At 72.9% G+C, this 57,671-nt stretch carries 43 protein-coding genes (1 of these 43 running past the window's edge); 26 read left to right on the plus strand and 17 right to left on the minus strand.

Annotated features, from left to right (window positions below; genetic code table 11):
* Entirely contained in the window at positions 1 to 2,100 is a 2,100-nt protein-coding gene (locus EAD96_RS07540) for a carbohydrate-binding module family 20 domain-containing protein (protein WP_121683720.1), read from the plus strand.
* A 48-nt stretch (positions 2,101 to 2,148) separates the two neighbouring features.
* Here EAD96_RS07540 and EAD96_RS07545 read toward each other — a convergent pair whose 3' ends face one another.
* The 4 genes from EAD96_RS07545 to EAD96_RS07560 form a co-directional block, all read right to left on the minus strand.
* Positions 2,149 to 3,345: an MFS transporter gene (locus EAD96_RS07545; RefSeq protein WP_121683721.1), complete on the minus strand. Its 1,197-nt coding sequence runs from the start codon at positions 3,343 to 3,345 to the stop codon at positions 2,149 to 2,151.
* A 76-nt stretch (positions 3,346 to 3,421) separates the two neighbouring features.
* Entirely contained in the window at positions 3,422 to 3,895 is a 474-nt protein-coding gene (locus EAD96_RS07550) for a hypothetical protein (RefSeq protein WP_121683722.1), read from the minus strand.
* A gap of 35 nt (positions 3,896 to 3,930) precedes the next feature.
* Positions 3,931 to 4,119 (minus strand): ribonuclease, encoded by a 189-nt coding sequence (locus EAD96_RS07555; RefSeq protein WP_120569477.1) that lies wholly within the window; start codon positions 4,117 to 4,119, stop codon positions 3,931 to 3,933.
* Between the two features lie 41 nt (positions 4,120 to 4,160).
* Entirely contained in the window at positions 4,161 to 4,973 is an 813-nt protein-coding gene (locus EAD96_RS07560; protein WP_233585515.1) for a hypothetical protein, read from the minus strand.
* Positions 4,974 to 5,082: 109 nt separating this feature from the next.
* On the opposite strand from EAD96_RS07560, the gene EAD96_RS07565 reads away from it, so the two are divergent.
* Both EAD96_RS07565 and EAD96_RS07570 read left to right on the plus strand, forming a co-directional pair.
* Positions 5,083 to 7,776: a cation-transporting P-type ATPase gene (locus EAD96_RS07565; RefSeq protein ID WP_121683755.1), complete on the plus strand. Its 2,694-nt coding sequence runs from the start codon at positions 5,083 to 5,085 to the stop codon at positions 7,774 to 7,776.
* A gap of 21 nt (positions 7,777 to 7,797) precedes the next feature.
* The gene (locus tag EAD96_RS07570; protein WP_120573739.1) at positions 7,798 to 8,679 is read left to right on the plus strand and encodes a universal stress protein; all 882 of its coding nucleotides are present in this window, start codon (positions 7,798 to 7,800) and stop codon (positions 8,677 to 8,679) included.
* A gap of 13 nt (positions 8,680 to 8,692) precedes the next feature.
* On the opposite strand, the gene EAD96_RS07575 is transcribed toward EAD96_RS07570, so the two are convergent.
* Together EAD96_RS07575 and EAD96_RS07580 are read right to left on the minus strand one after the other, a co-directional pair.
* On the minus strand, positions 8,693 to 8,992 hold the full coding sequence (locus tag EAD96_RS07575) for an STAS domain-containing protein (RefSeq protein WP_120569480.1): 300 nt from the start codon (positions 8,990 to 8,992) through the stop codon (positions 8,693 to 8,695).
* Positions 8,989 to 13,134, minus strand: coding sequence for a SpoIIE family protein phosphatase (locus tag EAD96_RS07580; protein WP_121683724.1), 4,146 nt, complete (start codon positions 13,132 to 13,134; stop codon positions 8,989 to 8,991). The genes EAD96_RS07575 and EAD96_RS07580 overlap by 4 nt, the downstream gene beginning before the upstream one ends.
* A 299-nt stretch (positions 13,135 to 13,433) precedes the next feature.
* Between EAD96_RS07580 and rph the strand changes: the two genes are divergently transcribed.
* The 7 genes from rph to mmsB all read left to right on the plus strand — a co-directional run bounded on the left by rph (position 13,434) and on the right by mmsB (position 23,328).
* Positions 13,434 to 16,028 (plus strand): rifamycin-inactivating phosphotransferase, encoded by a 2,595-nt coding sequence (gene rph / locus EAD96_RS07585; RefSeq protein WP_121683725.1) that lies wholly within the window; start codon positions 13,434 to 13,436, stop codon positions 16,026 to 16,028.
* A gap of 48 nt (positions 16,029 to 16,076) precedes the next feature.
* Entirely contained in the window at positions 16,077 to 16,445 is a 369-nt protein-coding gene (locus EAD96_RS07590; RefSeq protein WP_091417166.1) for a MerR family transcriptional regulator, read from the plus strand.
* Between the two features lie 42 nt (positions 16,446 to 16,487).
* Positions 16,488 to 17,582 (plus strand): 12-oxophytodienoate reductase, encoded by a 1,095-nt coding sequence (locus tag EAD96_RS07595; protein ID WP_121683726.1) that lies wholly within the window; start codon positions 16,488 to 16,490, stop codon positions 17,580 to 17,582.
* 183 nt (positions 17,583 to 17,765) lie between these two features.
* Complete coding sequence (locus EAD96_RS07600; RefSeq protein ID WP_121683727.1) at positions 17,766 to 19,118, plus strand: endo-1,4-beta-xylanase; 1,353 nt, start codon at positions 17,766 to 17,768, stop codon at positions 19,116 to 19,118.
* Positions 19,119 to 19,319: 201 nt separating this feature from the next.
* Positions 19,320 to 20,459 carry a multiple monosaccharide ABC transporter substrate-binding protein gene (gene chvE / locus EAD96_RS07605; RefSeq protein WP_071094585.1) on the plus strand — a complete coding sequence of 380 codons (1,140 nt, stop codon included), beginning with the start codon at positions 19,320 to 19,322 and terminating at the stop codon, positions 20,457 to 20,459.
* A gap of 83 nt (positions 20,460 to 20,542) precedes the next feature.
* On the plus strand, positions 20,543 to 22,081 hold the full coding sequence (gene mmsA / locus EAD96_RS07610) for a multiple monosaccharide ABC transporter ATP-binding protein (protein WP_120569486.1): 1,539 nt from the start codon (positions 20,543 to 20,545) through the stop codon (positions 22,079 to 22,081).
* On the plus strand, positions 22,078 to 23,328 hold the full coding sequence (gene mmsB / locus EAD96_RS07615; protein ID WP_121683728.1) for a multiple monosaccharide ABC transporter permease: 1,251 nt from the start codon (positions 22,078 to 22,080) through the stop codon (positions 23,326 to 23,328). The genes mmsA and mmsB overlap by 4 nt, the downstream gene beginning before the upstream one ends.
* A gap of 59 nt (positions 23,329 to 23,387) precedes the next feature.
* Here mmsB and EAD96_RS07620 read toward each other — a convergent pair whose 3' ends face one another.
* Positions 23,388 to 25,043 (minus strand): glycoside hydrolase family 27 protein, encoded by a 1,656-nt coding sequence (locus EAD96_RS07620; protein ID WP_121683729.1) that lies wholly within the window; start codon positions 25,041 to 25,043, stop codon positions 23,388 to 23,390.
* Between the two features lie 639 nt (positions 25,044 to 25,682).
* Between EAD96_RS07620 and araB the strand changes: the two genes are divergently transcribed.
* The 9 genes from araB (at position 25,683) to EAD96_RS07665 (ending at position 37,963) form a co-directional block, all read left to right on the plus strand.
* Positions 25,683 to 27,365 carry a ribulokinase gene (gene araB / locus EAD96_RS07625; RefSeq protein ID WP_121683730.1) on the plus strand — a complete coding sequence of 561 codons (1,683 nt, stop codon included), beginning with the start codon at positions 25,683 to 25,685 and terminating at the stop codon, positions 27,363 to 27,365.
* Positions 27,362 to 28,045: an L-ribulose-5-phosphate 4-epimerase gene (locus tag EAD96_RS07630; protein WP_199733093.1), complete on the plus strand. Its 684-nt coding sequence runs from the start codon at positions 27,362 to 27,364 to the stop codon at positions 28,043 to 28,045. The genes araB and EAD96_RS07630 overlap by 4 nt, the downstream gene beginning before the upstream one ends.
* A gap of 97 nt (positions 28,046 to 28,142) precedes the next feature.
* Complete coding sequence (locus tag EAD96_RS07635; RefSeq protein ID WP_120569490.1) at positions 28,143 to 29,138, plus strand: ABC transporter substrate-binding protein; 996 nt, start codon at positions 28,143 to 28,145, stop codon at positions 29,136 to 29,138.
* A gap of 73 nt (positions 29,139 to 29,211) precedes the next feature.
* Complete coding sequence (locus EAD96_RS07640) at positions 29,212 to 30,753, plus strand: sugar ABC transporter ATP-binding protein (protein ID WP_121683731.1); 1,542 nt, start codon at positions 29,212 to 29,214, stop codon at positions 30,751 to 30,753.
* Positions 30,750 to 31,820, plus strand: coding sequence for an ABC transporter permease (locus EAD96_RS07645; RefSeq protein ID WP_120569492.1), 1,071 nt, complete (start codon positions 30,750 to 30,752; stop codon positions 31,818 to 31,820). Before EAD96_RS07640 ends, EAD96_RS07645 begins: the two co-directional genes overlap by 4 nt.
* Positions 31,817 to 32,809: a galactofuranose ABC transporter, permease protein YjfF gene (gene yjfF / locus EAD96_RS07650; RefSeq protein WP_091417258.1), complete on the plus strand. Its 993-nt coding sequence runs from the start codon at positions 31,817 to 31,819 to the stop codon at positions 32,807 to 32,809. Before EAD96_RS07645 ends, yjfF begins: the two co-directional genes overlap by 4 nt.
* A 26-nt stretch (positions 32,810 to 32,835) precedes the next feature.
* Positions 32,836 to 34,338, plus strand: coding sequence for an L-arabinose isomerase (gene araA, locus EAD96_RS07655; RefSeq protein WP_120569493.1), 1,503 nt, complete (start codon positions 32,836 to 32,838; stop codon positions 34,336 to 34,338).
* A 248-nt stretch (positions 34,339 to 34,586) separates the two neighbouring features.
* Positions 34,587 to 36,656, plus strand: coding sequence for an RICIN domain-containing protein (locus tag EAD96_RS07660; RefSeq protein ID WP_120573741.1), 2,070 nt, complete (start codon positions 34,587 to 34,589; stop codon positions 36,654 to 36,656).
* Between the two features lie 317 nt (positions 36,657 to 36,973).
* Positions 36,974 to 37,963 carry a LacI family DNA-binding transcriptional regulator gene (locus EAD96_RS07665; protein WP_199733094.1) on the plus strand — a complete coding sequence of 330 codons (990 nt, stop codon included), beginning with the start codon at positions 36,974 to 36,976 and terminating at the stop codon, positions 37,961 to 37,963.
* A gap of 118 nt (positions 37,964 to 38,081) precedes the next feature.
* Here EAD96_RS07665 and EAD96_RS07670 read toward each other — a convergent pair whose 3' ends face one another.
* Genes EAD96_RS07670 through EAD96_RS07680 form a run of 3 tightly spaced genes read right to left on the minus strand, consistent with a single transcriptional unit; the run spans position 38,082 to position 40,503 of the window.
* Positions 38,082 to 38,702, minus strand: a complete 621-nt coding sequence (locus EAD96_RS07670) for a copper resistance protein CopC (RefSeq protein ID WP_121683732.1) — start codon at positions 38,700 to 38,702, stop codon at positions 38,082 to 38,084.
* 20 nt (positions 38,703 to 38,722) lie between these two features.
* The gene (locus EAD96_RS07675; protein ID WP_121683733.1) at positions 38,723 to 39,949 is read right to left on the minus strand and encodes a Dyp-type peroxidase; all 1,227 of its coding nucleotides are present in this window, start codon (positions 39,947 to 39,949) and stop codon (positions 38,723 to 38,725) included.
* A complete protein-coding gene (locus tag EAD96_RS07680; protein WP_121683734.1) occupies positions 39,946 to 40,503 on the minus strand; it encodes a copper chaperone PCu(A)C in 558 nt (185 codons plus the stop codon). Before EAD96_RS07680 ends, EAD96_RS07675 begins: the two co-directional genes overlap by 4 nt.
* Positions 40,504 to 40,732: 229 nt before the next feature.
* Between EAD96_RS07680 and EAD96_RS07685 the strand changes: the two genes are divergently transcribed.
* On the plus strand, positions 40,733 to 41,137 hold the full coding sequence (locus EAD96_RS07685) for a Fur family transcriptional regulator (RefSeq protein ID WP_013286817.1): 405 nt from the start codon (positions 40,733 to 40,735) through the stop codon (positions 41,135 to 41,137).
* Positions 41,138 to 41,177: 40 nt separating this feature from the next.
* Here EAD96_RS07685 and EAD96_RS07690 read toward each other — a convergent pair whose 3' ends face one another.
* The 3 genes from EAD96_RS07690 to EAD96_RS07700 all read right to left on the minus strand — a co-directional run bounded on the left by EAD96_RS07690 (position 41,178) and on the right by EAD96_RS07700 (position 47,640).
* Positions 41,178 to 41,570, minus strand: coding sequence for an SCO5389 family protein (locus EAD96_RS07690; RefSeq protein WP_121683735.1), 393 nt, complete (start codon positions 41,568 to 41,570; stop codon positions 41,178 to 41,180).
* A gap of 138 nt (positions 41,571 to 41,708) precedes the next feature.
* Positions 41,709 to 47,174 carry a carboxyl transferase domain-containing protein gene (locus EAD96_RS07695; RefSeq protein ID WP_121683736.1) on the minus strand — a complete coding sequence of 1,822 codons (5,466 nt, stop codon included), beginning with the start codon at positions 47,172 to 47,174 and terminating at the stop codon, positions 41,709 to 41,711.
* A 235-nt stretch (positions 47,175 to 47,409) separates the two neighbouring features.
* On the minus strand, positions 47,410 to 47,640 hold the full coding sequence (locus EAD96_RS07700; RefSeq protein WP_121683737.1) for a DUF2188 domain-containing protein: 231 nt from the start codon (positions 47,638 to 47,640) through the stop codon (positions 47,410 to 47,412).
* A 175-nt stretch (positions 47,641 to 47,815) separates the two neighbouring features.
* On the opposite strand from EAD96_RS07700, the gene EAD96_RS07705 reads away from it, so the two are divergent.
* A complete protein-coding gene (locus EAD96_RS07705; RefSeq protein WP_121683738.1) occupies positions 47,816 to 48,466 on the plus strand; it encodes a bifunctional 2-polyprenyl-6-hydroxyphenol methylase/3-demethylubiquinol 3-O-methyltransferase UbiG in 651 nt (216 codons plus the stop codon).
* A gap of 12 nt (positions 48,467 to 48,478) precedes the next feature.
* On the opposite strand, the gene EAD96_RS07710 is transcribed toward EAD96_RS07705, so the two are convergent.
* Entirely contained in the window at positions 48,479 to 49,681 is a 1,203-nt protein-coding gene (locus EAD96_RS07710) for a sugar efflux transporter (RefSeq protein ID WP_233585519.1), read from the minus strand.
* A 56-nt stretch (positions 49,682 to 49,737) separates the two neighbouring features.
* Positions 49,738 to 51,312: an FMN-binding glutamate synthase family protein gene (locus EAD96_RS07715; RefSeq protein ID WP_121683740.1), complete on the minus strand. Its 1,575-nt coding sequence runs from the start codon at positions 51,310 to 51,312 to the stop codon at positions 49,738 to 49,740.
* Positions 51,313 to 51,352: 40 nt separating this feature from the next.
* On the opposite strand from EAD96_RS07715, the gene EAD96_RS07720 reads away from it, so the two are divergent.
* The 4 genes from EAD96_RS07720 (at position 51,353) to EAD96_RS07735 (ending at position 53,869) form a co-directional block, all read left to right on the plus strand.
* Positions 51,353 to 51,961 (plus strand): RNA polymerase sigma factor, encoded by a 609-nt coding sequence (locus EAD96_RS07720; RefSeq protein WP_121683741.1) that lies wholly within the window; start codon positions 51,353 to 51,355, stop codon positions 51,959 to 51,961.
* On the plus strand, positions 51,954 to 52,667 hold the full coding sequence (locus EAD96_RS07725; RefSeq protein ID WP_121683742.1) for a hypothetical protein: 714 nt from the start codon (positions 51,954 to 51,956) through the stop codon (positions 52,665 to 52,667). The genes EAD96_RS07720 and EAD96_RS07725 overlap by 8 nt, the downstream gene beginning before the upstream one ends.
* Positions 52,668 to 52,732: 65 nt before the next feature.
* Positions 52,733 to 53,263 (plus strand): hypothetical protein, encoded by a 531-nt coding sequence (locus EAD96_RS07730; protein WP_121683743.1) that lies wholly within the window; start codon positions 52,733 to 52,735, stop codon positions 53,261 to 53,263.
* Positions 53,264 to 53,308: 45 nt separating this feature from the next.
* Complete coding sequence (locus EAD96_RS07735) at positions 53,309 to 53,869, plus strand: DUF5872 domain-containing protein (RefSeq protein ID WP_121683744.1); 561 nt, start codon at positions 53,309 to 53,311, stop codon at positions 53,867 to 53,869.
* A gap of 69 nt (positions 53,870 to 53,938) precedes the next feature.
* On the opposite strand, the gene EAD96_RS07740 is transcribed toward EAD96_RS07735, so the two are convergent.
* Both EAD96_RS07740 and EAD96_RS07745 read right to left on the minus strand, forming a co-directional pair.
* Positions 53,939 to 55,132 carry an endo-1,4-beta-xylanase gene (locus EAD96_RS07740; protein ID WP_121683745.1) on the minus strand — a complete coding sequence of 398 codons (1,194 nt, stop codon included), beginning with the start codon at positions 55,130 to 55,132 and terminating at the stop codon, positions 53,939 to 53,941.
* A 209-nt stretch (positions 55,133 to 55,341) separates the two neighbouring features.
* Positions 55,342 to 56,346, minus strand: a complete 1,005-nt coding sequence (locus tag EAD96_RS07745) for a LacI family DNA-binding transcriptional regulator (protein ID WP_120569507.1) — start codon at positions 56,344 to 56,346, stop codon at positions 55,342 to 55,344.
* Between the two features lie 177 nt (positions 56,347 to 56,523).
* On the opposite strand from EAD96_RS07745, the gene EAD96_RS07750 reads away from it, so the two are divergent.
* Positions 56,524 to 57,671, plus strand: partial view of an ABC transporter substrate-binding protein gene (locus EAD96_RS07750; protein ID WP_233585521.1) — the 5' portion only. 121 nt of this gene lie beyond the right edge of the window; only the first 1,148 of its 1,269 coding nucleotides appear in the window; it begins with the start codon at positions 56,524 to 56,526; its stop codon lies off the right edge, out of view.

Consider the following 57,671-nt stretch of genomic DNA (forward strand, 5'->3'; position numbering starts at 1 on the left):
GTGGCCGCCCCCGCCACCGCCGCCGTCGCGCTCAACGACAGCGAGGTGACCGCCAACCTCTGGGAATGGAACTGGACCTCGGTGGCCGCCGCCTGCACCGACCACCTCGGACCGGCCGGCTACGGCGCGGTGCAGGTGGCGCCGCCGCAGGAGTCGGTGAAACTGCCTGCCAGCGCCGACGGTGCGTACCCCTGGTACGAGGTGTACCAACCGGTCTCCTACAAGCTGGACAGCCGGTTCGGCAACCGCCAGCAGTTCGCCGCCATGGTCACCGCGTGCCACGACGCCGGGGTGCGCGTCTACGTCGACGCGGTGGTCAACCACATGGCCGGCACCAACAACCCGGCCGGTACGCGCGGCTACGCCGGCACCGAGTTCTCCGGCTACAGCTACCCGGCCGTGCCGTACGGCAACGGCGACTTCCACCGCCCCGGCGACAACTGCCCGACCGGTGGCACGATCAGCGACTGGAACAACGAGTCCCAGGTGACCAGCTGCGAGCTGCTGTCGCTGTCGGACCTCTACACCGAGAAGGAAGCGGTCCGGAACAAGATCGCGGCGTACCTCAACGATCTGATCGGGCTCGGCGTCGACGGCTTCCGGGTCGACGCGGTCAAGCACATCCGCAAGGACGACTTCGCGGCCGTCCTCGGCAAGCTGAACGACACCGTTGCCGAGGGCCGGCGGCCCTACGTCGCGCAGGAGATCTTCGACGGGGCGAGCAACCCGGCGTTGCAGGCCCGCGCGTACATCGGCAACGGCGACGTGCTCGACTTCGCGTACGCCAAGGGCATCCGCTCGGCGTTCCAGGGCTCGATCTCGGCGCTGGCGAACGTGCCGAACTGGAACCTCGACGCGCCCGGTGCCAACGTCTTCTCCATGGTCACCAACCACGACCTGGAGCGCGACGGCGTGGTGCTGTCGTACAAGAACGGCACCGACTACGTGCTGGCCAACTACTTCGCGCTGGCGTACCCGCACGGCAAACCGTCGGTCTACGACAGCTTCACCTGGTCCAACCGCAACCAGTCCCCGCCGCACGACGGCACCGGACGGGTCACCGACACGGTCTGCGGCGCCGCCTGGAACTGCCTGAGCCGGACCACGGGCGTCAAGGGCATGGTCGGCTGGGCCAACGCCGCCCGGCCGGTGAGGACCGTCTCGGACTTCACCACGGTGAACAGCAACGTGATCGGCTTCCACCGGGGCGACCGGGCATGGATCGGCATCAACGACTCCGGCTCCGCCACCACCGCCACCTTCGTCACCGGGCTCGCCGACGGCCGGTACTGCGACGTCATCTCCGGCGTCGCCACCGGCAGCGGCTGCACCGGCTCCACGGTGACCGTGTCCGGCGGCCGGGCCACAGTGACCGTCCCGGCCAACGACGCGGTCGCGATCCACGTGAACGCCCGGCCGGGCGCGAGCCCGTCCCCGACCGCCTCGCCGACCACGTCGCCGACGGCCTCGCCGACCGCGTCCCCCACGGTCAGCCCGGGTGACCGGATCGCCACCACGTTCACCGTCGCCGCGAACCTGGCCGCCGGGCAGGACGTCTACGTCGTCGGCAGCATCCCCGAGCTGGGCTCGTGGACGCCCGCGAACGGCGTCAAGCTCGCCGCGCAGGGCGGCGGCACCTACCGGGCCACCGTCAACCTGCCCCGGTCCACCGGCCTGGAGTTCAAGTTCGTCAAGCTGACCGCCGCCGGTGCCGTCACCTGGGAGTCCGGCGCGAACCGGACGTTCACCACTCCCGCGACCGGCACGTACACGGTGACCGAGACGTTCCGCGGCGACACCGTCAGTACGACTGTCGCCACCACGTTCTCCGTCACCGCGACCACCGTCTACGGGCAGAACGTGTTCGTCGTCGGCAACATACCGGCGCTCGGTGGCTGGAACCCGGCCGCCGCCGTCGCGCTCTCGTCCGCCGCCTACCCGGTCTGGCGGGCCACCGTCGACCTGCCCGCGAACACCGCCGTCGAGTACAAGTACGTCAAGAAGAACCCGGACGGCACGGTGATCTGGGAGTCCGGCGCGAACCGGACGCTCACCACGCCGGCCGGCGGCACCCGGGCCGTCAGCGACACCTGGCGCTGACGATCGTGCGGCCCGTCCCCCTCACCCCTGGGGACGGGCCGCATCCGGTCAGGTCCGGACCCGGGCCTCGGCCTCCGACGCGGTGATGACGCCTTCGCGGCCTCCGCCCCGGGCCGCCGTCAGCGCGGCGGCCAGGCACACCACGGCGGCGACCACCAGTGGGGGCCGCCCGCCGACGGCTACCGCCGCCGACCCGAGCGGGATGGCGAGCGTGATCGGACCGAACATCGCCGTGTTCGCGGTCCCGGCGACCCGCCCGAGCATCGCCGGTGGCGTGCACGTCTGCACGGCGGTGACCGCCGCGACGAGCGTCCACGGCAGACCCACACCGGCCACCACCGAGGCGGCCACGGTGCCCGGCCACCACGTCAGGCAGCGCCCCAGACAGCCGGCGGCGAACAGGACCGCACCCGCGACGCCGACCGCGATCTCGCCGTGGCGACGGGCGAGCCGGCCGACCACGAGCCCGGCGAGCAGCGACCCGGCGCCCTGCGCGCTGGCGAGCACACCGAGGAACGTCGAGGGCAGCGCCAGGTCCGTCACCACCACGTCGTACAGCGCCGCGGTGGTGAAGCCGGACATCGCGATGGACACCGCCGCGAGCGTCACGGGTACGCGTACCCCCCGCCGGGCCAGGAGCGCGGCGAGTCCGTCCCGCACTCCCGCCGGGCGCGCGGCCGGGGGAGCGGGGACGGTCCGGGTCAGGCGCAAGGCGCCGTACAGGGCGGCCGCGAGCACCGGTACGGCGGCGGCGAGCACCGCGACGACGTGCCCGCCCCGCCACGCGTACAGGCCCGCCCCGGCCAGCGGCGCCACCAGCTTCATGCCCTCCTGCGCGCTCGACCGCCAGCCGTTGACGTCGGCCAGCCGGGCCGGGGGGAGCGCGGCGGGCAGCAACGCGGTCTCGCCGGCGTCGACGAGCACGTACCCGACGCCGTAGGCGAGCGAGACGGCGTAGATCAGCCACGCCTGGCCGGGCCCTCGTACCGCCAGCAGGCTCAGCAACGCGGCGGCGAGCGCGAGGTCGACGCCGATCACCAGCCGGCGCCGGGGCACCCGGTCGAGCAGGCCGCCGAGCCACGGTCCGGCCAGCGTCGGCGCGTAGACGCAGAGACCGGCCAGCGCGGCGAGCCCGGTGGAGCCGGTGAGATCGAGGATCCAGATGCCGGAGACCAGGGCCATGGCGCTGCCGCCGAGGCCGGACAGCAGCGAGACGGCCACGAACAGGAACGCGTTGCGGCGCATGGGTCCCCCGAGAGTTGAGCCTGGAGGACTCATCCTCGGGAGTTGAGTCAGGGTGCGGCAATAGCTTCCGCGTGCGTCAATGTTCCGTTGACAAGACTGTCGTGATGCGGTGGGCGGCGTCGCGTACCGGCGCGGGCAGCCGGCGCCCGGCCCCGGCCAGATCGCCGGCGAGGTGCGTGGCCAGCGCGTACAGCGGCCCTGCCGGTGCGTCGAGCGCGAGCAGGCAGGTGCGGCGCGTCAACGCCGCGCGGGGGAAACGGCCGTCCCAGGAGCGGTCCGTCCCGATCCAGCGGTGCAGGTCGGCGACTGCGGCTCGGAGCGCCGGCACGTCGGGGGAGGCGGCCGGGTCGAGCGCGGCCAGGCGGCCCCGCCGGGCCGCCACGAGGCGTTGCCGGCGCTGCTCGGCGGCCTGCCGGCTGCCCAGGCCGAGCGCCCGCGCGATCTCGGCCCAGGTGGCGCCGTCGTGTCGGGCCCGGTCGATCAGGTCGAGTTCGCGGTCGTCCAGCCGGGCCCGGGCCGCGACGATCTCGGACAGGCGGGCCAGGCTCACCCGTCAACGCTACATTGACACCCCTGCGTCGGGCGTCAGTCCTCCGGGACGCCCGGGCCCACCTCGCCGCGCGCCAGGTGCTCGGCGTTGCGGTCGGCCTCGCTCTCCGCGTTCTCCGCCCCGGCACCCGGATCCCGGGTACGTCGCCCCTCGGCGTCCTGGAACACCTGCCCGCGCTCGAGCGCGCCCTCCTGCTGTCGCTGGAACTGCTGCGGATCAGTCATGACCGTCAGGTGCCCCGGCGGCCGCGCGGCAAACCGGTGCGTCAGCGCGGCGGCGCGACGTACAGGCCCGTCCGGCAGCCGGTCTCGCCCGGTTCCAGCCAGATCCGGTCGTACCCGGGGGATTCGATCTTCCCGGCCGGCGTGCGGACGAGCAGCAGGCAGTCCCGTTCGGCCGGTACGCCGACGGCGGCGACGAGCGCGCCCTCGTGCACCGTCGTGTCGACGGTGATCCAGTCCTGCGGGAAGGCCGCCCGCACGGCGCCCGCCAGCGTTTCCGGGGTGGCGGTGCGCAGCACGGCGGTCAGCCGCTGCCGCCCGTCCTCGGGCACCCTCGGCACCGGCGCGGCGGTGGGCGGCGGGGGAGCGGGGCCGCTCGGACAGTCGATCTCGTGGTACGTCGTGTAGCGGTAGAGCTCGAACTCGTACCGGTAGCAGCGGGCGGCCTCACCCGCGGTGTTGCTCGCGCCGCCGATCGACACCGGCGGCTGCTCCGGCACCGTCACCACGAACCGCACGTCGACTGTGGCCCGCTCGTCCCCGGCGGTGCGGCCGGACCAGGCCAGCGCCTCCCGCCGGACCGTCGCACCACCGCCAGACGCGGCGTCCCGCGGCTCCCGGACGATCTCGGCCGCCGCGATCGACCCGGCGTCGCGTACCCGGTTGCGGTGCCCCAGCTCCGTGTTGAGCTGCTTCGCCTCCACGGCCGCGGCGTCGCGCGCCAGCGTGTCGCCGCTCTCCTCCCCGATCCCCTTCCCGCATCCGGCCGACGCGACGAGGAGCACCGCGAGCGTCCACCGGATCCCCCGGTGACGGGACGGAGGTTTCGGCCCGGTGGCGCTGACTGTCCGGCTCACCGCGCCGACGGTACCGGCGAACCGGGCGCCGCGCCGCCCCGTACGCGAGGGCCGTTGGTCCCGGGTCCGACAGGCCCTCGGCCCTGCGACCCGGGCCCGCCCACGCGGCATGCTGGGGTTGCCCGGCGTGGGCGGCGACGACATGGAGGACGATGTGGTGATCAACGGCGGGCCCGCTACAGCGACGACGCCCACCGAGATCTCTCCGGCTCCCGCGACCGGGCTCGGCTCGGCCGAGGCGGCCGCCCGGCTGCGCGCCGAGGGGCCGAACACCGTGGCCGCGCCGCGCAAGCGCGGGTTGGCCGGCCGGGTGTTCCGCCAGCTCACCGACCCGCTGGTGGCGCTCCTGCTGGCCGCCGCCGTGGTGACCACGCTGCTGCGCGACTACCCGGACACCGCCGTGATCGTGCTGGTCGTCCTGATCAACACGGCGATCGGCGTGGTGCAGGAGGTACGCGCCGACCGGGCCGTCGCCGCCCTGGACCGGCTCGCCGCACCGACCGCGCGCGTGGTCCGCGACGGCCGTGACCTCGTGCTGCCCGCCGCCGACCTGGTCCGCGGCGACCTGGTCCGGCTGGAAGCCGGCGACGTGGTGCCCGCCGACCTGGACCTCACCGACGCGGTACGCCTCAGCCTGGACGAGTCGGCGCTGACCGGCGAGTCGGTGCCGGTGGCCCGGGTCGCGGGGGAGGAGGTCAGCGCGGGCACGGTGGTCACCACCGGCCGCGCCACCGGGACCGTGGTGCGCACCGGCGCGGCGAGCGCGCTGGGCCGGATCAGCGCCCTGGTCGCGGCGACCCGGCCGGCGCCCACCCCGCTGCAACGGCGCCTGTCCTCGCTCGGCCGGGTGCTCGGCCTGACCGCCGTGGTGCTCTCCGGGCTGGTCTTCGCCATCGGCGTGCTCGACGGGCGGCCGGTCACGCAGATGGCGGTCACCGCCGTCAGCCTCGTGGTGGCGGCCGTGCCGGAGTCGCTGCCCGCCGTCGTCACGCTCGCGCTCGCCCTCGGCGCGCGCCGGATGGCCGGCAGCCGGGCCATCCCCCGCCGGCTGCACGCCGTGGAGACCCTCGGCTCGGTCACCGTGATCGCCTCCGACAAGACCGGCACGCTCACCGAGGGCCGGATGGCGGTGCAGTACGCCGTCGTCCCCGGCGACGACCGCTACGCCGTCACCGGCACCGGCTACGCGCCCGACGGCGAGGTGCACCACCGGGGCGAACCGGTGAGCGCCCCGGACGAGCTGCGCGCCCTCGCCCGCGCCGGGCTGCTCTGCAACGACGCCACGGTGACGCCGCCGACCGACGAGCGGCCGGAGTGGACCGCGATCGGTGACCCGCTGGAGGCGGCGCTGGTCACGTTCGGCGCCCGCTGCGGGCTGGACCCGGACACCACCCGCGACGCCTGGCCCCGCGTGGCGGAGGCGCCGTTCGACCAGGACCTGCGCCGGATGACCACGGTGCACCGCCGCTGCGACGGGCGCTACCTGGTGGTCTGCAAGGGCGCGCCGGAGAACCTGCTGGCCGCGCCGCTGGTGGACGCCGACGCCGGGGAACTGGCCGAGCTGACCGACGCCGCGCACCGGCTCGCCACCGAAGGGCTGCGGGTGCTGGCGGTGGCCTCGGCGGTGGTCGACACCCCGCCGGACCCGGCCCGGCCGGCCGGCCTGCGCCCGCTGGGCCTGGTCGCGGTCGGCGACCCGCTGCGCGCGGCGGCACCCGGCATCGCCGCGGGCTTCGAGGAGGCCGGCATCCGGCTGGTCCTCATCACCGGCGACCACCCGGCGACCGCCGCCGCCATCGGCGGGCGGCTCGGGCTCTGGCGCGACGGCGACCCGCTGGCCAACGGCGACGACGGCGACCCCGGCCGCGCCCACCCCGAGACCCGGGTGTACGCGCGGACCCAGCCGGAACAGAAGCTCGACATCATCGCCGGCCTGCAGACCCGGGGGCACGTGGTGGCGATGACCGGCGACGGCGTCAACGACGCCCCGGCGCTGCGCCGCGCGGACATCGGCGTGGCCATGGGCGGCGGCACCGAGGTGGCCCGGCAGGCCTCCGACCTGGTGCTCGTCGACGACGACCTGACCACCGTGGCGACCGCCATCGGCGAGGGCCGCCGGATCTACGACAACATCCGCCGGTTCCTGCGGTACGCCCTCGCCGGTGGCGTCGCCGAGATCGCGGTGATGCTGCTCGGCCCGCTGTTCGGCCTGCCGGTGCCGCTGCTGCCGGCGCAGATCCTCTGGATCAACCTGCTCACCCACGGCGTACCCGGTGTGGCGCTCGGCGCGGAGCCGGCCGAGCCGGGCACGCTGCGCCGGCCGCCCCGCTCGCCGCAGGAGTCGGTGCTCGGCGGCGGCCTGGGCCGGGACGTGCTGGTCACCGGCGGGCTGATCGCCGCGGCGACGCTGGGCGCCGGGGTGTGGGCCGCGGCGGCCGACCGGCCGTGGCAGTCGGTGGTGTTCGTGGTGCTGGGCCTGGCCCAGCTCGGCGTGGCGCTGGCGGTCCGCGCGATCCGTACCCCGGGCTCCCGCGAGCGCAACCTCGCGCTGCCGGTGGCGGTCGCGATCTCCGCTTTGCTCCAGGTGGCGGGTGTGCTGCTGCCGCCGCTGCGCGAGCTGCTCGGCACGTCCCCGCTCAGCGCGCTCGACCTGCTCGCCTGCGCCGCGATCGGCGTGCTGCCCGGGCTGGTGCTGCGGCTGACCCGCCGCTTCCGCGGGAGCAACGCCCCGCGGGCCGGGACCAACGACCCCCACGCCGGGACCGCCGACCCTGCCGGGCCGGCCGCCGGACGGGCAGGCTGAGGACGAGTGAAGGAGGACGTCATGACGATCCACTCGCAGGCGCCCGTCGTGGTGGGCGTGGACGGCTCCGCCGCGTCGCTGGACGCGGTCCGGGTGGCCGCCCGCGAGGCCGCCGACCGGAACCGGCCGCTGCAGGTGGTGCACGCGTTCATCTGGCCGCTGACCCGCGCGCCGCTCACTCCGGCCCCGGGTGCGCCCGCCGGCGCCGGCCTGCGCAACCAGGCCGAACGGGTTGTCGCCGAGGCGGTCGCCGAGGTCGGCAAGGTCGCCCCGGAGGTGCCGGTCACCGGCGTGGTGGTCGACGGCGCGCCGGCGGCGGTGCTGGTCGCCGAGTCCCGCGAGGCGGCGCTGATCGTGCTCGGTCACCGCGGGCTGGGCGGGTTCGCCGGCCTGCTGATCGGCTCGGTCACGCTCCAGGTGTCGGCCCGCGCGCACTGCCCGGTGCTGGTGACACGCGGCGAGGCGCGCGCCGACGGCCCGGTCGTGGTCGGTGTGGACGGCTCCGAGCTGTCCACCGCGGCGGTCGGGTTCGCGTACCAGGAGGCCGCCCGCCGGGGCGCGTCGCTGATCGTGGTGCACGCCTGGCTGTACCCCACTCCGATCGGCCCCGGCGACATCCTTCCGCTGGTGTACGACCCCGAGGCCTTCGCCGAGGAGTCCCGGCGGGTCGTCGCCGAGTCGATCGCCGGATGGGCCGAGCGTTACCCGGACGTGCCGGTGCGGCAGCGGTCGATCCGCGGCGCCCCGGCCCGGGTGCTGGTGGAGGAGTCGAAGGACGCCCAGCTGGTGGTGGTCGGCGCGCACGGCCGTGGCGCCCTGGGCGGGCTGCTGCTCGGCTCGGTCAGCCACGCGGTGCTGCACCACGCCCACTCGCCGCTGGTGATCGTCCGCGACGGCGCCTGACGCCGCGACGGCGTCAGGCGCTGCGGACCGTGGTGAGGTCGGCCAGCCCGGAGATGGTCAGCAGCGGCTCCAGCAGCGGGCCGGCGATCAGCGTGATCCGGTCGGCGTGCGGGAACAACGCGGCCAGCCCGGCGCTGTCCAGGTACTCCACCTTGGTGAGGTCCACGACCAGAGGCTCACCATCGGGGCGTACCGCTTCGGCCAGCGCGTCGGCGAAGGTGGACGCGTTGCTCATGTCGATCTCGCCGACGGCGGCCAGCACGCGGGCGCCGTCGGGACTGTCGCTCGTCGTCAGGGTCAGAGACGTGCTCATGGCGTGATCCTCGCCTGCATGTCGACTGTGGTGCCGGTGGCCCCCCGGGTGACGCTGATGTCGTCCATCAGCGCGCGCATGAGCACGAGTCCCCGGCCGCGGTGCGGGTCGGGGGGCCGGTTCCGGTCTCGCCACCGGCCGCTGTCGGTGACGCTCAGGCGCAGGTTGCCGGCCGTGGCGGCGGCGCGCAGCCGGATCCGCCCGCCCGGATCGTCGCGGTGCCCGTGCTCGATCGCGTTGGCGCACGCCTCCCCGGCCGCCACCAGGATGTTGTAGGCGTGGGCCGGGGCCAGCCCGCAGCGGTCCAGCCATCCCCGCAGCACTGTGCGGACCTCGGCCAGCCGGGTCGACTCGGCCGGGAACTCCAGCTCCAGCGGCCCGGGGTGGCGGTAGAGCAGCAGCGCCACGTCGTCGTGGTAGCCGCCGTCCGGGGTGAGCCGTTCCATGATCTCGGTCGCCAGGATCTCGACCGGCGCGTGGTGTCCCTGCTGGATGGCGTCGGTGGCGCGGGCGATGCCGGCCGTGATCGGCTGGCGGCGGCGTTCCACCAGGCCGTCGGTGTAGAGCATCAGGGTGGCGCGTGGGGGCACCGTCGCCTCCGCCTCCGGGCGTTCCTGGCCCGGGCGTACGGCAAGTGGCCGGGACCGGCCGTGTTGCAGCAGCTCGGGAGTGCCGTCGGCGCGGACCACGATGGCCGGCGGGTGGCCGGCGCTGGAGTAGCGCATCAGGCCGGTGGCCGGGTCCAGCACGCCGCAGAAGACGGTGGCGCAGGAGGCGCCGGGCAGTAGCGCGGCGAACCGGTCCAGGGCCACGAGCGTGCGGGCCGGGCTCGGGTCCTGCAACAGCAGGGCGCGGCAGGCGCTGCGCAGCTGCCCCATCACCGTCGCGGCCTGGAGGCCGTGGCCCACGCAGTCGCCGACCACGATGCCGATGCGCCCGTCCGGCAGCTCGACGGTGTCGTACCAGTCGCCGCCGACCTTGAGCGGCATCGCGGCGGGGGAGTACCGGACCGCGAAGCCGGCGGGCAGCTGCGCCGGACCGAGGATGGCCCGTTGCAGGGCCAGCGCGGTCTCCCGCTGCTGGTCGATCTGGTGCACCCGGTGCAGCCCCTGGCCGATGTGGCCGGCCAGCAGCGCCAGCAGGGTCTGGTCCTGTTCGGTGAAGGGCCGCTTCTCGCCCAGGTCGATCCAGAGCGCCATGGTGCCGTACGGGTGCTCGACGGCGATCCCGGCGCCGTGCGTACGCGTCGCCACCGGCGTCAGCAGCGGGGTGTCCCGCAGCGCGAGCAACGCCTGCCGGCGCTCCTGCGGCAACGTGTCCCAGCGTGCCGCCGGGTCGGTGGCGGTCACCTCGGGGGCGGGCAGGTCGCCGAAGACGGCGGTGAGCACGCCGGCGGCCCGCCACAGCTTGCGCAGCTCGTCCAGCACCCCGAGCAGCGCGTCGGTGAGGTCGTCCGCCTGCGACAGCCGCATGCTGAGCCCGGCCAGGGCGGTCTCCCGCTGCACGGCGTAGTGCTCGGCGGTCACGTCGCGGAACGTGCCGACGATCATCCGGCGGCCGCTGTCCGGGTCGTCGACCTGGTTGAACGCGGCCGAGATCCAGATCCGGTGCCCGTCGCTGTGGGTGACCGGCACGGTGTACGTGCCCCGGGTCTGCCCCACGAGCGTCGAGAACGCGGCCGCCACCTGGCGGTGCGCCTCGGGCTCGGCCTCCCGGTCCGGCCACCAGGGGTGCACCGCCGGGTAGGGCAGCCCTTCGGTGCCGTAGCCGAGGATGCCGGTGAACGCCGCGTTGATCTCGACGACCGCGCCGTCCTCGTCGCAGACGAAGAACGCCTCCTGCAACGAGTCGACGAGTGCGGTACGCCAGCGGGCGTGGTGGTTGCGCAGCCGGGCCAGCTCCACGTTCGCGCGTACGCGGGCCAGCAGCTCGGCGGCCGGGAACGGCTTGACCAGGTAGTCGTCGGCGCCGGCCTCCAGCCCTTCGATCGAGGCCTCCTGACCGGCGCGGGCGGACAGCAGCAGCACCGGAGTGCCGGCCGTGCGCTGGTCGGCGCGCAGCGCGGCCACCAGTTGCAGGCCGTCGAGCCGGGGCATCATCACGTCGCTGACCACCAGGTCGGGGGTGTGCGCGCGGGCGGCGTCCAGCGCGGCCCGCCCGTCGGCGACCGCCTGCACCTCGTGCCCGGCCGAGCGCAGCAGCCGGGTGAGGTACTCCCGCATGTCGGCGTTGTCGTCGGCCACCAGGACGCGGGCCGGCGCCCCGCCGGGCAGCGGCTGCACCGGCCCGTCGGCCGGGGTGTCCTCGCCGACGGCGTCGCCCGGGTCGGCGGGCAGCCAGCGCAGCGCCTCCTGCACGAACGGCTCGGCCGACGCCGGCGTCCGGCCGCTGCCCGCCGGGGCGAGCGCGTCGGCGGGCAGGTGCGCGGTGCCGAACGGCAACCGGATCGTGAAGGTGGTGCCCCGGCCCACCGCGCTGTCCGCGTCGATGTCGCCGCCGTGCAGCATGACCAGCTCCTTGACCAGAGCGAGGCCGATCCCGCTGCCCTCGTCGGAACGGGAGCGGGCGTTCTCGATGCGGTGGAACCGCTCGAACAGGCGCGGCATCTCGTCGGCGGGGACGCCGATGCCGGTGTCGGAGATCCGCAGCACCGCCGAGTCGCCCTCGTCGCGCAGCTCCACCCGGATCGTGCCGTCGAAGGTGAACTTCAGCGCGTTGCTGAGCAGGTTGAGCACCACCTTCTCCCACATGCCGCGGTCCAGGTGCACCGGCTCGGACAGGGGCGGGCAGTCCACCTCGAAGGACAGGCCGGCCCGTTCGATCGCCGACCGGAAGACGCTCGCCAGGTCGGCGGTCACGGCGGCCAGGTCCACCGGCTCGTAGCGGGCCTGCATCCGCCCGGCCTCGATCCGGGAGAAGTCGAGCAGGCTGTTGACCAGCTTGCCCAGGCGCAGCCCGTTGCGGCGGATCACGTCCAGCTCGGCGCGGACCCGCTCGTCGGCACCCTGCAACCGGCCGCGCAGCTCGTCCAGCGGGCCCATGATCAGGGTGAGCGGGGTGCGGAACTCGTGGCTGATGTTGGAGAAGAACGCGGTCTTCGCGCGGTCCAGCTCGGCGAGCTCCTCGGCCCGCCGCTGCTGCGCCTGGTAGCTGCGGGCGCTGGCGATGCCGGTGGCGAGGTGCCCGGCGGTCAGCTCGACGAAGCCGCGGTACCCGTCGTCCAGCGCCCGGTAGCGGTTCAGCCCGGCGACCAGGAACCCGTACGGCGCCCCGCCCTGCTGCCGCAGCGGCACCAGGAGCGCCTCGGTCGGCGCGGCGGGCCAGACACCCGCCGGCAGGTCCGTGAAGGCGGGGCCGTCGAGCGCGACCCGCACCGGATCGCCCTCGGTCAGGGCGCCGGCCGGCCACGGGGCGGCCGGATCGCCGGGGGACAGCGTGGCCGGGGCCGCCGGGTGGTCCGCCGCCAGCCCGGTCGCCTCCACCAGCCGGGCGCCGTCGTCGTCGTACAGGTAGGTGAGGGTGAACGGCAGGTCCTGCGGGTTGCGCGCCAACTGGCGGCTGACGAACGCGAGCGTCTCCTGCTCGGTGCGGATGACGCTCGGGTCCGAGCCGAGGTCGCGCAGCGTGGCCATCCGCCGCTCACCGATGACCCGCTCGGTGTCCTCGCTGACCACGCAGAGCATCCCGACCAGGCTGCCGTCGTCGGCGCGCAACGGGCTGTAGGAGAACGTGTGGTACGTCTCCTCGCGGTAGCCGGCCCGCTCCAGGAACAGCAGCAGCCCCTCGTCCCAGGTCGCCTCGCCGGTGCGCAGGACGGTGTCGACGCGGGGGCCGATGTCGTCCCAGATCTCCGCCCACACCTCGTTCGCCGGACGCCCCAGCGCCCACGGGTACTTGCGGCCGAGCGTGTCCCGCCGGTAGGCGGCGTTGCAGAAGAAGGTGAGCTGCGGACCCCAGGCCATCCACATCGGGAACCGGGAGGACAGCAGGATCCGCACCGCGGTCCGCAGGCTCTGCGGCCAGGTGTCCGGCGGGCCCAGGGGGTGCGCCGACCAGTCGACCCGCGCCAGGTCCGGCCCGATCTCCCCGTCGACGGCGAAGACGTCGGCACGCGTACGCGGGTCGGTGTCAGCGCCGCTCATCGCACGAGTCTCCCCCACCCCACCCGATCCCGCTCGTCCGGGCCGCGTCGCACCGCGGCCCGCGGTCGCTTCTTGCCCCGTGGCGCCCCCCGGCACTCCACCCGGGGCGGGGAGATCTGACTCACGTGACGGCGGCGGGCCAGGGCAGGGGGACGTGACGACCGCAAAACGAAAGGCAAGGAGACAGGTCTCCTCGCCACTATCAACATATATCGCACCCCGGGTCTTGCCGCAAGGCCCCGGTCATGCCGCACAATCATCGGCCGATGCGGATTGAGCTGCGAAAACGGGGGCACGGCATGACCGGACGGTACGTGTGGGAACTGCACGAGGTCGACGAGACGCGGATCGGCGCGGTCGGCGGCAAGGGCGCGCATCTGGGGGCGCTGACGCGGATCGAGGGGGTGCGCGTACCTCCTGGTTTCTGCGTCACGACGGACGCCTTCCGGTTGGTGGCGCGGGCGCCGTCGCTGGCCGGCCCGCTGGACCGGCTCGCCGGCGCGGACGCGGACGACCCGGCGGCGATCCGGGCGGCCGCCGCCGAGGTCCGTCGCGCCGTCGAGCGGACCGCGCTGCCCGCCGACGTGGCGGCGGCGGTCACCGGCGCGCTGTCCCGGCTCGGTCCGGACGCGGCGTACGCGGTGCGGTCCAGCGCGACGGCGGAGGACCTGCCGACCGCCTCGTTCGCGGGCCAGCAGGACACCTACCTGAACGTGGTGGGCACGGCCGAGGTGCTGCGGCACGTCAGCCGCTGCTGGGCCTCGCTGTTCACCGACCGGGCGGTGACCTACCGGCGGCGCCACGGCATCGACGACCGGGCCGTGGACATGGCCGTGGTGGTGCAGCGGATGGTCTTCCCGGACGCGGCCGGGATCATGTTCACCGCCGACCCGGTCACCGGGAACCGGACGGTGGTGTCGGTGGAGGCCGGCTTCGGTCTCGGCGAGGCCCTGGTCTCCGGCCTGGTGAACCCGGACGTCTTCACGGTGCGCGACGGCGCGGTGGTGGGCCGGGCGATCGGCGCGAAGTCACGGGCGGTGCACGCGGCGCCCGGCGGCGGCACCCGGCTCACGCCCGTCGACCCGGCGCGGCAGGCGTCTGCCGCGCTGACCGACGCGCAGGCGGTACGCCTCGCCGCACTGGGCCGGCGGATCGAGGCACGCTTCGGCCGCCCGCAGGACATCGAGTGGGCCGTGACCGGGGACGACGTCCACATCCTCCAGAGCCGGCCGATCACCACGCTGTTCCCGGTGCCGGCGGCCGCCGCCGACGGGCGGTTCCACGTCTACCTGTCGGTCGGCCACCAGCAGATGATGACCGACGCCATGAAGCCGCTGGGCCTGTCGATGTGGCGGCTCACCGCCATGGCGCCGATGCACGAGGCGGGCGGCCGGCTGTTCGTCGACGCCACGCCGCACCTGTCCACCCCGGCGGGCCGTACCGCGTTCCTGGGCATGATCGGCCGGGCCGACCCGCTCACCCGGGACGCGCTGGAGACGGTCCTCGCCCGCGACGTGCTGCCGGTCGCGCCGGACCCGGCCCCGGCCGGCCCGCCCGCGGGCGGGCCGCCACAGCCGGTCGCCACCGACCCGGCGGTCGTCGCCACGCTCGTCGAGCGCAGCCAGGCGTCCGTCGCCGCCCTGCGCCGCGACATCAGCATCCGGTCCGGACCCGAGCTGTTCGACTTCCTGACCGAGGCGTTCGCCGAGCACAAGCGGGTGCTCACCGATCCGCTGAGCGGCCAGGCGATCATGGCGGGGATGCAGGCCACCTGGTGGCTCAACGACAAGCTGGGGGAGTGGCTCGGCGAGCGCGACGCGGCCGACACGCTCACGCTGTCCGCGCCCGGCAACGTCACCTCCGAGATGGGGCTCGCGCTGCTCGACGTGGCCGACGTGATCCGCGCGTACCCCGAGGTGGTGGCGTTCCTGCGGGAGGTCGCCGACGACGGGTTCCTGGACGACCTGCCGAAGCTGCCGGGCGGCCCGGAGGCGCGCGAGGCCATCGAGGGCTACCTCGACCGGTACGGCATGCGCTGCGTCGGCGAGATCGACATCACCCGGCCGCGGTGGAGCGAACGCCCGGCCACGCTCGTGCCGCTGATCCTGGACAACGTCCGCAACTTCGCCCCGGGCGCCGCCGCGCGCCGCTTCGCGCAGGGCCGGGAGCGGGCCGAGGCGAAGGCACGGGAGGTGCTCGACCGCCTGCGCGCGCTGCCCGACGGTGAGCGCAAGGCCGCCGAGACGCAGGCGATGATCGAGCGGGTACGGACGTTCGTCGGCTACCGGGAGTACCCGAAGTACGACATCGTGAGCCGCTACGCCGTCTACAAGCAGGCGCTCATGGCCGAGGCCGGCCGGCTCGCCCGCGCCGGTGTGCTCGCCGCCGCCGAGGACGTCTTCTACCTGACGTTCGACGAGTTCCGCGAGGTCGCGGCCACCGGCCGGGTCGACGCCGGGCTGATCCGCGGGCGCCGCGAGGAGTTCCGGGCGCACCAGGCGCTCACCCCGCCCCGGGTCCTCACCTCCGAGGGCGAGGCGATCAACGGCTCGTACCGGCGCGACGACGCTCCCGCCGGCGCCCTGGTCGGGCTGCCGGTCTCGGCCGGCGTCGTCGAGGGACGGGCGCGGGTCGTGACGGACCTGGCCGGCGCCGACCTGGAGCCGGGCGACATCCTCGTCACCGCGCACACCGACCCGAGCTGGACGCCGCTGTTCGTGGGCGCCGCGGGCCTGGTGACGGAGGTGGGCGGCCTGATGACGCACGGCGCGGTGATCGCCCGGGAGTACGGCCTGCCGGCCGTGGTGGCGGTGCCGGACGCGACCCGGCTGATCCGCGACGGCGGGCGGATCCGGGTGCACGGCAGCGACGGGTACGTGGAGCTGCTGTCCTGACCGGCGCGGCATGCTCGATGATGGAGATTCGGCCAGCGGGAGGGCACGATGCGGATCGGGGAGCTGTCGGCGCGCACCGGGGTCAGTGCCCGGTCCATCCGGTACTACGAGCAGCAGGGCCTGCTCGCCGCCATGCGTACCGCGAGCGGGCAGCGGGTCTTCGCCGAGTCGGCGGTGGACCGGGTCCGGCTCATCCAGCGGCTGTTCGACGCCGGGCTGAGCAGCCGCCGGATGGCCGAGCTGCTGCCCTGCGTGACCGATCCGGAGATCCGCACCTCGTGGCTCACCGACCGGCTGCGGGAGGAGCGGACCCGGATGACCGCGGAGATGGCACGGCTCGCGCACGCCGTCGCGGTGCTCGACGACGTGGTGTCCGACATGAGCGTGACCGAGGACACCCGGGATCCGGCCGCCTGAGCGCTTGCCCTTGACACCGGTGTCAACTCCTAGCGTCGGGTCATGAACGCGACCCTGGACACCGCATCGCCGGTGGCGCCGCTGCTGGCACCCGTCACCGTCGCCGGACTGCCGTTGCCGTCCCGCTTCGTGATGGCGCCGATGACCCGTAACCGCGCGCCGGGCGGCGTGCCGACGCCGGAGATGGCCGACTACTACCGGCGCCGCGCCGCGGCGGGCATCGGCCTCATCGTCACCGAGGGCGTGCTGGTCGACCATCCCAGCGCCGGGCACGAGGACACCGTGCCCCGGATGACCGCCGGCGCCGCGGAGGCCGGCTGGCGGGGGGTGGTCGAGGCGGTGCACGCCGCCGGCGGCCGGATCGCCGCGCAGCTGTGGCACCTGGGCAGCCTGCGCGAGCCGGTGGACGGCCGTCCGGCGTGGACCCCCTCGGGGGTACGCGAGCCGGGCCGCCCGGCGCCGCACGCGATGACCGCAGCGGACGCGGACGTGCTGCTGGCGGCGTACGCGGACGCGGCCCGGGTCGCCGTGCGGGCCGGGTTCGACGCGATCGAGATCCACGCCGCGCACGGTTACCTGCTGGACGAGTTCCTGTGGCCGTACACGAACCGCCGGACCGACGCGTTCGGCGGCTCACCGGCGCGGCGGGCGGCGTTCCCGGCGGCCGTGGTGCGTGCGGTACGCGCGCAGGTCCCGGCGGACCGCCCGGTGATCGTGCGGTTCTCCCAGTTCAAGGAGCGGGCGTTCGACGCGCGGATCGCCGAGAGCCCGGCCGAGCTGGCGCAGATCCTCACCGCGTTCGCCGAGGCCGGCGCGGACGTCCTGCACGCCTCGCAACGTCGCTTCTGGCAGCCCGTGTTCCCCGGCTCGGCGCTGAACCTGGCCGGGTGGGCGAAGCGTCTCACCGGTCTGCCGTCGATCACCGTGGGCTCGGTCGGGCTGCGGCGGGACTTCCTGCGCCCGGACGGCCCGGAGTCGGTGGCGGGCCTGACCGCGCGGCTGGCGGACGGGGAGTTCGACCTGGTGGCGCTCGGTCGCGCGCTGCTCGGCAACCCGGCGTGGGTGACGCACGCCGCCGCCGGACGGCTGGGCGAGATCGCCGACTACCGCAAGGCGCACGAGGACGTGTACCCCTAGGACCGGGGTGCCCGCAGGGGTTGACGCCGGGGGATGTTATCGCTCACAGTCGATGTCAGGGCACGAGCGCCGCAAGGCTCACCGGGCGAGCCGCGCTGGTCGTACCTCGACACCACCGCCACCGGACGCGGGGTCGAGGAGTCGCACCACCACCATCGCGCAACCCCCGGAAGAGGAATCCGCATGAGACGAAAGAGAGCCTTGCTGACCACCGGCATCCTGGCCGGCGCGCTCGCCGCCGGCATGGCGGTGGCCCTGGCACCGGCCGCGAGCGCCGGCACCACGCTGCGCGCGGCGGCGGCCGAGAAGGGCCGCTACTTCGGCGCCGCTGTCGCCACCGGCAAGCTGTCCGACAACACGTACGCCACGGTGCTGAACCGCGAGTTCAACTCCGTGGTGGCCGAGAACGAGATGAAGTGGGACGCCACCGAGCCGCAGCAGGGGCGGTTCAGCTACGGCGGTGGCGACCGGCTGGTCAGCCACGCCCGCGCGAACGGGATGTCGGTGCGCGGGCACGCGCTGCTCTGGCACCAGCAGCAGCCGTCGTGGGCGCAGGGCCTGTCCGGCAGCGCGCTGCGCAACGCCGCGATCAACCACGTAACCCAGGTCGCCACCCACTTCCGGGGGCAGATCTACGCCTGGGACGTGGTGAACGAGGCGTTCGCCGACGGCGGCAGCGGCGGGCGTCGCGACTCGAACCTGCAGCGCACCGGCAACGACTGGATCGAGGCCGCGTTCCGGGCGGCCCGCGCCGCGGACCCGGGCGCGAAGCTCTGCTACAACGACTACAACACCGACGGCATCAACGCGAAGTCGACGGGCATCTACAACATGGTGCGCGACTTCAAGTCGCGCGGCGTGCCGATCGACTGCGTCGGCTTCCAGTCGCACTTGGGCACCACGATTCCCGGTGACTACCAGGCCAACCTCCAGCGCTTCGCGGACCTGGGCGTGGAGGTGCAGATCACCGAGCTGGACGTGATGACCGGCGGGAACCAGGCGAACATCTACGCCGCCGTCACCCGCGCCTGCCTGGCGGTGTCGCGCTGCACCGGCATCACGGTGTGGGGCGTGCGGGACTGCGACTCGTGGCGCGGCTCGGACAACGCGCTGCTGTTCGACTGCTCGGGCAACAAGAAGGCGGCGTACAACGCCGTGCTGGACGCGCTCAACGCGGGCGGGAACAACCCGCCGCCGACCACGACCCCGCCGCCGAACAACCCGACCACGCCGCCGCCGGGTCAGGGCGGGTGTACGGCATCGGTGACGCTGAACTCCTGGACCGGTGGCTTCGTCGCCAACGTGAAGGTGACAGCCGGCTCGTCGGGCACCCGGGGATGGACTGTCACCATGACGCTGCCGGGCGGCGCGAGCATCACCAACACCTGGAGCGCCACCGCGAGCGGTAACAGCGGCACGGTGCGGTTCACCAACGTCGACTACAACGGCCAGCTGGGCGCCGGTCAGAGCACCGAGTTCGGGTTCCAGGGCAACGGCAGCGGATCGGGCATGACGCCCACCTGCTCCGCGAGCTGAGCCGGGCCACCGCGGGGGCGGCGCGCCGTCGCCCCCGCGGTGCCCCGCCACGCCGTCCCGTCCGACCTGGACTGCCGTCTCTGTTACGAGAAAGAGACATGCGCATTTCGCGCGATTGGTTGACGGGGCAACTTGTGAGCGTTAACACTCCCCGTGAGGGTTACCTGTGTCACAGGGACCGCCACGACAGGGAGGACGCTCGTGCGCAGACGACTTCTGGCCGCACTCAGCGGTGCCGCGCTCGCGATCAGCCTGGCCGCCTGCAGCGGCGAGGGCGCGGGAGGCGGCGGAGACACCAGCTCGGCCAAGCCCGGCGACCTGACGATCGGCGTCTCGATGCCGACGCAGACCTCGGAACGGTGGATCGCCGACGGCAACTCGGTGAAGGAGAAGCTCCAGGCGAAGGGCTACAAGGTCGACCTCCAGTACGCCGGGGACGACATCCCGACCCAGTCGCAGCAGATCGACCAGATGATCACCCAGGGCGCGGACGTGCTGGTCATCGCCCCGATCGACGGCACCGCGCTCAGCGGCCAGCTCCAGGCCGCCGCGGCGGCGAAGATCCCGGTCATCTCCTACGACCGGCTCATCCGCAACAGCCCGAACGTCAGCTTCTACGTCAGCTTCGACAACTACAAGGTCGGCGTGGCGCAGGCCAACGCGCTCCTGGTCGGGCTCGGCCTGCTCACCAAGGACGGCGCCAAGGGCACCGCGACCGGCCCGTTCAACGTGGAGCTGTTCGCCGGCTCGCTCGACGACAACAACGCCGGGTTCTTCTTCAACGGCGCGATGGACACGCTCAAGCCGTACTTCGACGCCGGGACGCTGAAGGTCAAGTCCGGGCAGACCAAGATCGAGCAGGCCGCCATCCTGCGCTGGCAGCAGGAGACCGCGCAGAAGCGGATGGAGGACCTGCTCACCTCCAGCTACAACGACGGCAGCAAGGTCGACGGCGTGCTCTCGCCGTTCGACGGCCTGTCCCGGGGCATCATCACCGCGCTGCAGAACGCCGGCTACCGCGGCGGCGCCAAGAAGATGCCGGTGGTGACCGGCCAGGACGCCGAGGTCGCCTCGGTCAAGCTCATCAACGACGGCGTGCAGAGCTCGACGGTGTTCAAGGACACCCGGCTGCTGGCCGAGCAGGCGGTCATCGCCGCCGAGGCGTTCCTGCGCAAGGAGGAGCCGAAGGCCAACGAGACCAAGGCGTACAACAACGGCGTCAAGGTCGTGCCGGCGTTCCTGCTGCCGGTGCAGACCGTCTACAAGGAGGACATCAAGTCCGTCCTGATCGACTCCGGCTACCTGACCGAGCAGGAGGTCGCCGCGGGCCGGGCCGGCTGACCCGCGGCGACGGGCCCGGCGGCCACCCGCGCCACCGGGCCCGTCCGCTCCGGACACCACGACCACGAGCAGGACGGATACCCATGAGCGATCACATCCTCGAGATGCGTGGCATCACGAAGACCTTCCCGGGCGTGACCGCGCTCCAGGACGTCTCGCTCGCCGTACGGCGCGGCGAGATCCACGCGATCTGCGGTGAGAACGGCGCCGGCAAGTCCACCCTGATGAAGGTGCTGTCCGGCGTCTACCCGGCGGGCAGCTACGACGGCCAGATCGTCTTCGACGGCGAGCCGGTCGGGTTCCGGGGCATCCAGGACAGCGAGGCCCGCGGCATCGTCATCATCCACCAGGAACTCGCCCTGGTGCCGTACCTGTCGATCGCCGAGAACATCTTCCTCGGCAACGAGCGCCGCGGCCGCGGCGGGCTCATCGACTGGCACCGGACCAACGCGGAGGCCGCGGCGCTGCTGCGGTCGGTCGGGCTGCACGAGAACCCGGTCACCCCGGTCATCCAGCTCGGCGTCGGCAAGCAGCAGCTCGTGGAGATCGCCAAGGCGCTGTCCAAGAAGGTGCGGCTGCTGATCCTCGACGAGCCGACCGCGGCCCTCAACGACATCGACTCGGCGCACCTGCTGGACCTGATGCGCCGGCTGCGCGACCAGGGCATCACCTGCATCATGATCTCGCACAAGCTCGGCGAGATCACCGCCGTCGCCGACTCGACAACTGTCATCCGCGACGGCCGTACCGTCGAGACGCTGGACATGTCCGACGGCGCCGTCACCCAGGACCGGATCATCCGCGGCATGGTCGGCCGCGACCTGGCCGCCTTCTACCCGACCCGCAGCGTGACGCCCGGCGACGAGGTGCTGCGCATCGAGGACTGGTCGGTGCGCCACCCGACGCAGGACCGCCTGGTCGTCGACCGGGCCTCGCTGCACGTACGGGCCGGGGAGGTCGTCGGCATCGCCGGCCTGATGGGCGCCGGGCGCACCGAGCTGGCGATGAGCGTGTTCGGCCGGGCGTACGGCCGCGACATCAGCGGCCGGCTCTTCGTCCGGGGCCGCGAGGTACGGGCGCGGACGGTGGCCGAGGCGATCGCGAACGGCATCGCGTACGCCACCGAGGACCGCAAGCACTACGGCCTCAACCTCATCGACGACGTGCGGGGAAACATCTCGGCCGCCGCGCTCGACAAGCTGGCCCGGCGCGGCTGGATCGACGGCAACCGTGAGATCCAGGTCGCCGAGCGGGGCCGGCGCGACATGAACATCAAGGCGCCGACGGTGATGTCCGTGGTGGGCAAGCTCTCCGGCGGCAACCAGCAGAAGGTCGTGCTGGCGAAGTGGCTGTTCACCGACCCGGACGTGCTGATCCTCGACGAGCCGACCCGGGGCATCGACGTGGGCGCGAAGTTCGAGATCTACACGATCGTCAACCGGCTGGTGGCCGACGGCAAGGCCGTCGTGCTCATCTCCTCCGAACTGCCCGAGCTGCTCGGCATGTGCGACCGCATCTACACCCTGGCGGCCGGCCGGGTCACCGGGGAGATGCCGGTGGCCGAGGCCACCCAGGAGAACCTGATGGAACTCATGACCAAGGACAGGGATCTCGTCCGATGACCAGCACGAAGCCTCCCCCCGCCTCGAAGATCGCCAGCCCGGACACCGGCGCGGCGGCGACCCTGCACACCGGCACCAGCGACCCGCGCGCGCTGATCCTGGGCAACCTGCGGCAGAGCGGCATCTACATCGCCCTGGTGGTGATCGTGGCGCTGTTCGCGGTCCTCACCGACGGCGTCTCGCTGAGCCCTGGCAACCTGACGAACATCGTCCTTCAGTACTCCTACATCCTGGTGCTCGCGATCGGCATGGTCATCGTGATCATCGGCGGGCACATCGACCTGTCCGTGGGATCGGTGGTGGCGCTCACCGGAGCGGTCTCGGCGGTTCTCGTCATCCGCGAGGGCATGCCCTGGTGGGCCGGCGTCCTGGCCGCGCTCGCGGTGGGCGTCGCGGTCGGCGCGTGGCACGGGCTCTGGGTCGCGTACGCCGGCATCCCGGCGTTCATCGTCACCCTGGCCGGCATGCTCCTGTTCCGTGGCCTGACGCTGCGCGTGCTGGACAACATCTCGCTGTCGCCGTTCCCGGAGGAGTACCAGCGGGTCGCCGCCGGATTCCTCAACGGACTGCTGGGCGGTCAGGGCTTCGACGCCTTCACGCTGTTCATCGGCGCGTTCGCCGTGGTCGGGTACGCGGTGAGCGTGTTCCGTACCCGCGTCGCCCGGGTGCGCCACGAGCAGCCGGTGGAGTCGTTCCCGCTGTTCGTCCTGCGGATCGTGGTGGTCGGCGCCGTGGTCATGTGGTTCGCCTGGCAGCTCGCCCACGCCCGTGGCCTGCCGATCGTGCTCATCGTGCTCGCAGTGCTGGTGCTGATCTACGGCCTGCTCACCCGCCGTACGGTGTTCGGCCGTCAGGTGTACGCGATCGGCGGCAACCTGCCCGCGGCGATGTTGTCCGGCGTACGGGTGAAGCGGGTCAACTTCTGGATCTTCGTGAACATGGGCTTCCTGTCCGCCGTGGCGGGCGTGATCTACTCGTCCCGGTCCAACGGGGCCCAGCCGGCGGCGGGCAACATGTTCGAGCTGGACGCGATCGCGGCGGCGTTCATCGGCGGCGCTGCCGTCACCGGCGGCGTCGGCACCGTGGTCGGCGCCATGGTGGGTGGCCTGATCATGGCGGTGATGAGCAACGGGATGCAGCTCATGGGCGTCGACCAGTCCGTCCAGTCGGTGGTCAAGGGCCTGGTGCTGCTCGTCGCGGTGGCGTTCGACATCTGGAACAAGCGCCGGGCCGCCGGCGCCCGGTGACGGCCGGCCGGACGCTCGCCCCTTCGTCCGGCCGACCGCCGTTCACCGGCCGCAGCCGCTCACACCCGGCTCCACCGTTGGTTGGTGTTGCCGTGGCAGGTCCAGACGATCACCCGCGTGCCGTTGGCGGTGCCCGCGTTGTCGACGTCGAGGCACAGGGCCGGGAAGCGCACGTTGCTCACCGTGCCGTTGCCGTTGATCGTCCACTGCTGGTTGGTGCCGCCGTTGCAGTCCCAGATCTGCACCCGGGTGCCGGCCGTCGCGTTCGTCGGCACGTCCAGGCACTTGCCCAGCACCTGCAACGCCTGCCCGTTGGCGGTGAACTGCTGGTTGGCGTTGTTGTGGCAGTCCCAGATCAGCGTCCCGGTGCCGTTCGCGGTGCCGGCGTTGTCGACGTCGAGGCACCGGCCGGACGACTCGCTGCGCAGCCGGAACGTGGTCGGGACCGGCGGCGGGGTGGTGGTGCCGCCGCCGCTGACCCGGTAGACCACCGTGCCGTGCGCCGGGACGCTGGCGGAGATCGCGCCGCTGCTGCTGGAGGTGGCGTCGGTCCAGGCGTCGCGCAACGTGAACGAGCTGCCGCTCTTGCCGACCGCCGCCGCCGTGGTGGAGACCGTGGTGGTCGAGCTGCCCTGGTTGAACAGGGCGACCGCCACGTCGCCGTTGGCCAGCGGCTTGGCCAGCACCCGCCGGGTGCCGTCGAAGGAGACCTGGACCGCCTGGCGGCCGAGCGTGTCCTGGTTGATCGCGACCAGGTTCGCGTTGCGCAGGATCGCCAGCGTCGCCGCGCTCGCCGAGCGTACGTCGTTGCCCATCATCAGCGGCGCCGCGAGCATCGACCAGAGCGCGAAGTGGCTGCGCATCTCGGTGTCGTTCATGCCACCGTTGCCGACCTCGAGCATGTCCGGGTCGTTGAACCCGCCGGGGGCGGCGTACCCGGCCAGCGGCACCGTGACGTCGACGATGTTCTGGATGCCCATCGGGTAGCCGTTGGTCTGGCCGGTGTTCCAGGCGTTGGTGATGTCCTCGGTGGTCCGCCAGAGGTTCGCCACGTCGCTCCAGTTGCGCTGTGGCCCGGTCTTGGCGTGGTAGCTGTTGGGGTTGATGCTGTAGACGATCGGCCGGCCGGTGGACGCCAGCGCGTCGCGCATGATGCCGAACCGCGCCACCTGGTCGTTGATCGTCCCGGTGCCGGAGCACCAGTCGTACTTGAGGTAGTCCACGCCCCAGGCGGCGAACTGCCGCGCGTCCTGGTACTCGTGGTTGAGGCTGCCGGTGGCGCCGGGGAACGCGCCGCCGACCTGGGCGCAGGTCTTGTCCAGCGGCACCTGGTAGATGCCGAACAGCAGGCCGCGGGCGTGCAGGTAGTCACCGAGCGACTTCATCCCGCTGGGGAACCGCTGCGGGTGCGCCTGGAGGTTGCCCTGCGCGTCCCGGTTCGGGTTGAACCAGCAGTCGTCCACGACGACGTACTTGTACCCGAGGTCACGCAGACCGTTGGCGACGATCGCGTCGGCGGTCTGGCGGATGAGCGTCTCGTTGATGTTGCAGCCGAAGGTGTTCCAGGTGTTCCACCCCATCGGCGGGGTCCGGGCGACGCCGTTGTCCAGCGCCCGGGCGGGGCGTGGGGCCACGGCCTGGTCGGTGACTGTGGCAGCGAGCGCCACCGCCGCGACACCCAGGACGGCGAGCGTCCGTCGGGTCCATTTGCGCACTGCGTCCTCCTCGGTGGCCGGGCGCCGTCCGTGCCGGCGCCCGGAGGGGAGCGGCCCGCCGGTCGCACGGCGTCGCCCGTGGTCCAGGGGACGGATGCGGCACGGCAGTTCCAGCGGCCGGTCGGTGCCGGCGGGCGCTCGTGGGTGGTGGGGTTCCGGCGGTCGACGGGGTCGCCGTCCGTCGCCGCCCGGCTGCGGCGCCGGGGTTTCCCGGACAGCGGCGCCACAGTGTGTGGGGATGGCGAAATGTTATCGCTGACATCAAACACTGTAAATAGGCTCACCACCTTCGGGTGGCCTGCGGCGACCGGCTGCCGAGGGCGTCGTCGCGAGAAAAAGGGCCGCTGAGCGGCCCTCTGAGCGGTCCGCGGCGGCGCCCGAGGGCTCGGGTCAGGGGTGCCGGAAGTGCCGAGAGATTTTCCGGAAGTTCCATCGATTGTTGTCGCTAACAGGCCGTCGGTCCGGGGTCTGGCCGCGCCGTCGGCGTGGATCTCCGGGCCGGCGGCCGGGCCGGTCCGCGCGGGGCGACGGACGCCGGTTCCGGGCGCCGCCGCTCGTTACGCAGCTGTTGCTTGGACGTGTCTTGACGGATGTATATGTGAGCGCTAACACTAACTCCGTGACACGGCGGAGGTGCAAATGAGCGAAGTGGACGCGTCCGACCGGTACGTGATCGGCGTCGACTTCGGCACGCTGTCCGGGCGGGCACTGGTGGTCCGCGTCCGTGACGGCGCCGAACTGGGTACGGCGGTGCACGAGTACCGGCGCGGGGTCATCGAGACCGCGCTTCCCGACGGCGGCCCGGCGCTGCCCCCGGACTGGGCCCTGCAGGACCCCGACGACTACCGCGACGTGCTGCGCCACGCGGTGCCGGCCGCGCTCGCCGAGGCCGGCGTGGACCCGTCCCGGGTGGTGGGCATCGGCATCGACTTCACCGCCTGCACCGTGCTCCCGACGCTCGCCGACGGCACGCCGCTGTGCGAGATCCCGCAGTTGCGCGACCGGCCGCACGCCTGGGTGAAGCTCTGGAAGCACCACGCCGCGCAGCCGCACGCCGACCGGATCAACGCGCTGGCGGCCGAACGCGGCGAGCCGTGGCTCGGCCGCTACGGCGGCAAGATCTCCGCGGAGTGGCAGTTCGCCAAGGGCCTGCAGATCCTGGAGGAGGACCCGGAGGTCTACCGCCGGGCCGAGCGCTTCATCGAGGCCGCCGACTGGATCGTGTGGCAGCTGTGCGGCGCCGAGACGCGCAACGTCTGCACCGCCGGCTACAAGGGCATCCGGCAGGACGACCACTACCCGTCGGCCGACTACCTGGCCGCGCTCGCCCCCGGCTTCGCCGACTTCGTGACCAAGCTGGACGGTCCGCTGCTGCCGCTGGGCGCGCGGGCCGGCTCGCTCAGCGCCCGCGCCGCCGCCTGGACCGGGCTGCCCGAGGGCATCGCGGTCGCGGCCGGCAACGTCGACGCGCACGTCACCGCCGCCGCGGCTCAGGCGTTGCGGCCCGGCCGGCTGGTCGCCATCATGGGCACCTCCACCTGCCACGTCCTCAACGGCACGCACCCGGCCGAGGTGCCGGGCATGTGCGGTGTCGTCGACGGCGGCATCAGCCCCGGCGCCTGGGGCTTCGAGGCCGGGCAGAGCGGCGTGGGGGACATCTTCGGTTGGTTCGTACGCCACGCCGCCCCGGCCGGTTTCGACTCGCACGAGCAGCTCACCGAGGCCGCCGCCGCCCAGCCGGTCGGCGCGCACGGGCTGGTGGCGCTGGACTGGTGGAACGGCAACCGGTCCCTGCTGGTCAACCACGACCTCAGCGGGATGGTCGTCGGGCTGACGCTCGCCACCCGGCCGCCGGACGTCTACCGGGCGCTGCTGGAGGCCACCGCGTACGGCACCCGGATGATCGTCGAGGCGTTCGCGCAGGCCGGCGTGCCGGTCGACGACCTGGTGGTGGCCGGTGGACTCACCTCCAACCGGCTGCTCATGCAGATCTACGCCGACGTCACGAACCGGCCGCTGAGCATCATCGGCTCCGCCCAGGGCCCGGCGCTCGGCTCGGCCATCCACGCGGCGGTGGCCGCCGGGGCGTACCCGACGATCCACGAGGCGTCCGCCGCGATGGGGCGCATCGACGAGGCCGTCTACCGGCCCGTACCGGAGAACGTGCGCGCCTACGACGCCCTGTACGCCGAGTACCGCGCGTTGCACGACCACTTCGGTCGCGGCGCGAACGACGTCATGCTCCGCCTGCGGGCGATCCGCAACGCGGCCGTCGACGCCGCCGCGGACCGCACCCCCGCGACCCTGGAGGTGGTCGGATGAACACCGAGGTGACCCGCCAGGTGGCCGCGCTGCGCGAGACGGTGGCCCGCCTGCACCGCGAGCTGACCCGCTACGACCTGGTGGCCTGGACCGCCGGCAACGTCTCGGCCCGCGTACCCGGTCAGGAGCTGATGGTCATCAAGCCCAGCGGGGTCGACTACGACGACCTGACCGCCGAGGCCATGGTGGTCTGCGACCTCAACGGCACGGTCGTCGACGGCGACGGCGCCCCGTCCAGCGACACCGCCGCGCACGCCTACGTCTACCGCGCGATGCCCGAGGTCGGCGGCGTCGTGCACACGCACAGCGGATACGCCACCGCCTGGGCGGCCCGCGGCGAGGCGATCCCGTGCTGGCTGACCGCGCAGGCCGACGAGTTCGGCGGGGAGATCCCGATCGGGCCGTTCGCGCTGATCGGCGGCGACGACATCGGCAAGGGCATCGTCAGCACGCTGTCCGGGCACCGATCACCCGCGGTGCTCATGCGCAACCACGGCGTCTTCACCATCGGCCGCGACGCCCGGGCGGCGGTCAAGGCCGCGGTGATGTGCGAGGACGTCGCCCGTACCGCACACCTGGCCCGCGCGCTCGGGCAGCCGGTGCCGATCGCGCCGGCCGACATCGACTCGCTCTACGACCGCTACCAGAACGTGTACGGCCAACGCCCGCCGGCGCCCTGACCCCGGACAGCGCCGCGCACCCCCCCACCACCACACCCGGGCCGCGCCGGTTCCCACCGGTCGCGCGCCCGGAACATCCAACCCCGGAGGAGAATCGATGAGAAGCAGGAGCACGGCACGCACGGTCATAGCGGCCTTCGCCGGCGTGCTGCTCGCCGCCAGCATGGCCGCGTGCGGCAACAGCGACACCGGCGGCGGTTCCGGCGACGGCAACGACAAGATCGTCCTGGGCTTCTCCCAGGTGGGCGCCGAGAGTGGCTGGCGTACCGCCAACACCACCTCGATCAAGGAGGCGGCGGCCGAGGCGGGCATCGAGCTGAAGTTCGACGACGCCCAGCAGAAGCAGGAGAACCAGATCAAGGCGATCCGCAACTTCATCCAGCAGAAGGTCGACGTGATCGCCTTCTCGCCGGTGGTGGAGTCGGGCTGGGACACCGTGCTCAAGGAGGCCAAGGACGCCAAGATCCCGGTGATCCTGACCGACCGCGCCGTCGACTCGGCCGACAAGTCGCTCTACAAGACGTTCCTCGGCTCGGACTTCGTCAAGGAGGGCCGCCTCGCCGGCGAGTGGCTGGTGGAGCAGAAGAAGGCGGCGTCCGGCCCGGTCACCATCGTGGAGCTTCAGGGCACCACCGGCTCGGCGCCGGCCAACGACCGGAAGAAGGGCTTCGCCGAGGCCATCGCCGCCAACCCCAACCTGAAGATCGTCGCCTCCCAGTCTGGTGACTTCACCCGCGCCGGCGGCAAGCAGGTGATGGAGCAGTTCCTCAAGGCCAACCCGAAGATCGACGTGCTCTTCGCGCACAACGACGACATGGGCCTGGGCGCGCTCGAGGCGATCACCGCGGCCGGCAAGACGCCCGGCAAGGACATCACCATCATCACCGTCGACGCGGTGAAGGACGGCATGCAGGCCCTCGCGGACGGCAAGTTCAACTTCATCGCCGAGTGCAGCCCGCTGCTTGGCCCGCAGCTGATGGACCTGGTCAAGAAGGTCAAGGCCGGCGAGGAGGTGCCCGCCCGGATCGAGACCGAGGAGACCACGTTCACCCAGGAGCAGGCCAAGGAGGCACTGCCCAACCGCAAGTACTGAGTCACCCCGGGGGTCGCCGTCGCAACCGACGGCGGCCCCCGTACCACCACCGTCGAAGAAGAGGTCCGATGGGATGACGGGTAACCGTCCGGTCCTGACCATGACCGGCATCAGCAAGACCTTCCCCGGGGTCCGCGCGCTGCACGACGTCGACTTCCGGCTGTTCCCGGGCGAGGTCCACGCCCTGATGGGCGAGAACGGCGCCGGCAAGTCCACCCTGATCAAGGTGTTGACCGGCGTCTACGGGACCGACGCGGGCGTCGTCACGCTCGACGGCGAGCAGGTCTCGTTCACCGGTCCGATGCAGGCCGCCGCGGCCGGTGTCAGCACCGTCTACCAGGAGGTCAACCTCTGCACCAACCTGTCGGTGGCGGAGAACGTCTTCATCGGCCGGGAACCCCGCCGCTTCGGCGCGGTGCGCTGGGGCGAGATGCGCCGCCGGGCCCGCGACCTGCTGGCCCGGCTCGACCTCGACCTCGACGTCTCCGCGCCGCTCGGCTCGTACTCGCTGGCGGTGCAGCAGATGGTCGCCATCGCCCGGGCGATCGACGTGCGGGCGCGGGTGCTGATCCTGGACGAGCCGACGTCCAGCCTGGACGCCGGCGAGGTGGCGCAGCTGTTCCGGATCATGCGGCAGCTGCGTGACGAGGGGATCGCGATCCTGTTCGTCACCCACTTCCTCGACCAGGTCTACGGCATCGCCGACCGGATCACCGTGCTGCGCAACGGCCGGCTCGTGGGGGAGTACCGCACCGAGGAGCTGCCGCAGTTCAGCCTGGTCGAGAAGATGATCGGGCAGGAGCTGGACGTGCTGGAGCGGCTCGACGAGCAGCAGAAGCGCGCCACCGTCGACGCCGGTGACGAGGCCCCGCTCGTGGACGCCGCCGAGCTGGGCCGGCGCGGCGCGGTCGCCCCGTTCAGCCTGCGCATCCACGCCGGTGAGGTGGTCGGCCTGGCCGGCCTGCTCGGCTCCGGCCGCACCGAGGTGGCACGGCTGATCTTCGGCGCGGACCGGGCCGACCACGGCCAGGTCCGGCTCGACGGCGGCCGGGCGCCGGTGCGCAACCCGATCCAGGCCATCGGCCAGGGCGTCGGGTTCTGCTCGGAGAACCGCCGGGCCGAGGGCATCGTCCCGGAACTCACGGTCCGGGAGAACATGATCCTGGCGATGCAGGCCGCGCGCGGCTGGCTGCGGCCGATCCCGCGCCGCCGCCAGGACGAGCTGGTCCGCAAGTACGTCGAGGCGCTGAGCATCCGCCCGGCCAACCCGGAGCTGCCGGTGCGAAACCTCTCCGGCGGCAACCAGCAGAAGGTGCTGCTGGCCCGCTGGCTGATCACCGAACCGCGCCTGCTGATCCTGGACGAGCCGACCCGCGGCATCGACGTCGGCGCCAAGGCCGAGATCCAGAAGCTGGTGGTGCAGCTCTCCGACGGCGGCATGGCGGTGCTGTTCATCTCCGCCGAGCTGGAGGAGGTGCTGCGCCTGAGCCACCGGGTCGCGGTCATGCGCGACCGGGAGATGGTCGCCCAGCTCGACAACGACGACACGCTCGACGCCGACCGCGTCATGCGCACCATCGCCAGTGGAACGCCCCGGGAGGAGGTGACCCGATGACCGCCGTCGCCGACCGCCTCCGCCCGCTGACCGGCCACCGCCTGTTCTGGCCGGCGCTCGTGCTCGTGGTCATGATCGCCGCGAACACCGTCTACCGTCCCGGCTTCCTCGCCGTCGAGGTCAAGAACGGCCATCTGTACGGCACACCGATCGACATCCTCCGGCTGAGCGCGCCGCTGATCCTGGTCGCGCTCGGCATGACGCTCGTCATCGCCACCGGCGGCATCGACCTGTCGGTCGGCTCGCTCTGCGCGATCAGCGGCGCGATCGCCTGCCTGCACATCAGCGGGGCGGCCGACCAGAACAGCCCGGCCACTGTGGCCACCGCGCTCGCCCTGGCCTTCGGCGCCGCGCTCGTGCTCGGCGCGTGGAACGGGATACTCGTGGCGGTCATCGGCATCCAGCCGATCATCGCCACGCTGATCCTCATGGTGGCCGGGCGGGGCATCGCCCAGCTCGTCACCGAGGGCCAGATCATCACCATCAACTCCGGTCCGTACCGGGCGATCGGGCTCGGGCACTTCCTGACGCTGCCGCTGGCCATCCTGATCGCGCTCGCCGCCGCGCTGCTCGTGGCCGCGTTCACCCGGCGCACCGCGCTGGGGCTGATCGTCGAGTCGGTCGGCGGCAACGCCGAGGCCAGCCGGCTCGCCGGCATCCGGTCGCGGCGCATCGTCTTCCTCGTCTACGTGATCAGCGCCGTCTGCGCGGCGCTCGCCGGTTTCATGGTCACCGCCAACGTCTCCAGCGCCGACGGCAACGCCGCCGGTCTGTGGATCGAGCTCGACGCGATCCTGGCGGTCGTCATCGGCGGCACCTCGCTGGCCGGCGGCCGGTTCTCCCTCGGCGGCACCGTCCTCGGCGCGCTGATCATCCAGACCCTGACCACCACGGTGTACGCCATGAACATCTCGCCGCAGACGTCGCTGCTGTTCAAGGCGGTCGTCGTCATCGCCGTCTGCCTCGTCCAGGCTCCGGCGTTCCGGGCCCGGCTGCGCCGGCGCCGGCGCGGGGCCGAACCCGGCCCGGCGGCCCCGCAGCGGGAGAAGGAGCAGGTACCGGCATGAGCAGCACGTCGTTGACCACCGGCCGGTCCTGGCGGCCCAGCCTGCCCCGGCGGCACGTCCCGGTGCTGGCCACGCTCGCCCTGCTGCTGGTCATGTACGGCATCGGCGTGTCCCAGTACCGCGCCTTCTCCAACGTCCAGGTCGTCTTCAACGTCTTCATCGACAACGGGTTCCTGCTCGTCGTCGCGGTGGGCATGACGTTCGTGATCCTCACCGGCGGTATCGACCTGTCAGTCGGCTCGGTGGTGGCGATGACCGCGATGGTGTCGGCGTCGTTGCTGCGCGACGGCCTGCCCGCGGCCCTGGTGCTGGTGATCGCGCTGCTGATCGGCCCGACGCTCGGTTTCCTGATGGGCTGCGCGATCCACTTCTTCGAGATCCAGCCGTTCATCGTGACACTCGCCGGGATGTTCTTCGCCCGGGGCATGTGCACGTTCATCAGCGACTCCTCCATCTCCATCACCGACGGTTTCTGGACCTCGATGTCGCAGCAGCGCATCGGCGACCCGGCCGGCAACTTCGTGTCGATCAGCGTGCTGATCGCGTTCGCGGTGGTGCTGATCGCGGCGTACGTGCTGGCGTACACCCGGTTCGGCCGCAACGTGTACGCGGTCGGCGGCAACGCGCAGTCGGCGCTGCTGATGGGCCTGCCGGTGGCGCGGACCCGGATCGCCGTCTACACGATCAGCGGGCTCTGCTCGGCGATCGGCGGCATCCTGCTGTCGTTCTACACGCTGTCCGGCGCGCCGCTGATCGCCGTCGGGATGGAGCTGGACGTGATCGCCGCCGTGGTGATCGGCGGCACCGTGCTCACCGGCGGCTCCGGGTACGTCTTCGGCACCGTGCTCGGCGTGCTGGTGCTGGGCGTGATCCAGACCCTGATCACGTTCGACGGCAGCCTCAACTCCTGGTGGACCAAGATCGTGATCGGCGGCCTGCTGTTCGCGTTCATCCTCCTCCAGCGCCTCATCGGCATCCGGTTCAAGTGACGGTTCCTAGCGCGGAAGGCAACAACATGGCAACTCACCCCCAGCCCGAGGTCTGGTTCCTCACCGGCAGCCAGGGCCTCTACGGCGAGGACACCCTGCGGCAGGTCGCCGAGCAGTCCCGGCAGATCGCCGCGCGCCTGGACGAGTCGCCGGACATCCCCGTACGCGTGGTCTGGAAGCCGGTCCTCACCTCCAGCGCGGACATCCTCGCGGCCTGCCGGGACGCAGCGGCGCAGGGCGCGGTCGGGGTGATCGCCTGGATGCACACGTTCTCCCCGGCCAAGATGTGGATCTCCGGGCTGGACGCGCTGCGCACGCCGCTGCTGCATTTGCACACGCAGGCCAACGTGGCGCTGCCGTGGGACGAGATCGACATGGACTTCATGAACCTCAACCAGGCCGCGCACGGCGACCGGGAGTTCGGGTTCATCCAGACCCGGCTCGGGGTGGCCCGCAAGACCGTCGCCGGCCACGTCACCGACCCGCGGGTCGTCGGGCGGGTCGCGGCGTGGGCCCGCGCCGCGATCGGCTGGTCGGCGGTGCGGACCCTGCGGCTGGCCCGCTTCGGCGACAACATGCGCGACGTCGCGGTCACCGAGGGGGACAAGGTCGAGGCCGAGCTGCGCTTCGGCGTCTCGGTCAACACCTACGGCGTCAACGACCTGGTCGCCGCCGTCGACCAGGTGCCCGAGGCCCAGGTCGACGACCTGGTCAAGGAGTACGACGACACCTACCGCGTCGCGTCCGAGCTGCGGCCCGGTGGGGACCGGCACGACTCCCTGCGGTACGCGGCGCGCCAGGAGCTGGGCCTGCGCGCGTTCCTCGACGCCGGTGGTTTCCGGGCGTTCACCACGAACTTCGAGGACCTCGGCGGGCTGCGGCAGCTCCCCGGCATCGCGGTGCAGCGCCTGATGGCCGACGGCTACGGCTTCGGCGGCGAGGGGGACTGGAAGACCTCGGTGCTGGTGCACACGCTCAAGGCGATGGCCGTCGGCGTGCCGGGCGGCACCTCGTTCATGGAGGACTACACCTACGACCTGACGTTCGGTCAGGAGCTGATCCTCGGCGCGCACATGCTGGAGGTGTGCCCGAGCATCGCCGCCGACGTGCCGAGCGCGGAGGTGCACCCGCTGAGCATCGGCGGGCGGGAGGACCCGGTCCGCCTGGTGTTCGACGCGGCGCCGGGCCCGGCTGTCGTGCTGGGCATGGCGGACATGGGGGAGCGGTTCCGGCTGGTCGCCAACGCGGTGGACGTGGTGCCGCCGCCGCACCCGCTGCGCCGCCTCCCGGTGGCCCGCGCGGTCTGGCGTCCGCAGCCCGACCTGGCCGGCTCGGCGGAGGCGTGGATCACCGCCGGCGCACCGCACCACACCGTGCTCTCCCAGGCCGTCGGCGTGGAGGAGCTGCGCGACCTGGCCGCGATGGCCCGGACCGAACTGGTGGTCATCGACGCCGAGACGCGCCCGCACCGCTTCGCCGACGAGCTGCGCTGGAACCAGGCGTACTACCGGCTCGCCCGGGGTTTCTGAGCCGCCGCCCGCCGTCCGTGCCGGCCCGCGCGGCGGGCCGCACGTTACGCCTTGACGAACGGCATGTTATCGCTCACAGTCGATGGATAGGGTCACCGGCACCGCTCGCGGGCCGTTCCGGGCGCGATCTGCGCCGCAGTTGCCAGGGATCCGACTCTCGCCTGGGTGGGCGTCGCTGTTAGCGATAACGCCGCCGTCGTCGGCGCGTGCCGCCGCGCCCGGGCTCCGGTCGACGAAGGAGGATCGTGGTGACGGCTCGACTGTCCCGTGGGCGTGGAAGCCTGTCCCGGCTGCTGGCCGGGGTGGTGGCGCTGCTTGTCGGCGGCGTGGTGGTGGGCGCCGTACCGGCGCCGGTATCGGCCGCCACGGTGGACACCAGCGCGTACTACGTGCTGGTGAACCGCAACAGCGGCAAGGCGCTGGACCTGTACAACCAGGCCACCAACGACGGCGCGCGGATCACCCAGTGGACGCGCAACGACGGCGCCTGGCAGCAGTGGCAGTTCGTGGACTCCGGCGGTGGCTACTACCGGCTGCGCTCCCGGCACTCGGGCAAGGTGCTCGACGTGACCGGCGCGTCCACCGCCAACGGCGCGGCGGTGGTCCAGTGGACCGACCACGGCGGCACCAACCAGCAGTTCCGGCTGGCCGACTCCGACAGCGGGTACGTCCGGCTGATCAACCGGAACTCGAACAAGGTGATGGAGGTGCAGAACGCCTCCACCGCCGACGGCGGCAACATCGTCCAGTACGACGACTGGAACGGCGCGAACCAGCAGTGGCAGCTCGTCCGCGTGGGCGACAACCCGGGCAACCCGGGCGGCAGCTTCACCAACCCGGCCGTCTGGCAGGACTTCGCCGACGTCGACATCATCCGGGTCGGCGACGTCTACTACATGTCCGCCTCCACCATGCACTACTCGCCGGGCGCGCCGGTGCTGCGCTCCTGGGACCTGGTGAACTGGGAGTTCGCCGGGCACTCCGTACCGCGGCTGGACTTCGGCTCGAAGTACGACCTGAGCAGCAGTGAGCACGCGTACGTGGACGGCATCTGGGCGTCGACGCTGAACTACCGGCCGAGCAACCGCACGTTCTACTGGGCCGGGTGCATCGACTTCGCGCAGACCCACATCTACACCGCGGGCGCCGTCGACGGGGCGTGGAGCCGCCTGGCCACCATCCCCAACTGCTACTACGACGCCGGCATGCTGATCGACGACAACGACACCATGTACGTCGCGTACGGCAACGGCACGATCAGCGTGGCCCAGCTCTCCGCCGACGGGCGCAGCCAGGTCCGAGCCCAGCAGGTCTACCAGACGCCGTCGAGCATCGGCACGCTGGAGGGCGCGCGCTTCTACAAGCGCAACGGCGCGTACTACATCTGGCTGACCCGTCCGGCCAACGGCCAGTACGTGCTGAAGTCCACGAACGGCCCGTTCGGCCCGTACGAGCAGCGGCAGGTGCTGCTCAACCTGCCCGGCCCGATCTCCGGCGGCGGCGTGCCGCACCAGGGCGGTCTGGTGCAGACGCAGACCGGCGCCTGGTACTACATGGCGTTCACCGACGCCTACCCGGGCGGCCGGATGCCGACGCTGGCGCCGATCACCTGGACCTCCGACGGCTGGCCGCAGGTGCAGACCGTCAACGGCGCCTGGGGCGCGAGCTACCCCAACCCGCTGCCGACCCGCCCGGTCAAGCCGCTCACCGGCACCGACACGTTCTCCGGCACCACGCTCGGGGTGCAGTACGAGTGGAACCACAACCCGGACAACAGCCGGTGGTCGGTGAACAACGGCCTGCGCCTGCAGACCGCCAGCGTGACGAACGACCTGTACCGGGCCCGCAACACGCTCACCCACCGCATCCAGGGCCCCACCTCGACCGGCACGATCGAGCTGGACTACTCGGGCATGCGCGACGGTGACCGGGCCGGCCTGGCGATGCTGCGCGACAGTTCGGCCTGGATCGGCGTACGGCGGGACAACGGCGCGACGCGAGTGGTGATGACGAACGGCCTGACCATGGGCTCGAACAACTGGAACACCACCAGCACCGGTACGGAGATCGCCAGTGCGGCGGTGTCCGGCGGGCGGATCTGGCTGCGGGCCAACGCCGACATCCGGCCCGGCTCCGGACGGCAGGCGCGGTTCTCCTACAGCACCGACGGGGTGAACTTCGTACCGCTCGGGAACGCGCTGACGCTCAACAACGCGTGGCAGTTCTTCATGGGGTACCGGTTCGGCTTCTTCAACTACGCCACCCAATCGCTGGGTGGCGCGGTGACGGTGCGGCAGTTCTCGCTGACAACACCGTGACAACGGTCACCATTCGCGGCCGTTGACACATCTTCAATAGCCCGGGGTGGGGCACCGGCAATCACCGGAAATGCCGCACCCCGGGCTCAATTCCACAGCTCCCGAGCTGCCTGTTCACGCCGCTGCGTAACGGAAGGGAATGAGCCGTCGGTCGATTCCGCGATATCGCCGCGCCACGATGTGAACGGTCGATCCACGGTGCCGATACCGATGGGACCGCTGGCGTAGACTGTCGCCACCCGGGCCGGTCCGGTCGAGATCGACCGGGTGTGGCCGCGGGCAGTGGCGAAAGTGAGGTGGCCGTGCGCGGTCCTGCGATGACGGACGTGGCCCGCCTCGCCGGGGTGTCGCACCAGACGGTCTCCCGGGTGCTCAACGGGCATCCCAACGTGCGTGAGCAGACCCGGCTGCGGGTGCAGGCCGCCATCACCGAACTCGGCTACCGGCCCAACCGCGCGGCCCGCGCGCTGGTGACCGGCCGGTCCCAGGTGATCGGCGTGGTCGCGCAGAACACCACGCTCTACGGCCCGGCGTCCCTGCTGGCCGCGCTGGAGCAGGCGGCCGCCGAGGCCGGTTTCGCGGTGAGCGTCGGCAGCGTCCGCGACCTCGACCACCGTTCCATCTCGGCCGCCGTGGAACGGCACCTGGCGCACCGGGTCGCCGGCATAGTGGTCATCGCGCCGGTCGAGTCGGCCGGAGAGGCGCTGGAACGGCTGCCCCAGGACGTGCCGCTGGTGACTGTCGACGGCGACCCGCGCCGGCCGATCCCCTTGGTGACTGTCGACCAGGTCGCCGGCGCCCGGGCCGCCACCGAGCACCTCCTCGCCGCCGGGCACCGCACGGTGTGGCACGTGTCCGGCCCGTCGGACTGGTTCGACAGCGCCGGCCGGATCGAGGGGTGGCGCGAGGCGCTGCGGCAGGCCGGCGCCGAGATCCCGCCGCTGGTCCCGGCCGACTGGTCGGCGGCGGCGGGCTACCGGTGCGGGCAGATGCTGGCCCGGATGCCGGAGGTCACCGCCGTCTTCACCGCCAACGACCACCTGGCGCTGGGCGTGCTGCGGGCGCTGCACGAGCACGGCCGCCGCGTCCCCGACGACATCAGCGTGGTCGGGTTCGACGACGTCCCCGAGGCGGCGTACTTCATCCCGCCGCTGACCACGGTGCGGCCGGACTTCGGCGCGGTCGCCGCGGCCAGCCTCGACCTGCTCCTGGCACAGATCGAGTCGCCGACCGTCGGGCCGCTGCGGCAGACGATCGCGCCGACGCTGGTGCCGCGCCGCAGCGTCGGCCCGCCGCCCGCCCGCTGAGCCGCTCGCGGCCCGCTCACCGTCGCCGGCCCGCCGAAGGGCCGGCGCTCACTCACCCGGGGCCGGCCCGCCGAGGGCCCGTGCACCCCGCCGCCGATCCCGCCGTGCGGTCCGGTCGTCAGTGGTCAGTGCGACGAGCGCGCGCCCGGCGCGCGACCAGCAGCGTGATCCCGGCGACCACGAGCAGCCCGGCGACCGCCCCACCGGCCAGCAGCGCGACCGGCGGGCCGTCGTCGCCGGACCGCGCGACCGAGGCATCCGGCTCGCCCGCGGCGTCCGTGCCGGTCGACGCGGCAACCGCCGACGACGCGGGAGCCGCCGACGACGCGGAAGCTGACGGCGCGGAAGCTGACGGCGCGGGCGCGGCCGGGTCGGCGACGGTGAAGCGGTACGACCCCTGGACCGGGTGGCCGTCGCGGGACACCACCCGGTAGGCGACGGTGTAGGTGCCGTTGCCCAGCGGCTCGTCGATCGTCACGGTGCCGGTGGCGCCGTCCACCGCCGGTGCGGAGGTGGGCACCGTGCGCTGACCGGCGTCGCTGACCGTGACGGTGGTGAACGAGGGGTTCAGCCGTTGCAGGAACCGCAGCGTGACCTGCGTCGGCGCGGCGGTGAGCCGGGCGTCGCGTGCGGGCGTGGCCTCCTGGAGCGAGTTGTGCGCCGCCGCGGGCGTGGCCGGGACCAGCAGCAGCGCGGTGAGGACCGCGGCTAGCAGCGCGGTGACGGAACGGGTACGCATGACGCGCCTTCCTGTGGTGGTCAGCCGAGCAGTTGCCGGCCGATCCAGCTGCCCCCGGGGCAGCCGGGCGGTACGGCGAACACGGCGGAGCCGATCGGGGTGGTCCACTCGTTGAGCAGGTCGCGCTCGGCGAGCCGGCGTTGGACGGGCAGGAACTGGCGGGCGACGTCGGCCTGGTACGAGGCGAAGACGAGGCCGCTGTCCGCGTTCCCCTCGGGAGTCGGCACGCCGTCGTAGTTGTAGGGCCGGCGCAGGATCTTCTGCCGGTCGTCGGTGACGCGGGCCCGGGTCAGGTGCGAGAAGTCGGGGATGACGGTGAGCCCGTCCGGGCCGAGCGCGGCGAAGTCCGGCTCGTCGTGTTCGGCCCGGCCGGTCAGCGGCGCGCCGGTGTCGAGACGCCGCCCGACGGCGAGCTCCCGGTCGGTGCGGCCCAGCAGGTCCCAGGTCTCCAGGTTCATGCTGATCCGCCGCACCACGAGCGTCGTCGAGTCGCGCAGCCAGTCCGGTCCGTCGGTCACCCACACCGCGGTGTCGGCCGGCGTGCCGGGCTTCGGGTTGGCGGTGCCGTCGAGCTGCCCGAACAGGTTGCGCTGGGTACGCCCCGGCTCGGCGCCGGCCGCCCGGCGGAAGCCCTGCTGCACCCACCGGACGACGGCGAACGGACGGCTGTCCTTGACCAGGACCCGCTGGGCGTGGGCGACGGTGAGCGGGTCGTCGGCGCAGATCTGGAGCAGCAGGTCCCCGCCGGACCAGCGGGGTTGCAGCCGGTCGATGCCGAACGCGGGCAGCTCGGCCACCGAGGCGGGCCGGCGGTCGTCGAGCCCGGCGGCGGCGTAGAGCCCGGGACCGAAGCCGAACGTGACGGTGAGCCGGGCCGGCAGCACGCTCAGTTCCGGCTCGGTGTCGGCCAACGCCGGGCGGCCCTGGGTGAGCCGGGCCGCGTCGTCGGAGAGCAGCCGCAGCATCCGCCCGAGCGCCGCCCGGTCGGTGCCGGGGCGCAGCGTGAACGCGACGAACGCCGCGTGTGCCTGCGGGTCGGTGGTGACGCCGGACTGCCGGGTGCCGTGGAACGGCTCGACCGCGCTGCCGACGTGTGCCACCGGGACGGCGTCGTCGGGGCGTACCCCCTGGGGACGGACGGCGGCGAGGGCGCCCGCGCCGGTCAGCGCGCCCCCGGCGGCCATCGCGCCGCCGGTGAGCAGGCCACGCCGGCTCACCCGGCGGGCGGGTGTGCCGGTGCCGGTCATGACGCCGGGCTCGCGCCGTGTCCGGGGGCGTACGTCTCCTGGGCGCCGGTGAACGGCTTCGCCACGGCGGTGAACGTCTGGGTCCGGCCGTCGGCGAAGGTGAGCGTGATGTCGAGCTGGTCGCCGGCCCGCACCGGGCGGGTCAGGTCCATCAGCATCAGGTGGTCGCCGCCGGGTTCCAGGGCGGCCCGGGAGCGGGCGGCGACGACGACGCCGCCCTGCTTCTGCCGCATCGTCATCGTCCCGTCGGTCATGGCCATCTCGTGGATCTCGGCCCGGGACACGTCGGTGGTCACCCCGGTGATCGTGACGTCGGTGTCGCCGTCGTTGGCGAGCGTTGCGAACGCGGCGGTCATGCCCTTGTCGGCGGCCTTCACCCACGGGTCGCTGACGGTGAGCACGCCCGCCGCCGCGCTCGCCGACGCCGACGCCGAGCCCGGCGGGGCGGCGGACGGCGTGCCGGAGGACCCGCAGGCGGTGACCGACGCGGCGAGCACGGCGGCGCCGATCAGGGCCGCCGGGCGCAGGAAGCGGCGGCTGGTGGTGCTGGGCATGACGTCGTCCCCTCGAAGATCCGGTGTTCGTACCGTTTGTCGGCGCGGTACGCCGGATAGTTCCGGCCGGGGCGGTCGGGCACGTCACACCGCAGGCGGCGGAGCGTCCCGGACCCGGGATCGGCGGTGCGGCCGGAAGGCATAATGGTTCCGGGTGTCACGTGGCGCGCCGGGCGCGGCCGCGGCCGGACGAGGGTGCCGGGCGGGCGCCCGGACGAGGGAGGCGACGGTGACCCAGGCGACGACCGGGGCGACCCGCAACACCCGTCAGCGCGCCGAGGTGCTGGCGCTGCTGCGGGAGTTGGACGGCTTCCACAGCGCGCAGCAGCTGCACCAGATGCTCGTCCAGCGGCAGGCGAAGGTCGGCCTGACCACGGTGTACCGGACGCTCCAGATGCTCGTCGACAACGGCGAGATCGACTCGGCGCGGTTGCCCGGCGGCGAGCACCTCTACCGCCGGTGCAGCCAGAGCCGCCATCACCACCACCTGGTCTGCCGCCGCTGCGGCCGGGCCGTGGAGGTAGCCGGCCCGGCCGTCGAGCGGTGGGCCGACCAGGTCGCCGCCCAGCACGGCTTCACCGACGTCGGGCACACCCTGGAGATCTTCGGCACCTGCGACCGCTGCGCCGCCTGAGCGGTGCCGCGGGCGGGCGGTGGCCCGCCCGCGCGTCCGGTCAGCAGTTGCGCAGCGCCGGCGACTGGTTGAGTAACTGGCCGCGGCTGGAGGTGAACCGGCGGTACGCCTCGGAGCCTCCCGCGCCGGGGCGGAACGCCGCGACCCGGTGGCAGTTCTGGAACGCCAGCGTCACCCCGAAGTGCCGCTCCAGGCCGGCGCGGATCGCGTCGCTGGCCAGCGCGCGCAGCAGTTGCCCGCGCTCGGCGTCGCCGGGCGGCGGCACCACGTTGTCGGCGAACTCGGCTTCGGACGCGGCCAGGTCGGCAGCGACCCGGCTGACCGTCTCCCAGGCGTACGGCAGGGAGTCGCGGACGCAGGCGACGAACTCCTCCTCGTTCACGGGACCGGTCTCGGCGGCGTGCAGCAGGGCGGGCGGAACGGTGAGCGACATGTCTCCTCCGGAGTGCTAACGAACACGGTTTCCATTACCAACTGAGCACACCACGCGACCGGCGGCCCGTCAAGCACCGGCGCACGCGAAACGGCGGGCGGACCCGCAGGCCCACCCGCCGTCCGGCGATGGAACGTGTCAGCGCAGGCGCGCCTCGATCGCCTCGATGACGCGGGGACGCAGCTCGGCGGCCCGGATCACCGCGTCGACCGAACCGACCTCGACCGCGCGCTGGATGCTGTGCACCCGGTCGAACTCGGCGGCCACCTCGCCCAGCTTCTCCGCCCGCACCGACGAGCGCAGCTCGTCCAGCTCGGCGGTGAGCGTCGCCCGCTCGGTCCCGGCCGCGACGGCGACCTTCGCCTCCAGGTCGCGTACCCGGGGATCGGCCGCGGTGCGGGCGGCGACCTCGCCGGCGAACACCACGGCCGCGGCGGGCGCGCCACCGAGCACCGAGGCGAACGACCCCTCGATCGCCAGCACCGTCATGTCCGGGTTGAGCGCCTTGGAGAAGACCACGAACGCGCCGCCGTGGTAGCGCGAGATCACGCAGAACACGATCGGGCCGCGGAAGTTGACGATCGCCCGGCCGATCTCCGCGCCGTACTCCAGTTGCAGCTTGCGCATCGACTCGGGTGAGCCGTCGAAGCCGGACAGGTTGGCCAGCACGACCAGCGGGCGGTTGCCGCTGGCCGCGTTGATCGCCCGCGCGGCCTTCTTCGACGAGCGCGGGAACAGCGTGCCCGCGGTGTAGGTGTCCGGGCCGTCGGTGGGCGGGAAGCCGTGCCGGGGCACCGAGCGGGACTCGATGCCGAGCAGGCACACCGGGATGCCGCCGAGGTGCACGTCCTGCACCACGGCGGTCTCCGCGTCGGCCATGCCGGCCCAGCGCTCCAGCACCGGGTGGTCCTGGTCGGCGAGCGCCCGCATGACGGTACGGATGTCGAACGGCTTCTTGCGGTCCGGGTTGGCGGTGGCGGAGAAGATCTCGCCCACCGTGGCGAAGTCGCTGCCGGCCACCGCGTGCGGATAGCCGCAGACGTCCCGGTCCACCGGGTCCATCGTGACGGCCCGGCGCGGGGCGTGCTCGCCCGGCGCGACGTACGTGTGGTCGTAGTGCGCCATCAGCACGTCCCGCGCGGCCGGCAGGTCCGGCGCCCAGTACTGCGCCTGCCCGTTCGGGCCCATCACCCGGTCGTAGCCGCCGATGCCGAAGTTGTCCTCGGCCGAGACGCCGCCGGAGAAGTCGAGCGACTGCTTGCCGGTCAGCACCATCGCCGAGTCCGGCGTCATGACCAGCACGCCCTTGGTGTGCATGAGCATCGTCGCCTCGGCGTTCCAGTACGGCTGGGCGCCGACGTTGATGCCGGCCACCACGATGTTGATCTCACCGCCGTCCTGGGTGAACTCGACGATGCGCTTGAGCGCCGCGGCCACCCAGTCCATGTTCTCGGTGCCGGAGGTCATCGAGATCCGGGCGCCGGCGCTCAGCGCGTACCACTCCAGCGGCACGCCCATCCGCTGCGCCAGGTCCAGCGCGGCGATCACCCGCCGGCACTCCGGCTCGGACAGCGCGCCCAGCGACTTGGTCGGGTCGCCCAGCAGCACCACCCGGGTCACGCCCTGCGGGTGCCGCGGCGTCGGGGTGGTCACCACACCGGCCACGATCGCCGCGCTGTTGCGCCCCTTCGGCCGGTCCACCGGCACCAGCTGGTGGTCCGCGTCCAGGTCGTGCTCGACGAAGTCGCCCAGCAGGCCGGTCAGCTCGTACGGGTAGACCGTGTTGCGCCCGGCCGCCCGCAGCACCTTCAGCCGGTAGTCGTCCAGCGGCTCGACCGGCTCGGCCGGCGGCTCGCCCACCGTCAGCTGCGCGTGCCCGGTCACGTCGAACGTGATCCGCACGCCCACCTTGGTCAGCTCGCCGGTACGCCGGTCGCGCTGCCGCGCGATGAACAGGATCTCCTCCAGCTCGGCGCCCACGGTGGTCGGGCGTACCCGCCCGGCGATCAGCTCCATCTCCTCGCGGGTCAGCTCGCTCGGCGGCCACACGTAGACGACGATCCGGTTGGTCGGGAACCGCGACTTCGACGGCCGCCGCGACTGCGCCCGGCGGATCGAGTCGATGCAGGCCGCCACCGTGTCCTCGGTGGTCGGCAGCGCCACCAGACGGCCGTCCTGCTCCCGCAGCTCGGTCAGGTCACGCACCTGCGCGAACGCCACCAGCCGCTGGTCGGACGGGTTCTGCCGGGCCACCGCCTGGAACAGGTAGACCTCCTCGTCCAGCGACGGCAGCCGGGTCAGGTCGAACTCGCGCAGCCGTTCCAGCTGCATCCGCTGCGCGATGTACGGGTGCAGGCCGCGGATCAGCCGCTCCTCGGCCATCCCGCCGCCCTCCGCCGGGCGGAACGTGACGTGGTGGTGCATCACCGCGCCGCCACGCCCGGCGACGGTGGTGGTGAGGCGGCGTACCTGCTGCGGCAGCGGGTGCGCGTTGACCACGTCCAGCAGCGCGGCGGCGGTGGTGTCCAGGTCCTCCGGCTGGTTCTCCCAGGCCAGGTAGACGTCCGCGTCGACGGCCTCGCAGTCGCGGGCCACCTCGGCCAGGCCGCGCAGCGCGTCGCCGAGCGCGTCGAAGCGTACGGCGGCCGAGACCACACTCGACCCGTCCCGCCCGGCCACCACGAACGTGCCACCACCGGCGGTGCGGGTACGCACCTCGGTGAGCGCCTTGTTGCCGTAGTAGCGGCGGGTCAGCACCTCCAGCATGGCCGCGTTGTCCAGGTCGTTGCGGACCAGGCGCTGGCCGAGCAGCCGGACCAGCGGTTCGGTGCTGCGCACCATCTCGGCGATCCGCTCGGCGCGGTCCGGCGCGTCCGGCTGCGCGTCGAGGTGCCGCAGGTGGGTACGGACCTGGGCGTAGACCCGGGCCCGGTTGCGGCGCAGCAGCGGCTGGGCGAACCAGGCGAACACCACGCCCCGGGCCAGGTCGGCGACCACCGGGAAGCGGACCTGGGTGGCCGCGACGAGCCGCTCCAGCGTGAGGCCGGCCGGCTCGCGCAGCGCCTCGTCCGGCGGCGGCTCGCGCAGCCAGGAGCGCAGCAGCGCGGCGATCACAGTGGCGTCGGCGGCGGCCCGCTGCTGGGCCAGGAAGATCCGGAAGACCGCGGCCTCCAGTTCGGGGGAGCGGTCCAGTTCGGTGACGCCGTAGTGGGCGAGCGCCTTCGCCAGGCGGGTCCGGAACGACTCGGGGGAACCGGCCCGCTCGACGTCGAGGCTCTGCAGGTAGGTGTGGAAGTACTCACGGGCGCTGTGCACGTGCCCGCCCGGCCCGTCGTCGCCGCCGGGCCGGTTCCGGCTCAGCTCCGCCAGGTCGGCGAAGACGTTCACCAGTTCCAGTTCCTCGGCCAGCGGCCGGTGCCCGGCCTCGGTGGCCGCCCGCCGCGCGTCCAGGTAGTCGTCGAGCACCCGGCGCTCGTCGTGCGGGTCCACGTCGTAGCCGAGCAGCAGCGCGCACAGGTCCTCCTGGCCGCGCTCGGCCCGGGACCGCGCCGGCACGTCCGCGGGCGCGGCGGGCAGGTCCAGCTCGACCGCCGGTCCGGCCGGGCCGTCGGCGGCCTCGGCGTCGTCCTCGGCGACCGGCTCCAGACGCAGCAGCGGCGCGCCGGCCTCCACCTGGGTGCCCACCGCCACCGACGACTCCTTGAGGCGGGCCCGGAACGGTGCCCGCAGCACCGTCTCCATCTTCATCGCCTCCAGCACCAGCACCGGCGCCCCGGCCTCGACCTCCGCGCCGACGGCGAGCGGCGTGGCGACCACGAGCGCCGGCATGGGGGAGCGCAGCACGCCGCCCTCGTCGCGGCTGATCCGGTGCGTCACGCCGTCCACCTCGACCAGGTGGACCGGGCCGTGGGTGTCGGTGAGCAGGCGGAACCGGGCGCCGTTGACGGCGATCTGGCCGGTGTGCCGGTCGAAGCGGTCCAGCTCGACGTCGGCGGTGCGGACGTCGCCACCGGCCTCGACACCGACCCGGAACCGGTGCGCGCCGACCCGGGCCACCCGCATCCGGTAGGTCACGCCGCGCAGCTTCAGGTCCAGCGGCCGGCCGCTGCGGTGCTGCACCTGCGGACGTCCACCGGCCGCCGTGGACAGCAGCCGCTGCCGTTCGGCGGTCTCGTCCTCCTCGTACGCCTCGATCGCGGCGGCGGCGAGCGCCACGGCGGAGTGCCGGTGCGCGACCAGGCGGCCCTCGCCGCGTACCCGGTCGATCCAGCCGGTGTCCGCGCTGGCGTCGATCACCTCGGGCTGGTCGAGCAGGTCGAGCACGAAGCTCTTGTTCGTCGCGCCGCCGGCGATGACCACAGTGGTGTTCGCCATCGCCCGGCGCAGGCGGCCCAGCGCCTCGTCCCGGTCCCGGCCGTACGCGATGATCTTGGCGATCATGGAGTCGAAGTCGGCCGGGATGGTGTCACCCTCGCTGACCCCGGTGTCGACCCGGATACCGGGACCGGCGGGCAGGTCCAGCCGGGTGATCCGGCCGGGGGAGGGGGCGAAGTCGCGGTCCGGGTCCTCGGCGTTGAGCCGCGCCTCGATCGCGTGCCCGCGCTCGACCGGCGGCTCGCCGGTGAGCCGGCCGCCGCCGGCCACGTGCAGCTGCGCCTTGACCAGGTCGAACCCGGTGGTCGACTCGGTGATCGGGTGCTCGACCTGAAGGCGCGTGTTGACCTCCAGGAACGCGAACAGCCGGTCGCCCGGGTGGTAGAGGAACTCGACTGTGGCCGCGCCCCGGTAGCCGACGGCGACCGCCAGCCGTTCGGCCGACGCCTTCAGTTCCGCGGTCTGCTCCGGGCTCAGCACCGGCGACGCGGACTCCTCGATCACCTTCTGGTTGCGCCGCTGCACCGAGCAGTCCCGTACCCCGAGTGCCCACGCGGTGCCCTGGCCGTCCGCGATCACCTGGACCTCGACGTGCCGGGCGCCGGTGACCAGGCGCTCCAGGAACACCACGCCGCTGCCGAACGCCCGCGCGGCCTCCTGGCTGGTGCGCTCGTAGGCGTCGGCCAGCTCGGCGTCGCTGCGGATCACCCGGATGCCGCGCCCGCCGCCACCGGCGGTGGCCTTGAGCATCAGCGGGTAGCCGATCGAGGCCGCCGCGCGCAGCGCGTCCTCCAGGCTCTCCACCGCGCCGCGGCTCCACGGCGCGACCGGCACGCCGACCTCCTCGGCGATCAGCTTCGCGCCGATCTTGTCGCCGAGCTTGCGCATGGCGTCCGGGCTCGGCCCGACGAACGTCACGCCGATCTTCTCGCACAGCTCGGCGAACGCCGGGTCCTCGGCCACGAAACCCCAGCCCACCCACGCAGCGTCCGCGCCGGTCTCGACCAGCGCGCGCTCCAGGGCCTTGAGGTCCAGGTACGGGCGGGCGGACGCTGGGCCCAGGTCGTAGGCGACGTCCGCCTCGCGGACGAAGGTGGCGGTACGGTCGACGTCGGTGTACAGCGCGACGGTCTCGATCCGGCTGCCGGTCTCCGCGGCCAGTTCCCGGACCGCGTGGATGAGCCGCATCGCGGCCTCACCACGGTTGACGATGGCGACACGGGTGAACACGTGACCGTCCCCTTCGGTTGACCCACTCCTGTGCGCCGGGCGCGGCGATGCCCCCGGCCTGCCTCACCTTTCCGCCTGTGCGCGGGCGGCGCCATGTCGTAACGGCCGAAGCCTGAGCGGGGACCGTTGTAGGAACCGAACAAAAGTTTTTAGCCAGCCACTCACTACCCGCCGGTACGCGATACGGCGCCGGACCCGTTCGGATCCGACGCCGTATCGCGTCTGCGCTGAGTGCTCAGCCCGGGATCTCCCGGGGGTCGCGGCTGCGGGGGTAGCTGTTCTTCTCGCCGATCGTGCCGTCCTGCTTCTTGATCACGTGCTCGGCGCCGCGCTCGGCCGCCATCTCCCGGCCGGCCGCCTCGGCCTCCGCCTTGGTGTCGTGGCGGCTGGTCGCGCGCTCGTTGCCCTCCGGGCGGTTCTTCCACTGCCCGTCCTGCTGGTAGGTGTCGATGTCGCCCTTCGCCATGCCGTCAGCTCCCTCGTTCGCGTGTCCGATGACAAATGTCTGCCCACGGGCGCGGTGCGTTAATCCTGCGGCGGCTCGGTGGTTTGCCGGAACGGCAAGGTTCCTTGCTGTCCGGTCCGAGGCGACGCACGATGGCGGGGCCGGTCGGGAGACGACCGGCGGCGAGGAGGCAGACATGACGGGGCACCACCACGAGCATCCGGCGGCGGACACCGACCCGGCCCGGTTCTGGGACGAGCGGTACGGCCAGCGGGACCGGATCTGGAGCGGCCGGGTGAACCCGGTCCTGGCCGAGGTGGCCGCCGCGCTGCCCCCGGGCACCGTGCTCGACCTGGGGTCCGGTGAGGGCGGCGACGCGGTGTGGCTGGCGTCGAAGGGATGGCGGGTCACCGCAGTGGACATCTCGTCCGTCGCGCTGGACCGCCTCGCCGTCGAGGCCGAGCGGGCCGGAGTGGCGGAGTGGATCACCACCGTCCGGCACGACCTGACGCAGGGCTTCCCGCCCGGCCGGTACGACCTCGTGTCCGCGCAGTTCTTCCAGTCGCCACTGGTCCTGCCCCGGGAGAAGGTGCTGCCCCCGGCGGCCGAGGCGGTCGCGCCCGGCGGCCGGCTGCTCGTCGTCGAGCACGGCGCGCCGCCGCCGTGGGCCGGGTCCGACACCGGCCACCACCGGTTCGCCGAACCGGAGGAGATCCTGGCCGCGATGAGCCTCGACCCGGACGGCTGGGACACCGAGCGGCTGGGCGCGGCACGCCGCACCGCCACCGGCCCGGACGGCCGGACCGGCGAGCTGATCGACCACGTGGTCCTGGTGCGGCGCCGCTGACCGCCGCGCCGGTCAGGCCCGCGCCCGCGGCCGGGTCAGCAGCAGCACCAGCAGCCCGGTCGCGCACAGCGCGGTGCTCATGCCGTACGCCCACCGGTAGCCGACCTGCGCGGAGATCCCGAGCAGCGGCCCGGCGAGCATGGCCCCGATCGGGAACGTGTTGGTGAACAGCGTGGTGGCCCGGCCCGGCTCGCCCGGCAGCAGATCCTGCACGTAGGCGATGCCGACGCCGGACACCGCGGCGATGAACAGCGCGTTCACCGGCTGCGTGAACAGCAGGACCGGCACGTTCGGCGCCAGCGCGGCGGTCGCGTAGTAGGCGACCCCGCAGGCACCGCCGACCAGGACCAGCGTCCGCAGCCGGACCCGCGCGGTCAGCGCGCCCAGCCCGAGCATCAGCGGGATCTCCAGTGCCGCGCACAGGCCCAGCACCAGTCCGGCGCGGGAGGGGTCGTCGTTCAGTTCGGTGTCGATGAACAGCGGCAGCGCCTGCACACCGACCGTCAGCGGGCACTGGAGCAGGACGAACGCGAGCACCGTCAGCGCCAGCCGCAGCCGGGACGCGCCGGGTGGGCCGGGCGCGGCGCCGTCCGGATCGCCCGCGACCGGCCGCGCCGGCAGCGGCAGCTCCTCCAGCCGGAACGCGGCCACCAGCGCGGCCAGCGCGTACATGACGGCGGCCATGCCGTAGACCAGGCGGAAGCCGCCGACGTCGAGCAGCACCGCGGCCAGCGCCGGCCCGGCCACCCAGGCCAGCGAGAACACGGTACGCATGAGGCTGACGCCGAACGCGGCCCGCGCCGGATCGTCCCTGTCGAACAGCGCCCGGGTGTACGCGAACGACTGCGGGAACAGCGAGTTCGCCAGCGCCGTGGCGGTCGCGGTGAGCCCCAGCAGGATCCAGTAGTCGCGGACGTACGCGGTCAGACCCGCGCCCACCACGCCGGCCAGCGCGGCGCCGACGAGCAGCGCGCGCCGGATCGGCAGGCGGTCCGACAGCCGGCCGATCAGCGCCGAGGCGACCACCCCGGACAGCGGGGCGACGACCAGGAACACGGTCACCCGTAACGGACTGGCGTGGACTTCGCGGTCGAGGAACAGCGACAGGAACGGCAGCACCACGGCGGTGGAGAGGCCGACGGTCAGGAACACCACACCCAGCGGGAGCAGCCGGAATCGGCCGGCGCGCACCGCCGGCCTCGTGTCCACAGCCATGCGGCGGACTGTACGCGGCGGCGGTGCGGCGGCCGACCGGGTTTCCGCCGCCCGGGTCAGCCGACGGCGGTGGGGGAGGGCGGTGCGCTGCCGCCCTGCGGGGCCTCGCCCGTCATCAGCCGGACGATCTCCGACCGGTCGGCTGCCGACGGCATCCCCCACTCCGGCCGGTAGCCGAACGCCCGGTCCAGCGGGATCGAGGAGGTCCGGCCGTCGAGGATCTCCACCGAGTCGGTGCCGATCAGCCCGGGATGCTCGACGCCACACGCCTCGGCCACCTTGACCAGGTCGCGGCGCAGCGTACGGATGTAGTTCGCGGCCCGGACCGACTTGCGGGCAGGGTCCAGACCCCGGGCCAGCCAGGCGTTCTGCGTGGCGACACCGGTCGGGCAGGTGTCGGTGTGGCACTTCTGCGCCTGGATGCAGCCGATCGCCAGCATCGCCTCCCGCCCGACGTTGACCATGTCGGCGCCGAGCGCGAACGCCACCACGGCGTTGTCCGGCAGGCCCAGCTTGCCGGCGCCGACGAACACCACGCTCTCGTGCAGGTCGCGTTCGGCGAACGTCCGGTAGACCCGGGAGAAGCCCTGCTGGAACGGCAGCGAGACGGAGTCGCTGAAGATCAGCGGCGCGGCGCCGGTGCCGCCCTCGCCGCCGTCGACGGTCACGAAGTCCACGCCACGGCCGGTGTCGCGCATCAGCGTGGTCAGCTCCTCCCAGAACCCCAGGTCGCCGACGGCGGACTTGATGCCGACCGGCAGACCGGTCTCGGCGGCGAGCAGTTCCACCCAGTCCAGCAGGCTGTCGCAGTCGGAGAACTCGGCGTGCCGGGACGGGCTGACGCAGTCGCGTCCGGCCGGGATGCCCCGGGTGGCGGCGATCTCGGCGGAGACCTTCGCCGCCGGCAGCAGCCCGCCGAGGCTCGGCTTGGCGCCCTGGCTGAGCTTGATCTCCAGCGCGCGTACCGGCGCCGACGCCACCAGGTCCTTGAGCCGTTCCAGACTGAACCGGCCCTGCTCGTCGCGGCAGCCGAAGTACGCGGTGCCGAGCTGGAAGACCAGCTCGCCGCCGTTGCGGTGGTACGGCGACAGCCCGCCCTCACCGGTGTTGTGCAGGCACCCGGCCAGCGCGGCGCCCCGGTTGAGCGCCTCGACCGCGTTGCCGGACAGCGACCCGAAGCTCATCCCGGAGATGTTCACCACCGACTCCGGCCGGAACGCGTGCGCCCGGCCGCGCGCCGCGCCGAGCACCTTGGCGCAGGGCAGCGTCACGTCGTGCCCGGCGGTCGGCGCCGACGGCGGAACCGCCCGGCCGAACGTCCGGTGCTTGATGATCGGATAGCCGGACGTGTGCTCGATGTCGTTGTCGGTGCCGAAACCGAAGTAGTTGTTCTCCTGCTTGGCCGAGGCGTACACCCAGCGCCGCTGGTCGCGGGTGAACGGCCGTTCCTCGTCGTTGCCGGCCACGATGTACTGCCGCAGCTCCGGGCCGATCGACTCGATCCGGTACCGGGCCCGGCCCAGCACCGGGAAGTTGCGGCGCAGCGCGTGGTCGCGTTGCAGCAGGTCCCGCGCCGCCAGCGCGGCGACGGCGGCGACGGCTGCGGGTACGGCTCTCTTCGCCCAGCTCATCCCGCCACTCTTTCCGCCCCGGCACCCGGCCAAACTCCCGGTGGAACCCGGGCGGCGCGAGCGGTGTCATGGAAGCGGACCGACGGAGGCTGCCCTGGACGACGACGAACTCGTCACCCGCGTACGCGCCGGCGACCGGGAGGCGTACGACGCCCTGGTCGCCCGGCACACCGCGCCCGCGTACCGGACTGCGGTGCTGCTCGGCGCCGGTCCGGACGCCGAGGACGTGGTCCAGGAGGCGTTCGTGAAGGCGTACCGGAAACTCTCCCGCTACCGGGCCGAGGCGTCGTTCCGGTCCTGGCTGCTCGCGATCGTCGCCAACGAGACCCGGAACCTGCACCGGACGCGCACCCGGCGCGACGGGCTGACGCTGCGCGCGGCGGCGGTGGACCCGGTCGCGACGGTCACCGCCGACGACGGGCTCGACGCCGTGCTGGCGGCCGAGCGCCGGGCCGCGCTGGTCGGGGCGCTGCGCCGGCTGCCCGTCCGCGACCGGGAGGTGATCGTCTGCCGCTACCTGCTCGACCTCGGCGAGGACGAGACGGTGACCGTGCTGGGGCTGCCCCGGGGCACCGTGAAGTCACGGACCCACCGGGCGCTGGCGAAGCTGCGTGCCCTGCTGGACCGGGAGGTGGCGCACCGTGGATGACCTGGAACGGGAGCTGCGTGAGCTGACCGGCTGGCTGGAGCCGGCGCGGACGCCCGACCTCACCGCGCGGGTCCGCGCCCGGCTCGACGCGCCCGCGCCGCGCCGCCGGTGGCGGTACGTGCTGGCCGCCGCGCTCGCCGCCCTGCTCGTGGCGGCGCTGCCGCCGGGCCGGGCCGCACTCGCCGGCGCGGTGACCGGGCTGCTGCGGATCTCCGGGGTCGTCATCGACACCGCACCCGCGCCGCCACCGGCGGGTACGCCCTCGCCGCTGCCCGCGCAGCACCAGGTCGCGCTCGCCGAGGCGCAGCGGCAGGTCCGCTTCCCGGTCCGCGTGCCGGCCCGCCTCGGCCCGCCCGAACGTGTGCTCGTCGCCGATCCGGACGGCGCCGGCGCGCACCGGGTCGTCAGCCTGCTCTACCGGGGCGGGACGGTGCGGCTGGACGCGTTCGACGGCTCGCTCGACATCGTGTTCCACAAGCGGTCCGCCGGGGCGGACGTGACGCTCACCCAGGTCGGCGGCGAGTTCGCGATCTGGGTGGGCGGTCCGCACGCGCTGGCGTACGTGGACCGTTCGGGGACGGAACGGGTCGCCACCGCGCGGTTGTCCGCCGCCACGCTGATCTGGGAGCGGGCCGGGGTGAGCTACCGGCTGGAGGGCGACCTCACCCGTGAGCAGGCGCTGGACGTAGCGTCCTCGGTCCAGTGAGCGGCGGGAACCTCGGGGCGCCGGGCGGTGTCCTGAAGACGAGAGTCGTCGACGGGGGAGGCCGGATGTCCGTTCGGAGAAGAGTCCTGCTGGTGCCGGTCCTGCTGCTGGCCGGTTGCAGCGGCCCGGCCGCGGTCCCGGCGGGCGCGCCGGCCACGGTCCCGGCCACCACGCCCGCCGCGGAACCGGCCGTGCCGGCGGCCTGCGCGGAGCGGCTGGAGACCGGCCGGCTGCCGGACTGGGCGGATGCCGGGTTCACCGGCGACACCCGGGTGCGGCACGTCTTCGGCACCCGGGGCGACATCGTGGCGATCCTGTTCGCGTACCCGCTGGTGCACGCGCGCGGCGACGGCGCGAACAACAAGATCCTCTGGGTGGCGCGCCCCGAGCCGGGCCGGTCCGAGCCGGCGCAGCGGACACCCCTGGTGATCACCGCGACGCGCGACGGGACGGACAGTCCGGTCGTCCGCCGGGTGGACGGCGGGCCCGGGCCGTCCATCGTCGACCTGCCGGCCGCCGGGTGCTGGCGGCTGCGGCTGGACTGGTCGGGGCGCACCGACACGATGGATCTGGTGTACCGGCCGGCGTCCGGCTGACCGGCTGACCGGCATGGCCGCTCCCGGTCCGGGTAACGCTGCGTCATGGCGAAGTACACCGAGCCGGAACTGCGCGAACGCCTCAAGGCCGAGATCCGCGCCTCCGACAGGGGCGGACGGCCGGGGCAGTGGTCGGCCCGCAAGTCGCAGCTGCTGACGAACGAGTACAAGAAGGCCGGCGGGGGATTCGAGGGCCCGAAGGACGCACGGCAGCGCTCGCTGCAACGCTGGGGCGGCGAGAAGTGGCAGACCCGCAGCGGTGACACGCGCGCCCGCAACGGTGGCGAAACGCGCCGTTACCTGCCCGAACAGGCGTGGAAGGAGCTGTCGGAGAACGAACGGCGCGCCACCGACACCCGCAAGCGCCGCGCGTCGCGCTCCGGCCGCCAGTACGTGCCGAACACCGGCCCGGCGAAGCGGGCCCGCCGGGACGCCACGGCCGCCGAGCAGATCAACGAGCTGCCGGTGACCGAGGCGGTCAAGCTGGTCCGCGACCTCGACACCCGCCAGCTCGGCGCGGCGCTGCGCCGGGAGCGCGGCGGCAAGGCCCGCAAGACGCTCATCGGGCGGCTGGAGTCGGAACTGGGCCGGCGCCGGGCGGCGTGAGCGCGGACCGGCCGGACACAGGCGGCGGGGCCGGTCACCGGACCGGCCCCGCCGTGGTGCGCCGGTCGTCTAGCGGCGCGGGTGCTGCGGGATGCGCGGCAGCACGTAGGGCGGACCGGAGAAGATCAGGTCCGACTTCAGCTCGTGGTACGCGAGCTTCGGCTGGTAGTTCTCGTCGTAGACGGTGGCCAGGCCCTCCGGCGGGTCGGAGAACGCCCCGGGCACCCAGGAGTGCTTGTCGGTGAAGCCCCAGAGGGTGAACGACAGGCAGTGCCGCTCGGCCAGGCAGGCCTGCATCAGCACGCTGAAGTTCGCCGCGGACGCCTGCAGGCGCGGGTTGATCTCCGCGGAGTCGCCGGCCTCCACCCCTTCGGTGATCTGGCTGCGCACGTCCACCTCGGTGAGGGCCGTGGCCAGCCCGAGCCCGGCGAACTTGCGCAGCGCCGCGGCCACCTGGAGCGTGCTGAAGTTGCCGTACTGGGTGCCCAGGTGGCCCTGTGCGCCCACGCCGTCGATCGGCACGCCCTTGGCCCGCAGGTCACGGGCCATGTTGTAGACGAACTGCGTCTTGTCGTCGGCCGGGTTGCCGGAGCCGAACGCCTCGATGTTGTAGTCGTTGTAGAACAGCAGCGCCTTCGGGTCGGCGGCGCGGGCCCAGCGGAACGCGTCGGCGATGTAGCCGGGCCCGAGGTTCTGCGCCCAGAACCCCTTGTAGTGCAGGGTGGACGGGGTGTCCCAGGGGTCGCTGACCGCCTCGTTCACCACGTCCCACTGCCAGATCTTGCCCTTGAAGTGGGTGACCACAGCGGTGATGTGGTCGCGCAGGATCTGGCGCAGCTCGGCCTTGCTGATCGAGCCGTCCGCGACCCCGCTCGTCAGCCACGCGGGCAACTGGTTGTGCCAGACCAGCACGTGGCCCCGGACCCGCTGGTTGTTCTTGCGGGCGAAGTCGATCAGCTCGTCGGCCGGGCCCCAGTTGTAGGTGCCGCGGGTGGGTTCGAGGCTCTCCCACTTCATCACGTTCTCGGCGGTGACAGTGGAGAACTCGGACGCGGCTATCTGGCGGTACTGCGGTTCGCTGGCGTCGTTGAGGGCGGCCATGTCCACTGCGGTGCCCACGTACAGGCCGTGGCGCTTGGCCAGCTCGCGCAGGCTCTGCGCGGCCGGGTCGTACGGCCGTCCGGCCGTCGCGGGGACGACGTTGAGGGCGGTGGCGGTCACGACGGCGACGGCGCCGGCGGCGAGCCAACGTCTCAGCTTCATGGTCGTTCCTTTCGGGAGGGTGCGCACGGCCGGGGGCCGGCGGTGGCGGTGCCGGGAACGCCGCGGCGTGGAACGGACCGGCGGGCGCCCGGGTGGACGGACGGTGCGGGCTTCCGAAACTTCCGGTATCACTTCCGGAAGTAGCCCGAAACATTACGGACGCCGATAGCCGTCCGTCAATCACCGGATCGGGAGGGTGAGGTGACGCCTCAGCGCAGCGGGCGGCAGGAGGCCCGGACGACCAGCTCGGTGGGGAGCTGGATGTGCGTGTCCCGCTCGACGCCGGCGATGAGGTCGATCAGCAGGCGCAGCGACTCGGCGCCCATGCGTTGCAGCGGCTGCCGGATCGTGGTGAGCGGTGGGTCGACGAGTGCCGACTCCGGGATGTTGTCGAAGCCGATGACCGACAGGTCGTCCGGTACGCCGAGGCCGAGGCCGCGGGCGACGTCCACCGTGGAGATCGCCGAGAGGTCGTTGCCGGCGAAGATCGCGGTCGGCCGGTCGGGGAGCGCGAGCAGTTCGGCGGCGGTGCTGGCCGCGGTCTCGGTGCGGAAGCCGCCGACCCGGACGAGCTGCTCGTCGACGGGCACGCCCGCGTCGGCCATCGCCTTGCGGAACCCGGCCTCGCGCAGGCGGGCCGACTCCAGGTCGGGCCGGCCGCTGATGTGCGCGATCCGCCGGTGCCCGAGCGACAGCAGGTGGTCGGTGGCCAGCACCGCACCGGCGAAGTTGTCGGAGTCGACGGTGGGCAGGCCGGACGGGCCGGTGTGCGGGTCGACGGCCACCACGTGGAAGCCGTGCTTGGTCTCGACCACGGTCGGCGTCACGATCACCGCGCCGTCGATGAGCGTCCCGGACAGCCGGGCCAGCGAACGCCGCTCCCACCCTATGGCCGCGCCCTCGCCGTCGCCGCTGGAGTAGGCGAGCAGCTGGTAGCCGCTGCCGGCGACCTCCCGGGAGGCGCCCTTGAGCAACTCGGTGGAGAACGGCTCGAACTCGGCGACCAGGATGCCCAGCACGTTCGTGCGGTGGCTGCGCAGGCTCTGCGCCCCGAGGCTGGCCTCGTAGCCGAGCTCGTGGATGACCTGCTGGACGCGCTCGACGGTGGCCTGCGCGACGCCGTACCTTCCATTGACAACCTTGGATACGGTTGCCACCGAGACGCCGGCCGTACGTGCCACGTCCGACATCTTGACGCGCTGCTCGAACACCACGCGGACGATGATAGAGGGCTCCTCCGGCGGGATCGAAGACGATGTCGAAAACGTTATCGATACCGATTGACTTCACGTTACGGCCCTGTAAAACTCCCCCGCAGGTAACCCGGCTAAGTGGTCGAGGAGACATCTATGGCGATGAAGCGCCGTGCTGGTGCCGTCCTGGCACTGTTTGTGACAAGCGCTCTGCTGGCCTCCGCGTGCAGTGGTGGTGGCGAGGAGGAGAAGGCCGCCGAGAGCGAGCTGTACAAGAACCCGGTGACGTTGACCTGGTGGCACAACGCCTCGCAGGACGGGCCCGGCAAGACGTACTGGGAGAAGGTCGCCAAGGACTTCTCCGCAGCCCACCCGACCGTCAAGATCGAGATCGAGGCGATCGAGACGAACCAGCTCCAGCGCACCCGGCTCCCCGCCGCGCTGCTGAGCAACGACCCGCCGGACGTCTTCCAGGCCTGGGGCGGCGGCGAGATGCGCGAGCAGGTCGAGGCCGACTACCTCAAGGACATCACCGACCAGGTGAAGGACGAGGTGGCCGACATCGGCAGCGCCTCGGAGATCTGGCAGGTGAACGGCAAGCAGTACGGTCTGCCGTACCGGATGGGCATCGAGGGCATCTGGTACAACAAGGACATGTTCGCGAGGGCGGGCATCACGGCGCCGCCGGCCACCTTCGAGGAACTCAACGCCGCGGTCACCAAGCTCAAGGCCATCAACGTCGTCCCGATCGCCCTCGGCGCCGGTGACAAGTGGCCCGCCGCACACTGGTGGTACAACTTCGCGCTGCGTGCCTGCTCGGTCGACACGCTGAAGAAGGCCACCACCGACCGGACCTTCGACGACCCGTGCTTCGTCAAGGCCGGTCAGGACCTGAAGGCGTTCATCGACACCAAGCCGTTCCAGAACAACTTCATCGCCACGCCGGGCCAGAACGACCCGACCAGCGCCAACGGCCTGCTCGCCAACGGCAAGGCCGCGATGGAGCTGATGGGCGACTGGAACCGCGGCACCCTGGACACCGTGGCCACCGACAAGGCGGCCCTGGGCAAGTTCCTCGGCTGGTTCCCGGTCCCGGCGATCTCCGGCTCCGCCGGTGACCCGAAGGCCGCCCTGGGCGGCGGCGACGGCTTCGCCTGTTCCAAGAACGCCCCGGCCGAGTGCGTCGAGTTCCTCAAGTACCTCGTCAGCCCCGAGGTGCAGAAGGGCTACGCCGCCACCGGCACCGGCCTGCCGGTCGCCAAGGGCGCGGCCGACGGCGTCACCGACCCGGCCCTGAAGTCCATCCTGGAGTCCACCTCCTCGGCCACCTACGTGCAGCTCTGGCT

The sequence above is a fragment of the Micromonospora sp. BL1 genome (assembly GCF_003667485.1).
GTDB lineage: Bacteria > Actinomycetota > Actinomycetes > Mycobacteriales > Micromonosporaceae > Micromonospora > Micromonospora tulbaghiae.

What these genes read in the sequence shown, in the direction of transcription:
- EAD96_RS07740 (WP_121683745.1), bottom strand. Translation starts at nt 55,132, where the DNA reads ATGAAGCTGAGACGTTGGCTCGCCGCCGGCGCCGTCGCCGTCGTGACC.
- yjfF (WP_091417258.1), top strand. Translation starts at nt 31,817, where the DNA reads ATGAGCAGCACGTCGTTGACCACCGGCCGGTCCTGGCGGCCCAGCCTG.
- EAD96_RS07600 (WP_121683727.1), top strand. Translation starts at nt 17,766, where the DNA reads ATGAGACGAAAGAGAGCCTTGCTGACCACCGGCATCCTGGCCGGCGCG.
- EAD96_RS07590 (WP_091417166.1), top strand. Translation starts at nt 16,077, where the DNA reads ATGCGGATCGGGGAGCTGTCGGCGCGCACCGGGGTCAGTGCCCGGTCC.
- EAD96_RS07670 (WP_121683732.1), bottom strand. Translation starts at nt 38,702, where the DNA reads ATGCGTACCCGTTCCGTCACCGCGCTGCTAGCCGCGGTCCTCACCGCG.
- EAD96_RS07570 (WP_120573739.1), top strand. Translation starts at nt 7,798, where the DNA reads ATGACGATCCACTCGCAGGCGCCCGTCGTGGTGGGCGTGGACGGCTCC.
- EAD96_RS07645 (WP_120569492.1), top strand. Translation starts at nt 30,750, where the DNA reads ATGACCGCCGTCGCCGACCGCCTCCGCCCGCTGACCGGCCACCGCCTG.
- EAD96_RS07555 (WP_120569477.1), bottom strand. Translation starts at nt 4,119, where the DNA reads ATGACTGATCCGCAGCAGTTCCAGCGACAGCAGGAGGGCGCGCTCGAG.
- EAD96_RS07735 (WP_121683744.1), top strand. Translation starts at nt 53,309, where the DNA reads ATGGCGAAGTACACCGAGCCGGAACTGCGCGAACGCCTCAAGGCCGAG.
- EAD96_RS07680 (WP_121683734.1), bottom strand. Translation starts at nt 40,503, where the DNA reads ATGCCCAGCACCACCAGCCGCCGCTTCCTGCGCCCGGCGGCCCTGATC.
- EAD96_RS07565 (WP_121683755.1), top strand. Translation starts at nt 5,083, where the DNA reads ATGCTGGGGTTGCCCGGCGTGGGCGGCGACGACATGGAGGACGATGTG.
- EAD96_RS07700 (WP_121683737.1), bottom strand. Translation starts at nt 47,640, where the DNA reads ATGGCGAAGGGCGACATCGACACCTACCAGCAGGACGGGCAGTGGAAG.
- rph (WP_121683725.1), top strand. Translation starts at nt 13,434, where the DNA reads ATGACCGGACGGTACGTGTGGGAACTGCACGAGGTCGACGAGACGCGG.
- EAD96_RS07690 (WP_121683735.1), bottom strand. Translation starts at nt 41,570, where the DNA reads ATGTCGCTCACCGTTCCGCCCGCCCTGCTGCACGCCGCCGAGACCGGT.
- araA (WP_120569493.1), top strand. Translation starts at nt 32,836, where the DNA reads ATGGCAACTCACCCCCAGCCCGAGGTCTGGTTCCTCACCGGCAGCCAG.
- EAD96_RS07640 (WP_121683731.1), top strand. Translation starts at nt 29,212, where the DNA reads ATGACGGGTAACCGTCCGGTCCTGACCATGACCGGCATCAGCAAGACC.
- EAD96_RS07730 (WP_121683743.1), top strand. Translation starts at nt 52,733, where the DNA reads ATGTCCGTTCGGAGAAGAGTCCTGCTGGTGCCGGTCCTGCTGCTGGCC.
- araB (WP_121683730.1), top strand. Translation starts at nt 25,683, where the DNA reads ATGAGCGAAGTGGACGCGTCCGACCGGTACGTGATCGGCGTCGACTTC.
- EAD96_RS07635 (WP_120569490.1), top strand. Translation starts at nt 28,143, where the DNA reads ATGAGAAGCAGGAGCACGGCACGCACGGTCATAGCGGCCTTCGCCGGC.
- EAD96_RS07715 (WP_121683740.1), bottom strand. Translation starts at nt 51,312, where the DNA reads ATGAGCTGGGCGAAGAGAGCCGTACCCGCAGCCGTCGCCGCCGTCGCC.
- EAD96_RS07665 (WP_199733094.1), top strand. Translation starts at nt 36,974, where the DNA reads ATGACGGACGTGGCCCGCCTCGCCGGGGTGTCGCACCAGACGGTCTCC.
- EAD96_RS07630 (WP_199733093.1), top strand. Translation starts at nt 27,362, where the DNA reads ATGAACACCGAGGTGACCCGCCAGGTGGCCGCGCTGCGCGAGACGGTG.
- EAD96_RS07580 (WP_121683724.1), bottom strand. Translation starts at nt 13,134, where the DNA reads ATGAGCGGCGCTGACACCGACCCGCGTACGCGTGCCGACGTCTTCGCC.
- EAD96_RS07675 (WP_121683733.1), bottom strand. Translation starts at nt 39,949, where the DNA reads ATGACCGGCACCGGCACACCCGCCCGCCGGGTGAGCCGGCGTGGCCTG.
- EAD96_RS07575 (WP_120569480.1), bottom strand. Translation starts at nt 8,992, where the DNA reads ATGAGCACGTCTCTGACCCTGACGACGAGCGACAGTCCCGACGGCGCC.
- EAD96_RS07545 (WP_121683721.1), bottom strand. Translation starts at nt 3,345, where the DNA reads ATGCGCCGCAACGCGTTCCTGTTCGTGGCCGTCTCGCTGCTGTCCGGC.
- EAD96_RS07595 (WP_121683726.1), top strand. Translation starts at nt 16,488, where the DNA reads ATGAACGCGACCCTGGACACCGCATCGCCGGTGGCGCCGCTGCTGGCA.
- EAD96_RS07710 (WP_233585519.1), bottom strand. Translation starts at nt 49,681, where the DNA reads ATGGCTGTGGACACGAGGCCGGCGGTGCGCGCCGGCCGATTCCGGCTG.
- EAD96_RS07705 (WP_121683738.1), top strand. Translation starts at nt 47,816, where the DNA reads ATGACGGGGCACCACCACGAGCATCCGGCGGCGGACACCGACCCGGCC.
- mmsA (WP_120569486.1), top strand. Translation starts at nt 20,543, where the DNA reads ATGAGCGATCACATCCTCGAGATGCGTGGCATCACGAAGACCTTCCCG.
- mmsB (WP_121683728.1), top strand. Translation starts at nt 22,078, where the DNA reads ATGACCAGCACGAAGCCTCCCCCCGCCTCGAAGATCGCCAGCCCGGAC.